General features: G+C 60.4%; 47 protein-coding genes (1 of these 47 only partly in view). 21 read left to right on the top strand and 26 right to left on the bottom strand.

Annotated elements, in window-relative coordinates:
- Positions 1–1129, bottom strand: partial view of a phenylacyl-CoA dehydrogenase gene (locus tag ACIOYV_RS19475; RefSeq protein WP_054044171.1) — the 5' portion only. 677 nt of this gene lie to the left of the window's left edge; only the first 1129 of its 1806 coding nucleotides appear in the window; its start codon is at positions 1127–1129; the stop codon falls past the left edge of the window.
- A 318-nt stretch (positions 1130–1447) separates the two neighbouring features.
- Between ACIOYV_RS19475 and ACIOYV_RS19470 the strand changes: the two genes are divergently transcribed.
- The gene (locus ACIOYV_RS19470; RefSeq protein WP_401326134.1) at positions 1448–2701 is read left to right on the top strand and encodes a hypothetical protein; all 1254 of its coding nucleotides are present in this window, start codon (positions 1448–1450) and stop codon (positions 2699–2701) included.
- Between the two features lie 90 nt (positions 2702–2791).
- Here the strand turns inward: ACIOYV_RS19470 and ACIOYV_RS19465 are convergent, their stop codons facing one another.
- The 6 genes from ACIOYV_RS19465 to bioB all read right to left on the bottom strand — a co-directional run bounded on the left by ACIOYV_RS19465 (position 2792) and on the right by bioB (position 7774).
- Entirely contained in the window at positions 2792–3088 is a 297-nt protein-coding gene (locus tag ACIOYV_RS19465; protein WP_054044173.1) for a hypothetical protein, read from the bottom strand.
- Positions 3089–3197: 109 nt separating this feature from the next.
- Positions 3198–3878 carry a dethiobiotin synthase gene (bioD, locus tag ACIOYV_RS19460; RefSeq protein ID WP_401326131.1) on the bottom strand — a complete coding sequence of 227 codons (681 nt, stop codon included), beginning with the start codon at positions 3876–3878 and terminating at the stop codon, positions 3198–3200.
- Positions 3875–4687: a malonyl-ACP O-methyltransferase BioC gene (gene bioC / locus ACIOYV_RS19455; RefSeq protein ID WP_401326128.1), complete on the bottom strand. Its 813-nt coding sequence runs from the start codon at positions 4685–4687 to the stop codon at positions 3875–3877. Before bioC ends, bioD begins: the two co-directional genes overlap by 4 nt.
- Positions 4680–5411 (bottom strand): alpha/beta fold hydrolase, encoded by a 732-nt coding sequence (locus tag ACIOYV_RS19450; RefSeq protein WP_401326125.1) that lies wholly within the window; start codon positions 5409–5411, stop codon positions 4680–4682. Before ACIOYV_RS19450 ends, bioC begins: the two co-directional genes overlap by 8 nt.
- Positions 5404–6582: an 8-amino-7-oxononanoate synthase gene (gene bioF / locus ACIOYV_RS19445; protein ID WP_401326122.1), complete on the bottom strand. Its 1179-nt coding sequence runs from the start codon at positions 6580–6582 to the stop codon at positions 5404–5406. Before bioF ends, ACIOYV_RS19450 begins: the two co-directional genes overlap by 8 nt.
- 136 nt (positions 6583–6718) lie before the next feature.
- Positions 6719–7774 (bottom strand): biotin synthase BioB, encoded by a 1056-nt coding sequence (gene bioB, locus ACIOYV_RS19440; protein WP_401326119.1) that lies wholly within the window; start codon positions 7772–7774, stop codon positions 6719–6721.
- A 91-nt stretch (positions 7775–7865) separates the two neighbouring features.
- On the opposite strand from bioB, the gene ACIOYV_RS19435 reads away from it, so the two are divergent.
- From ACIOYV_RS19435 to rarD, 5 genes are all read left to right on the top strand, one after another.
- Entirely contained in the window at positions 7866–8606 is a 741-nt protein-coding gene (locus tag ACIOYV_RS19435) for a ComF family protein (protein ID WP_401326116.1), read from the top strand.
- A gap of 184 nt (positions 8607–8790) precedes the next feature.
- Positions 8791–9555: a TOBE domain-containing protein gene (locus ACIOYV_RS19430; protein WP_401326113.1), complete on the top strand. Its 765-nt coding sequence runs from the start codon at positions 8791–8793 to the stop codon at positions 9553–9555.
- 58 nt (positions 9556–9613) lie between these two features.
- Positions 9614–11515 carry a PhoX family protein gene (locus ACIOYV_RS19425; RefSeq protein ID WP_401326110.1) on the top strand — a complete coding sequence of 634 codons (1902 nt, stop codon included), beginning with the start codon at positions 9614–9616 and terminating at the stop codon, positions 11513–11515.
- A 163-nt stretch (positions 11516–11678) separates the two neighbouring features.
- Complete coding sequence (locus ACIOYV_RS19420) at positions 11679–12653, top strand: serine/threonine protein kinase (protein ID WP_054616850.1); 975 nt, start codon at positions 11679–11681, stop codon at positions 12651–12653.
- A 164-nt stretch (positions 12654–12817) separates the two neighbouring features.
- Entirely contained in the window at positions 12818–13705 is an 888-nt protein-coding gene (gene rarD, locus ACIOYV_RS19415) for an EamA family transporter RarD (protein WP_163911203.1), read from the top strand.
- A gap of 229 nt (positions 13706–13934) precedes the next feature.
- On the opposite strand, the gene ACIOYV_RS19410 is transcribed toward rarD, so the two are convergent.
- Positions 13935–14453, bottom strand: a complete 519-nt coding sequence (locus tag ACIOYV_RS19410; RefSeq protein ID WP_054044184.1) for a glycine cleavage system protein R — start codon at positions 14451–14453, stop codon at positions 13935–13937.
- Positions 14454–15045: 592 nt separating this feature from the next.
- Here ACIOYV_RS19410 and ACIOYV_RS19405 point away from each other — a divergent pair.
- On the top strand, positions 15046–17223 hold the full coding sequence (locus tag ACIOYV_RS19405; RefSeq protein ID WP_401326105.1) for a malate synthase G: 2178 nt from the start codon (positions 15046–15048) through the stop codon (positions 17221–17223).
- Between the two features lie 181 nt (positions 17224–17404).
- Here the strand turns inward: ACIOYV_RS19405 and ACIOYV_RS19400 are convergent, their stop codons facing one another.
- Entirely contained in the window at positions 17405–17851 is a 447-nt protein-coding gene (locus ACIOYV_RS19400) for a response regulator (RefSeq protein ID WP_054044186.1), read from the bottom strand.
- A gap of 259 nt (positions 17852–18110) precedes the next feature.
- On the opposite strand from ACIOYV_RS19400, the gene ACIOYV_RS19395 reads away from it, so the two are divergent.
- The 8 genes from ACIOYV_RS19395 (at position 18111) to ACIOYV_RS19360 (ending at position 27281) form a co-directional block, all read left to right on the top strand.
- Positions 18111–20045 (top strand): DUF294 nucleotidyltransferase-like domain-containing protein, encoded by a 1935-nt coding sequence (locus ACIOYV_RS19395; protein WP_401326306.1) that lies wholly within the window; start codon positions 18111–18113, stop codon positions 20043–20045.
- Complete coding sequence (locus ACIOYV_RS19390) at positions 20042–20749, top strand: PolC-type DNA polymerase III (protein ID WP_401326102.1); 708 nt, start codon at positions 20042–20044, stop codon at positions 20747–20749. The genes ACIOYV_RS19395 and ACIOYV_RS19390 overlap by 4 nt, the downstream gene beginning before the upstream one ends.
- Before the next feature lie 199 nt (positions 20750–20948).
- Positions 20949–21467 carry an RNA polymerase sigma factor gene (locus ACIOYV_RS19385; protein WP_054044188.1) on the top strand — a complete coding sequence of 173 codons (519 nt, stop codon included), beginning with the start codon at positions 20949–20951 and terminating at the stop codon, positions 21465–21467.
- The gene (locus tag ACIOYV_RS19380; protein WP_401326099.1) at positions 21464–22435 is read left to right on the top strand and encodes a FecR domain-containing protein; all 972 of its coding nucleotides are present in this window, start codon (positions 21464–21466) and stop codon (positions 22433–22435) included. Before ACIOYV_RS19385 ends, ACIOYV_RS19380 begins: the two co-directional genes overlap by 4 nt.
- A 212-nt stretch (positions 22436–22647) precedes the next feature.
- Positions 22648–25077 (top strand): TonB-dependent siderophore receptor, encoded by a 2430-nt coding sequence (locus tag ACIOYV_RS19375; protein WP_401326096.1) that lies wholly within the window; start codon positions 22648–22650, stop codon positions 25075–25077.
- Between the two features lie 72 nt (positions 25078–25149).
- A complete protein-coding gene (locus ACIOYV_RS19370; RefSeq protein WP_401326094.1) occupies positions 25150–26280 on the top strand; it encodes a PepSY-associated TM helix domain-containing protein in 1131 nt (376 codons plus the stop codon).
- On the top strand, positions 26277–26456 hold the full coding sequence (locus tag ACIOYV_RS19365) for a hypothetical protein (RefSeq protein ID WP_265041311.1): 180 nt from the start codon (positions 26277–26279) through the stop codon (positions 26454–26456). Before ACIOYV_RS19370 ends, ACIOYV_RS19365 begins: the two co-directional genes overlap by 4 nt.
- 195 nt (positions 26457–26651) lie before the next feature.
- Complete coding sequence (locus ACIOYV_RS19360) at positions 26652–27281, top strand: glutathione S-transferase (RefSeq protein ID WP_401326091.1); 630 nt, start codon at positions 26652–26654, stop codon at positions 27279–27281.
- A gap of 192 nt (positions 27282–27473) precedes the next feature.
- On the opposite strand, the gene creD is transcribed toward ACIOYV_RS19360, so the two are convergent.
- The 4 genes from creD to ACIOYV_RS19340 all read right to left on the bottom strand — a co-directional run bounded on the left by creD (position 27474) and on the right by ACIOYV_RS19340 (position 31784).
- Positions 27474–28844 (bottom strand): cell envelope integrity protein CreD, encoded by a 1371-nt coding sequence (gene creD, locus ACIOYV_RS19355; protein ID WP_401326088.1) that lies wholly within the window; start codon positions 28842–28844, stop codon positions 27474–27476.
- A 272-nt stretch (positions 28845–29116) separates the two neighbouring features.
- The gene (creC, locus tag ACIOYV_RS19350) at positions 29117–30538 is read right to left on the bottom strand and encodes a two-component system sensor histidine kinase CreC (protein WP_401326086.1); all 1422 of its coding nucleotides are present in this window, start codon (positions 30536–30538) and stop codon (positions 29117–29119) included.
- On the bottom strand, positions 30538–31218 hold the full coding sequence (gene creB / locus ACIOYV_RS19345) for a two-component system response regulator CreB (protein ID WP_401326083.1): 681 nt from the start codon (positions 31216–31218) through the stop codon (positions 30538–30540). Before creB ends, creC begins: the two co-directional genes overlap by 1 nt.
- 59 nt (positions 31219–31277) lie before the next feature.
- On the bottom strand, positions 31278–31784 hold the full coding sequence (locus tag ACIOYV_RS19340) for an ATP-dependent zinc protease (RefSeq protein WP_054044197.1): 507 nt from the start codon (positions 31782–31784) through the stop codon (positions 31278–31280).
- Positions 31785–32083: 299 nt separating this feature from the next.
- Between ACIOYV_RS19340 and ACIOYV_RS19335 the strand changes: the two genes are divergently transcribed.
- Positions 32084–32971, top strand: coding sequence for an acyltransferase (locus ACIOYV_RS19335; RefSeq protein WP_401326080.1), 888 nt, complete (start codon positions 32084–32086; stop codon positions 32969–32971).
- Between the two features lies 1 nt (position 32972).
- Here the strand turns inward: ACIOYV_RS19335 and ACIOYV_RS19330 are convergent, their stop codons facing one another.
- A complete protein-coding gene (locus ACIOYV_RS19330) occupies positions 32973–33530 on the bottom strand; it encodes a DUF2780 domain-containing protein (RefSeq protein ID WP_401326077.1) in 558 nt (185 codons plus the stop codon).
- A gap of 234 nt (positions 33531–33764) precedes the next feature.
- Between ACIOYV_RS19330 and ACIOYV_RS19325 the strand changes: the two genes are divergently transcribed.
- Together ACIOYV_RS19325 and ACIOYV_RS19320 are read left to right on the top strand one after the other, a co-directional pair.
- The gene (locus ACIOYV_RS19325) at positions 33765–34439 is read left to right on the top strand and encodes a sigma-70 family RNA polymerase sigma factor (protein ID WP_401326074.1); all 675 of its coding nucleotides are present in this window, start codon (positions 33765–33767) and stop codon (positions 34437–34439) included.
- On the top strand, positions 34436–35110 hold the full coding sequence (locus tag ACIOYV_RS19320; RefSeq protein WP_401326071.1) for an anti-sigma factor domain-containing protein: 675 nt from the start codon (positions 34436–34438) through the stop codon (positions 35108–35110). The genes ACIOYV_RS19325 and ACIOYV_RS19320 overlap by 4 nt, the downstream gene beginning before the upstream one ends.
- A 204-nt stretch (positions 35111–35314) precedes the next feature.
- Here ACIOYV_RS19320 and fdhA read toward each other — a convergent pair whose 3' ends face one another.
- The 8 genes from fdhA to ACIOYV_RS19280 all read right to left on the bottom strand — a co-directional run bounded on the left by fdhA (position 35315) and on the right by ACIOYV_RS19280 (position 45405).
- A complete protein-coding gene (fdhA, locus tag ACIOYV_RS19315) occupies positions 35315–36514 on the bottom strand; it encodes a formaldehyde dehydrogenase, glutathione-independent (RefSeq protein ID WP_054044201.1) in 1200 nt (399 codons plus the stop codon).
- Between the two features lie 209 nt (positions 36515–36723).
- Complete coding sequence (gene purU, locus ACIOYV_RS19310) at positions 36724–37581, bottom strand: formyltetrahydrofolate deformylase (RefSeq protein WP_054044202.1); 858 nt, start codon at positions 37579–37581, stop codon at positions 36724–36726.
- A gap of 133 nt (positions 37582–37714) precedes the next feature.
- Positions 37715–38347 (bottom strand): sarcosine oxidase subunit gamma, encoded by a 633-nt coding sequence (locus ACIOYV_RS19305; protein ID WP_290026588.1) that lies wholly within the window; start codon positions 38345–38347, stop codon positions 37715–37717.
- A gap of 179 nt (positions 38348–38526) precedes the next feature.
- Positions 38527–41544, bottom strand: a complete 3018-nt coding sequence (locus tag ACIOYV_RS19300; protein ID WP_401326067.1) for a sarcosine oxidase subunit alpha — start codon at positions 41542–41544, stop codon at positions 38527–38529.
- Positions 41541–41870, bottom strand: a complete 330-nt coding sequence (locus tag ACIOYV_RS19295) for a sarcosine oxidase subunit delta (protein WP_054044205.1) — start codon at positions 41868–41870, stop codon at positions 41541–41543. The genes ACIOYV_RS19300 and ACIOYV_RS19295 overlap by 4 nt, the downstream gene beginning before the upstream one ends.
- 14 nt (positions 41871–41884) lie before the next feature.
- Entirely contained in the window at positions 41885–43135 is a 1251-nt protein-coding gene (locus ACIOYV_RS19290) for a sarcosine oxidase subunit beta family protein (protein WP_401326064.1), read from the bottom strand.
- 23 nt (positions 43136–43158) lie between these two features.
- Positions 43159–44412: a serine hydroxymethyltransferase gene (gene glyA, locus ACIOYV_RS19285; RefSeq protein ID WP_054616864.1), complete on the bottom strand. Its 1254-nt coding sequence runs from the start codon at positions 44410–44412 to the stop codon at positions 43159–43161.
- 276 nt (positions 44413–44688) lie between these two features.
- The gene (locus ACIOYV_RS19280; protein ID WP_401326060.1) at positions 44689–45405 is read right to left on the bottom strand and encodes a TraX family protein; all 717 of its coding nucleotides are present in this window, start codon (positions 45403–45405) and stop codon (positions 44689–44691) included.
- A 131-nt stretch (positions 45406–45536) separates the two neighbouring features.
- On the opposite strand from ACIOYV_RS19280, the gene ACIOYV_RS19275 reads away from it, so the two are divergent.
- A complete protein-coding gene (locus tag ACIOYV_RS19275; RefSeq protein WP_054616866.1) occupies positions 45537–46577 on the top strand; it encodes a low specificity L-threonine aldolase in 1041 nt (346 codons plus the stop codon).
- 193 nt (positions 46578–46770) lie between these two features.
- Positions 46771–47595 carry an SDR family oxidoreductase gene (locus ACIOYV_RS19270; protein ID WP_401326057.1) on the top strand — a complete coding sequence of 275 codons (825 nt, stop codon included), beginning with the start codon at positions 46771–46773 and terminating at the stop codon, positions 47593–47595.
- Between the two features lie 147 nt (positions 47596–47742).
- On the opposite strand, the gene gbcB is transcribed toward ACIOYV_RS19270, so the two are convergent.
- Positions 47743–48843, bottom strand: coding sequence for a glycine-betaine demethylase subunit GbcB (gene gbcB / locus ACIOYV_RS19265; protein WP_054044210.1), 1101 nt, complete (start codon positions 48841–48843; stop codon positions 47743–47745).
- Positions 48844–49127: 284 nt separating this feature from the next.
- Here gbcB and gbcA point away from each other — a divergent pair, with 284 nt between their 5' ends.
- A complete protein-coding gene (gene gbcA / locus ACIOYV_RS19260) occupies positions 49128–50423 on the top strand; it encodes a glycine-betaine demethylase subunit GbcA (RefSeq protein WP_401326054.1) in 1296 nt (431 codons plus the stop codon).
- Positions 50424–50523: 100 nt separating this feature from the next.
- On the opposite strand, the gene ACIOYV_RS19255 is transcribed toward gbcA, so the two are convergent.
- The 3 genes from ACIOYV_RS19255 to ACIOYV_RS19245 all read right to left on the bottom strand — a co-directional run bounded on the left by ACIOYV_RS19255 (position 50524) and on the right by ACIOYV_RS19245 (position 57263).
- Complete coding sequence (locus tag ACIOYV_RS19255; protein ID WP_401326051.1) at positions 50524–51774, bottom strand: metallophosphoesterase family protein; 1251 nt, start codon at positions 51772–51774, stop codon at positions 50524–50526.
- A 27-nt stretch (positions 51775–51801) separates the two neighbouring features.
- Entirely contained in the window at positions 51802–53670 is a 1869-nt protein-coding gene (locus ACIOYV_RS19250) for a hypothetical protein (RefSeq protein ID WP_054044213.1), read from the bottom strand.
- Between the two features lie 140 nt (positions 53671–53810).
- Positions 53811–57263 carry a GMC family oxidoreductase N-terminal domain-containing protein gene (locus tag ACIOYV_RS19245; protein ID WP_401326048.1) on the bottom strand — a complete coding sequence of 1151 codons (3453 nt, stop codon included), beginning with the start codon at positions 57261–57263 and terminating at the stop codon, positions 53811–53813.
- Positions 57264–57671 lie beyond the last annotated feature (408 nt).

Raw genomic sequence — 57671 nt, 5'->3', positions numbered from 1 at the left:
CGTATTTGACGATGTCGACTTGCTTGGCGGTGAAGTAAACCATCGCGCGGTTGCCTTCGGCGAACGCCTTCATGGTCAACAGCATGCGACGTACGTCTGGGTGCACGATGATTGGGTCAGCGGCTTTTTCTGGCGCTTTCGGGCCAGTCAGCGAGCGCATTTGCAGACGATCGCGAGCGTATTTCAGGCCGCCCTGGAAGCCGATTTCGGCGTGAGCCAGACCTTGCAGCGCGGTGCCCAGGCGAGCGGTGTTCATAAAGGTGAACATGCAGTTCAGGCCTTTGTTCGCCGGGCCGATCAGGAAACCGGTGGCCCCGTCGAAGTTCATCACGCAAGTGGCGTTACCGTGGATACCCATTTTGTGTTCCAGGGAACCGCAGGTCACAGCGTTGCGAGTACCGATCGAACCGTCTGCGTTCGGCATGAACTTGGGAACGATAAACAGCGAGATGCCTTTGGTGCCAGCCGGTGCGTCCGGCAGGCGAGCCAGTACGATGTGGACGATGTTATCGGCCATGTCGTGTTCGCCAGCCGAGATGAAGATCTTGGTGCCGGAGACTTTGTAGGAACCGTCAGCCTGAGGTTCGGCCTTGGTGCGCAGCATGCCCAGGTCGGTGCCGCAGTGCGGTTCGGTCAGGCACATGGTGCCGGTCCACTCGCCGGAAACCAGTTTGGTCAGGTAAGCCTCTTGCTGCTCAGGCGTACCGTGCTCGGAAATGGTGTTCATCGCGCCATGGGACAAGCCTGGGTACATGCCCCACGACCAGTTGGCTTCGCCAACCATTTCGCTGACGGCCAGACCCAGAGACTCTGGCAGGCCTTGGCCACCGTGCTCTACGTCGTGAGCCAGGCTTGGCCAGCCGCCTTCGACGAATTGTTTGTAGGCTTCTTTGAAACCAGTCGGGGTTTTAACGCCGGACTCGCTCCAGGTGCAGCCTTCGGTGTCACCCACGCGGTTCAGCGGAGCCAGTACCTGCTCACAAAACTTGGCGCCTTCTTCGAGAATGGCGTCAACCATGTCCGGAGTTGCGTCTGCACAAGCCGGAAGGCTCTGATAGTGCGCTTCGTAGCCGAGCAGCTCGTCACGAACGAAGCGAATATCACGCAAGGGGGCCTTGTAGTCAGGCATAGCGATAAACCTCTGCTGATGTAACCGGGAATGAACGACCGCGTTGATTTGTTGTGGCGGTCAAACAGTTGTTTGAAACATACGTTTACGCCCAAATCTTGTCAAGTATCCATCCTTTGCCATTCGTCATGCGCATGGCTTTCGATTTATGGAAGGGGCCCTCTTTTGGCCGTTTAAGCATGTTTTTTGGCTTCTAAGGCATGTCGAACTGTCAGTTCTCACAGGTTCGGATTCTCTGCACGACCTATGTAATGACTATAGCTGCCGCGCCTACAGGCCATGGTGGTCCGCAGGAGTGCTTATCGCAGGAGAAACGATATGGAATTGAAATCCAGTGACAATGGTCAACCTCGAAATCCAGGTGACCTCGACCGCACCTTCGCCACCGACGGCCGCATAGAGATCAGCGAAAGGGGCACCGCAAACGCAATCACCTCTGACCAGAATGGCAATTTGTATCTTGTGTCGCAGATCGGCGACCGTTTCCGGTTATCTCGTTACTTTGTCGACGGGGCTAAAGATGAACGGTTCGTGGAAACAACCTGGAACTTCGAAGATGGCGACCAATCCAGGCCAATGCGCTTATTGCTACAAGATGGAAAAATCCTGGTCATCGGCGAATCACTCAAAGCCGGAGTGCTGAGACCCGCCGTCGCACGCTTCAACGCTAGCGGCAGTCCTGACTTGGTATTTGGTCGAAAAGTCATCAAGACAGGGCCAGAAGATGCAACACCCAACCAATTCAGCTACAAATTCGTAGATGGCTGCCTGCAAAAAGACCAAAAGATACTGCTATCAACCGCCTACACACTTCAATCAGGACGTCCATTGGCCAGGCTGTTCCGCCTGCAAGCCACTGGAGAGTCTGATAATAATTTTGGTGAAGGCCAGGGGTTTATCGATATCACGTTCCATGACCGCGATAGCTATGCCAACGATGTCCAGATCCAAAGCAATGGCAGCATTATCGTCGCGGGCAGTTGGAGATATGACGGCGAACAGCAACGAACACGGACCGTGGCTCGCTACACAGTTGAGGGCGTTCTGGACAACACCTTTGGCCGGGCCGGTTATGCCGACATTTTCGTTCCCGAGGAGCAATTAGAGAAATTGCAAATTACCGCGCTGCTTATGGACGAGATCGTTAGTCGGGTTGCCGTCCAGGATGACGACAAGATCATTATCGCCGGCTATGCAAAAGGCTCTGACGGTCTCAGAAACGGGCTACTTGCCAGACTGGAACGCGACGGTGATATCGATAACGACTTCAATCAAGGCAAACCACTACTAATCTCCCGCTCATTAAACGATCTGGCCTTCCACTCCCTGGCAATTCAACCAGACGGAAAAATTGTCGCCGTTGGCAAAGGCACCATGGCAGGCGTAACCATGGAGCTATACGAGCGAGTTAGCGAAAAAGGAGAAATAGACAGGTTCTCGGCCGGCCACAGTGTCGGTGACTGCACTGATGTGACGATACAGCCAGAAGGGCGAGTTGTTATTTCGGGCAGTTCCGGGACGTCCGCAGTTGGCGCTCGTTACCCAAGAGTGTGGGGGCGTCAGGGGCGCTGACTCTAATTATTTGCCACGTAAATTGCGATCAATGGTCACAAGCCAGTGATCGCAAGTTGTAAAGAATTTGGTTTGTCGCTCAATCAATGATCAAGCGTAGGTATCAATCAACGTCCCGAGCATTTCATCGGAAGCCTTGGCGACTTTCGCGCCCAGCTCGACCTGAAACTTGCCTTGGGACATCTCGACCATGTTGCTGGCCAGGTCAGATTCCTGGCTACGGTCCACCGAACGCAGGCGATCGACCTGAGATTCGGAAGACTGGCTGGTCTGCGAACGCTCAATGGTGGTGTTGGCAATCTGGCCGGCGGCCTGATCGACACGGTTCTGCCCTGTCTGAATAGTGCTCAGACCGGCATAAAAAGCGGTGCTTCCTGAGATTTCCATGGGAGAACTCGTCCTGATAAAGGAACAACAGCGGCCATTGAAGCAGACACGCCAGCAAAACACCCGACAAAAACACTAATGGCACAGTGCCGCGTCATAGGCAAAAACATTAATCGAGCAGATCCAGTTGAAGATGCTCGGCCACCGCCTCCGCCGTCACCGACTTGAGTTTCGGCACCCGGCCCAGGCACGGCGCGGGTATCCGCTCGGCCAGCGTGGCGAGGTTCTCCTCCAGGCGCGAGGTCTTCGGCTCGATGATGTTGGCCACCCATCCAGCCAACTGCAGACCATCGTTAGCAATCGCTTCAGCCGTGAGTAGCGCATGGTTGATGCAGCCCAGCCGTACGCCGACCACCAGAATCACCGGCAGATCCAGCGCGATCGCCAGGTCCGACAAATTATCCTGATCCGCCAACGGCACGCGCCAACCGCCCGCCCCTTCGATCAGCGTGAAGTCCGCGCTCATCTCCAGGATCTCGCGCATCGGCGTCAACAAGGATTGCACCGTCAACGCGATGCCCGCCTCCCGCGCCGCCAAATGCGGAGCGATCGCCGGTTCGAACGCCACTGGATTGACCTGTGCATACGTCAGCGGCACAGAGCACTCCGCCAACAACGCCAACGCGTCGGCGTTGCGCAAGCCTTTAGGGGTCACCTCGCAGCCGGAAGCCACGGGCTTACCCGCCGCAGTGCTCAACCCTGCCGACCGCGCGGCATGCAACAAACCTGCAGCAACGGTGGTCTTGCCGACATCAGTGTCAGTACCGGTGATGAAATAGGCTGCGCTCATAAGGGTTTCTCCAACACGGCATAAACCACTTGATAAGTCGCCGGCAGTCCCTGTGCCTGACGAAACTGCTCATACGCCTCGACCAGGCCGAGGATCCGCGCCCTGCCAGTCAAACCGCCCGGCCGACCAGGGTTCAGGTTATGCGCCCCCAACGCCTTGAGTTCATGGGTCAGGCTGCGCACATCCGGGTAATGCAACACATGCGGACAGGTTTGCAGGCTGATGACCTGCAAGCCACTGGCTGCGCACAACTGTTGATAAGTCTCGAACTCGCGGAAGCGGTTGACGTGCACCATGCCATCCACCTGACGCCAGCTGTCACGCAATTCGTACAGCGTGCCGACACACAGACTAGCAAACGCAAAAACGCCGCCCGGTTTTAATGCCCGATACGCTTCACTGAGCACTGAGGCGAAGTCCGAACACCACTGCACCGCGAGGCTGGAAAAGATCAGGTCACAGGTTGAATCCTGCAACGGCAACCGCTCAGCATCGCCAGCGATAAAGTGTGTGGCGCCACCCAATGGCCGGGCGTGATTGAGCATGCCTTCGGCGATATCCAGCGCAATACCGTGACTCGCCAGAAAACGCTCACCCAGCGCACGGCTGAAATAACCGGTGCCGCAACCCAGGTCCAGCCAGCGACCCGGCACAAACTCATCGGGCAATCGCCGCAACAACTCGCTGCCAACATCCCGTTGCAACTCAGCGACGCTGTCGTAGCTGGCCGCCGCGCGGGAAAAGGACGCTGCCACCTGACGCTTGTCGGGCAAGCCTGCGGGTAGCTTGGGAAGGGATAAATCAGTCATCACCGGACTCATGCAAAAAGGCCTGGATCGCCCCCGCCACACCGTGGGGGTCTTCCAGAAGAAACGCGTGGCTGGCCTGTTCGATCAGGCCGATTTCGACATCCGGCAACAACGCCAGCAAGTCCCCCGCCGCTTCGGCCGGGACCAGGCCGTCGAGGCCGGCGAACAGATGCAGTTGCGGCCCCCGAAACGCCTGCAGCGCTTGCCGGGTATCCAGTTGCGCGAGGATTTCCAGGCCGCTCATCAAGACTTGCGCCGATGCATGCGGCGCGCCGCCGAGCAACAGTCGCGACAGTCCACGTGGGTCTTCGGCCCCCTGGGCACAGAGCAGCGAAAAGCGTTTCAAGGTCATGCGTGGATCGGCGTTGCAACCGGCCAGAAACGCATCGAAGGTCTCGCCGGGCATCGCGCTCGGCCATTGCTCATGGGCGACAAACGAAGGATTGCTCGCCAGGGTCAACAAGCCACAGCAGCGATCACCGCGACGCGCCGCCAACTCGGACGCGAGTATGCCGCCCAATGACCAGCCACCGAGCCAGGTATCCTGAGGTACGGTCGAATCCAGTTCATCGAGCCACTCTTGCAGCTCGCCCGACTCCAGTTCCGGCAACGGCTCGATCTCGACCCGCAGGTGTTCATCCAAACCCTGCAAGGCTGCGGCCAACGGCTCCAGCGGCGAAATCCCGAGGCCCCAACCGGGCAGCAGAATCAGTCGATTACGCATAGCTTGGCTCCGGTCCCAGTTGTGCAAAACAATCGGCGAGTCCATTTAACAATAGCTGCACCTGCGCTTCGCTGTGGGCAGCGGTCAAGGTCACCCGCAGGCGAGCACTGCCGGCCGGCACGGTGGGCGGACGGATCGCAGTGACCATCAGGCCGCGCTCGCGCAGCATCTGCGAGAGTCGCACCGCGCGGCCGGCATCGCCGATCATGATCGGCTGGATCGGAGTGAAGCTGTCCATGAGTTCCAGGCCGATCTGCTCAGCACCTCGACGAAATTGACGGATCAGCACATTAAGGTGCTCGCGTCGCCAATGCTCGCTGCGCAGTAATTCGAGACTTTTCAGCGTCGCGCAGGCCAGCGCTGGTGGCTGGCTGGTGGTGTAGATGTAGGGACGCGCGAACTGGATCAGACTCTCGATCAGCTCTTCGCTGCCCGCCACAAACGCCCCCGCCGTGCCGAACGCCTTGCCGAGGGTGCCGACCAACACCGGCACGTCCTCCTGACTCAAGCCAAAATGTTCGACGATCCCGCCACCGTTGGCGCCCAGCGGACCAAAGCCGTGGGCGTCATCGACCATCAGCCACGCGCCTTTTGCCTTGGTTTCTCGCGCCAGCGCCGGCAGGTCGGCGATATCGCCGTCCATGCTGAACACGCCGTCGGTGACCACCAGCGTATTGCCGGTGGCCTTTTCCAGACGCTTGGCCAGACTGACCGCGTCGTTGTGCAGATAACGATTGAAACGTGCACCGGACAACAACCCGGCATCCAGCAGCGACGCATGATTGAGCCGGTCTTCCAGCACCGTATCGCCCTGCCCGACCAGCGCGGTGACTGCGCCGAGGTTGGCCATGTAACCGGTGGTGAACAGCAGCGCGCGCGGACGACCGGTGAGATCGGCCAACGCTTCTTCCAACTCGTGATGCGGGGTGCTGTGGCCGATGACCAAGTGCGAAGCCCCGCCGCCGACGCCCCAACGCGCTGCGCCAGCGCGCCAGGCTTCGATCACTTGCGGGTGATTGGCCAGGCCCAGGTAGTCGTTGTTGCAGAAAGCGAGCAACGGCTGGCCATCGACCACCACTTCCGGGCCTTGAGGGCTTTCGAGCAGCGGGCGTTGGCGATAGAGATTGTCGGCACGACGGGCAGCAAGGCGTGCGGCGAGATCGAAAGACATGCAGGCCTCACGGTTCAGGAAAAAACACATCTCCTGTAGGAGCGAGGCTTGCCCGCGAAGGCATCACCGCGGTCAGTCAGACAGACCTGAGTGTCTCATTCGCGGGCAAGCCTCGCTCCTACAGGGCGGGGAGAAGTCAGACAGCCGCGTTATAGAACTGCTCGCTGCTCTTCTGCTCAACCAACGCCTGCTCGATAGCCGCTTGATGCACTTCGTCGGCATGCTCTTCGCGCGCTTCCGGCAGGATGCCCAGGCGCGAGAACAGTTGCATGTCCTTGTCAGCCTGCGGGTTAGCGGTGGTCAGCAGTTTGTCGCCGTAGAAAATCGAGTTGGCGCCAGCGAAGAAGGCCAGGGCCTGCATCTGCTCGTTCATCGCTTCGCGGCCGGCGGACAGGCGCACGTGGGATTGCGGCATCAGGATGCGCGCGACGGCGAGCATGCGGATGAAGTCGAACGGGTCGATGTCATCGGCGTTTTCCAGCGGCGTACCGGCGACTTTCACCAGCATGTTGATCGGCACCGACTCCGGATGCTCCGGCAGGTTGGCCAGCTGGATCAGCAGGTTGGCACGGTCGTCGAGGGACTCGCCCATGCCGAGGATGCCGCCGGAGCAGATCTTCATCCCCGACTCACGCACATACGCCAGCGTTTGCAGGCGCTCGCTGTAGGTGCGGGTGGTGATGATGCTGCCGTAGAACTCCGGCGAGGTGTCGAGGTTGTGGTTGTAGTAGTCGAGGCCTGCGTCGGCCAGCGCAACGGTCTGGTCCTGGTCGAGGCGACCGAGGGTCATGCAGGTTTCCATGCCCATGGCTTTCACGCCCTTGACCATCTCCAGCACGTACGGCATGTCTTTGGCCGACGGATGTTTCCACGCCGCGCCCATGCAGAAACGGGTCGAACCGATGGCCTTGGCGCGAGCGGCCTCTTCGAGGACCTTCTGCACTTCCATCAGTTTTTCTTTTTCCAGGCCGGTGTTGTAGTGACCGGACTGCGGACAATATTTGCAATCTTCCGGGCAAGCGCCGGTTTTGATCGACAGCAGCGTGGAAACCTGGACCCGGTTGGCGTCGAAATGCGCGCGGTGCACGGTCTGCGCCTGGAACAACAGGTCGTTGAATGGCTGAACGAAGAGTGCTTTGACTTCGGCCAAAGACCAGTCATGACGCAGGGTTGCAGAGGTGCTGGCGCTCATGGGCGTTTCCTTGATTTATGCTTGGCAAGCGTCTGGGGAATGGAATACCCACAGGCGCGACACGGATGTTCGGCATATTTAAGGAAGAGCGATGCGCTGTCAACCACGATACGAAGGACTGGTTTACATCTGGTTAAAAAACAAACAATCCTGTTTGCTCTGTTCAGAGCCCGCCGATGACAAAACGCCCATCTGTACAGCCTGCGAAACCGAGCTGCCGTGGCTCGGCGATCACTGCCAGACCTGCGCCCTGCCGCTGCCCGCGTCCGGCCTGACATGCGGCCAATGCCTTCAACAGCCACCTGCCTTTGAGCGAGTTGCGGCGCCCTGGACCTACAGCTTTCCGGTGGACACGTTGATCACCCGTTTCAAGCACAGCGCGAAGTGGCCGTTTGGCCGCCTTCTCGGCGAACTTCTCGCGCAGTTCCTGCAGCATCGCTTCGATGAAGACCTGGAGCGACCTGATCTGCTGATCCCGGTGCCACTGGCGTCCAAACGCCTGCGTCAGCGGGGTTTCAATCAAGCGGCGATGCTTGCGCGTTGGCTCAGTGAATACTTGGACATTGCTTGCGACGAAACGCTGTTGCTGAGGATCCAGGACACCAGCGCGCAACAGGAACTGAAGGCCGAAGCCCGCCGGCGAAACCTGCGTAATGCCTTCGCCCTCGCACCCGGTGCGTCAGTCACGGGCCGTCATCTGGCCCTGATCGATGACGTGCTGACCACGGGTGCGACCGCGCAAACCCTGGCGCGGTTGTTGATGGACGCCGGTGCCGCCCGAGTAGACGTCTACTGCCTGGCTCGTACGCCCAAGCCCGGCGACACGGTTTAACCTGAGTACACAAAACCTGTGGGAGCGAGCTTGCTCGCGATGGCGTCAGTACAGTCGACATCCATGTTGAATGTTATTGCCTCATCGCGAGCAAGCTCGCTCCCACAGGGATTGCGACCTGACTTGACTCCCGCCGTCCAAGCCGCCAACGTCGTCCCCATTGCCACCGCCCAAAGCACTCACCATGTCCCTGCCTACATTACTGTCCCAGCACATCGTCCGCCGTCCGCAGCGCATTGCCCTGCTGCAACACATCGCCGAACAAGGCTCGATCACCCGCGCCGCGAAAAGCGCGGGCCTGAGTTACAAGGCAGCATGGGACGCTATCGATGAACTGAACAACCTCGCGCAAAAGCCGCTGGTGGAACGCAGCGTCGGCGGCAAGGGCGGCGGTGGCGCCAAGTTGTCCGAAGAGGGTCAACGGGTGTTGCGCCTGTATCAGAAGCTGCAGGTGTTGCAGGCACAGGTGTTGGAAGCCGCCGAAGACGCCAGCGACCTCGACTTGCTCGGCCGCCTGATGCTGCGCACCAGCGCGCGCAATCAATTGCACGGCAAAGTCGCGGCGATCGAATCCCAGGGCCGTAACGACAACATTCGTCTCGAACTGGCCGAAGGCTTGAGCATCGACGCGCAGATTACCCACGACAGCACCTTGCGCCTGGAACTACAAATCGGCACCGAAGTGGTCGCCCTGATCAAGGCCGGATGGCTGGAATTGTTGGCCGTCGATCAAGCTGCAACACCTGGCAACAATTGCCTGACGGGCACAATCGAGGAAATCCTCGACGCTGAAGACGGCCCCAGCGAAGTACGCATCGGCCTGCCCAATGGCCAGACGCTGTGCGCCCTGGCCGAGCCGCTACACTTAAGAACCTCCGGCCTTGCCGTCGACCGACCGGTGCTGGTGCAATTCGCGCCGTCCAACGTCCTGCTCGGTACACCGCTCTGAAACAAAACCTTCACTAACGCTCATTAAGGTGACTGCAAAAACCCGCAGGGAGCCTGATGTGAGCCTATTAGAAGAACACCAATCCACCGACCTGGAAAAAATGGTCGGCCTCAGCCGTCGCGGTTTCATCAGCGCCGGTGCCCTCTGCGGTGCGGCGATGTTCCTCGGTGGCAACCTGCTGAGCCGCAGCGTGCTGGCCGCGAGTGTCAGCGCCGGTTCGAGCAAACTGCTGGGTTTCGACAGCATCGCCGCCGCCACGACCGACGCCATTACCTTGCCGCCGGGCTACAAATCCTCGGTGTTGATCAGCTGGGGTCAGCCGTTGCAGAAGAACGGCCCGGCGTTCGATCCGAGCGGCAACGGCAGCGCCGAGCATCAGGAACTGCAGTTCGGCGACAACAATGACGGCATGAGCCTGTTCGAGTTTCCCGGTGAAAAAGACCGAGCGCTGATGGCGATCAACAACGAATACACCAACTACCGCTACCTCTACGCCCACGGCGGCATGCCGCAATCGGCGGAAGAAGTGCGCAAAGCTTTGGCCTGTGAAGGCGTGACGGTGATCGAAGTGCAGCGCAAGAACGGCCAGTGGCAATTCGTCCAGGGCTCGCGCTACAACCGGCGCATCCACGGCAACTCGCCGCTGCATTTTAGCGGCCCGGCGGCCGGTCACGAACTGTTGAAAACCAGCGCCGACCCGCACGGCAAGCAAGTCCTTGGCACCTTCCAGAACTGCGCCAACGGCAAGACGCCGTGGGGCACTTATCTGACCTGCGAAGAGAACTTCACCGATTGCTTCGGCAGCAGCAACGCCGAGCAAAAATTCGATGCTGCGCAAAAACGCTACGGCGCGGTGGCCGCCAGCAAGGAAATCAACTGGCATCAACACGACCCGCGTTTCGACTTGGCGAAGAATCCTAACGAACTCAATCGTCACGGCTGGGTGGTGGAAATCGACCCGTTCGACCCGAAGTCGACGCCGGTCAAACGCACGGCCCTGGGCCGTTTCAAACATGAAAACGCCGCCCTGGCCGAAACCAACGACGGCCACGCCGTGGTCTACATGGGCGACGATGAGCGCGGCGAATTCATCTACAAATTCGTCAGCCGCGACAAGATCAACCACAAAAACCCCAAGGCCAATCGAGACCTGTTGGACCACGGCACCTTGTACGTGGCGCGCTTCGACGCGGGCGACGGCAATACCGATCATCCGAAAGGCCAGGGCGAGTGGATCGAACTGACCCACGGCAAGAACGGCATCGACGCCAGCAGCGGTTTTGCTGACCAAGCCGAAGTGCTGATTCACACGCGCCTCGCCGCCAGTGTGGTCAACGCCACGCGCATGGACCGCCCGGAATGGATCGTCGTCAGCCCCAAGGACGGCCAGGTTTATTGCACCCTGACCAACAACGCCAAGCGCGGCGAAGACGGCCAACCGGTCGGCGGGCCAAACCCGCGGGAGAAAAACGTTTACGGACAGATCCTGCGCTGGCGCACCGACCGGGATGATCACGGCTCGAAAAGCTTCGCCTGGGATTTGTTCGTGGTCGCCGGCAATCCGGGCGTGCATGCCGGCACACCGAAGGGCGGTTCGACGAATATCACCCCGCAGAACATGTTCAACAGCCCGGATGGTTTGGGGTTCGACAAGGCCGGGCGCTTGTGGATTCTGACTGATGGCGATTCGAGCAATACCGGGGATTTCGCGGGCATGGGCAATAACCAGATGCTCTGCGCCGACCCGGTAACCGGGGAAATTCGCCGCTTCATGGTCGGGCCGATTGGTTGTGAGGTGACGGGGATCAGCTTCTCGCCGGATCAGAAAACCCTGTTTGTCGGGATTCAGCATCCGGGGGAGAACGGTGGTTCGACGTTCCCTGAGCACCTGCCGAACGGCAAGCCGCGGTCTTCGGTGATGGCGATTACCCGCGAGGACGGCGGGGTCGTCGGCGCCTGATCCGGCCTCTTCGCGGGCAAGCCTCGCTCCTACAAGGAATCTGCATAACCCTGTAGGAGCGAGGCTTGCCCGCGAAGGCGTCCGCACAGTCACCACCTATCTTCCCCCGTCTGCGCTACCATGCTTGGCCGGACGCGGCAGCCTGCTGCGCGCAGGAGTCAGCATGGCCCACCCGTTTGCAACCCTCACCCCAGACCTCGTGCTCGATGCCGTCGAAAGCATCGGCTTTCTCAGCGACGCGCGCATTCTGGCGCTCAACAGCTACGAAAACCGCGTCTACCAAGTCGGCATCGAAGACTCCGAGCCGCTGATCGCCAAGTTCTACCGCCCGCAGCGCTGGACCAACGAAGCGATACTCGAAGAGCACCAGTTCACTTTCGAACTCGCCGAATGCGACGTGCCGGTGGTCGCGCCGATGATTCACAACGGCGCCAGCCTGCATGAACACGCCGGGTTCCGCTTCACCCTGTTTCCTCGCCGTGGCGGCCGCGCGCCAGAGCCAGGCAATCTGGATCAGCTGTATCGCCTGGGCCAATTGCTCGGACGCCTGCACGCCGTCGGCGCGACCAAGCCGTTCGAGCACCGTGAAGCGCTGGGCGTGAAAAACTTCGGCCACGATTCGCTGAACACCCTGCTCGAAGGCAATTTCGTACCGAAGAGCCTGCTGCCGGCCTACGAGTCCGTCGCCCGCGACCTGCTCAAGCGTGTGGAAGAGGTCTACAAGGCCACGCCGCACCAGAACATCCGCATGCACGGCGATTGCCACCCCGGCAACATGATGTGCCGCGACGAGATGTTCCACATCGTCGACCTCGACGACTGCCGCATGGGCCCGGCAGTGCAGGACATCTGGATGATGCTCGCCGGTGACCGTCAGGAATGTCTCGGTCAGTTGTCGGAATTGATGGACGGCTACAACGAGTTTCACGACTTCGACCCGCGAGAATTGGCGCTGATCGAGCCGTTGCGCGCCCTGCGCCTGATGCACTACAGCGCCTGGCTCGCACGGCGCTGGGATGACCCGGCATTCCCGCATAGTTTTCCGTGGTTCGGCAGCGAGCGGTATTGGGGCGATCAGGTGTTGGCGTTGCGCGAGCAGTTGTCCGCGCTCAATGAAGAACCGCTGAAACTCTTCTAACACCGCAACCCCCTGTAGGAGCGAGGCTTGCCCGCGAAGAAGGCCTGACATTCACCAATGATGTCGACTGTGATGACGCCTTCGCGGGCAAGCCTCGCTCCTACAAAAAATGAAACACATCTATACAATCCCCTCTTTGTTAGCTGCCTAAGCAAGGATTCTGCATGCAAGCCGCCAACCCGCGTCGCGGGTACATCCTGGGCCTCACTGCCTACATCATCTGGGGACTTTTCCCCATCTACTTCAAAGCCATCGCCTCGGTGCCGGCTGTAGAAATCATCATCCACCGGGTGCTCTGGTCGGCACTGTTCGGCGCGCTGCTGCTGATGGTCTGGAAGCATCCGGGCTGGTGGCGCGAGTTGCGGGACAACCCGAAACGCCTGGCGATCCTGGCCCTGAGCGGCACGCTGATCGCGGCCAACTGGCTGACTTACGTGTGGTCGGTGAACAACGGGCGAATGCTCGAAGCCAGCCTCGGTTACTACATCAACCCGCTGGTGAACGTGCTGCTGGGGATGCTGATCCTCGGCGAACGCCTGCGGCGCATGCAATGGATTGCGGTGGGTCTGGCGGCGGTCGGCGTGGCGCAACAGGTGTGGCAGGTCGGTAGTCTGCCGTGGGTGTCGCTGGTGCTGGCGCTGACCTTTGGCTTCTACGGGCTGATCCGCAAACAAGCTCCGGTCAAGGCATTGCCGGGGCTGGTGGTGGAAACCTGGATGCTGGTGCCGATTGCCGTGGCGTGGTTGCTGTTCAATCCGTCGGCGGCCAGTGCACAACCGGCGTTCTGGACCACGTCTGAAGCCTGGTGGCTGGTGGCAGCCGGTCCGGTGACGTTGGTGCCGCTGGTGTGTTTCAACGCCGCCGCACGGCATTTACCCTACACCACCCTCGGATTTCTCCAGTACCTGGCGCCGACATTGGTGCTGCTGCAAGCCGTCCTGCTGTTTGACGAACACTTGTCGTCCAGCACCCTGGTGGCGTTCATCTTTATCTGGGCTGGCCTGGCGATTTACAGCGTCGATGCGGTGATCAGCATGCGTCGGCGCAGCTGATCAGAAAACGTACAAACCTCTACAGGCCACGTTGTTCGTGGCCTGCATCAATCCTTCCCAAGGTTATCCACAGCGTGATCCCCGGCGTTTGTGCGCAACTTGTTGAAACTGTTGGTTTTTTGATCAGATCCTGAAGAACCCCGGCCGGCGTGGCCTGGCGGTGAGTCTCTACAGGTTATCCACAGGCAGGTGCACGTTTAACTTGGATAACCCAATTTGGGACAGCTGTTCAGGGATCACTGCGCAGCACCAATTCCACCATCAAGTCATCGGCCAGGGTTTCCAGGCGCGTTTGCAGCACATCCAGGGATAAGGTCAGCGGCACCGCGAGGATCGCCTCGGCGTGGAACAACGGCTCGCTGCTCATCGGCGCCGGGCGCACTTCGGTGACCAGACGTTCCAGATTCACCCCCTGCTCACTCAGCAAGCGCGTGATGTCGCGCACAATCCCCGGCCGGTCATTGCCCACCAGTTCCATGGCGATCGGTTTCCAGGTGCAGGATTGTTCGATGCCGCTTTCAGCGATCAACACGCGAATACCATGGGTGGACAACGCTTGTAGGGCATCGACCAATTCGTCGTAGGCTTCGGCCGGCACGCCGACCCGAAGAATCCCGGCGAACTGCCCGGCCATGCGCGACATGCGGCTTTCCAGCCAGTTGCCGCCGTGCTCCGCAATGCATTGGGCAATGCGCTCGACCTGCCCTGGCTTGTCCGGTGCGAATACGGTGAGTACGAGGTGGTCCATGGCGCAGCCCTCTTTTGTTATAGAAAGAGAAGTATAGGCAAGGGTTGTTTGTGGCGAGGGGGCTTGCCCCCGTTCGGCTGCGAAGCAGTCGCAAAAGCGGTTAATAAGGTTGATCTGAAAAACATGGAGGGCCGCTCCGCGCCCCAACGGGGGCAAGCCCCCTCGCCACAAAAGGTCAGCATTCAGCCAACAAATGCAGGGCCACATTGCGGCGCACCAAAGATTATGTGTACAAGTTTTTATATTTAACTGGAACAATCCAATAGTTTTTTGAGAACATCCTGTTCCCCGACATGACTGCAATGCGTCATGGGGTCGCAGAACGACGTAATTAGTCTAATTTTCACAAGCGCAATTCATCATGTAGTATGCCGCAGCGCGCACTACATAACGTTGGATCGATGTCTGCCACCGGCACACTCGCAACCCTGAAAGCCCCGTCAGCAAGGCCTCCAAGCCGTTGATTGGACCGAACCCAGCCGCCCGCAAGGGCATGTACTGGCGGACGGGTTTGTGGTTTAAATGGCCAGAGGCTTCATTGTCAAAATTGAAGAGCTGAAAAGCGAAATAGCTGAGCAGAGTGAGGCAAGCAATGACTGAACACGTTCAAGTCGGTGGCCTGCAGGTCGCCAAAGTCCTGTTCGACTTCGTGAACAACGAAGCCATTCCCGGTACCGGCCTCACCGCCGATAAGTTCTGGGCCGGTGCCGATAAGGTCATTCATGACCTGGCGCCGAAGAACAAAGCCCTACTCGCCAAACGCGATGATTTCCAGGCTCGTATCGATGGCTGGCACCAAGCGCGTGCCGGTCAGGCGCACGACGCCGTGGCTTATAAAGCCTTCTTGCAAGACATCGGTTATCTGCTGCCAGAAGCGGCCGATTTCCAGGCAACGACGCAAAACGTCGATGACGAAATCGCCCGCATGGCCGGCCCGCAACTCGTGGTGCCGGTGATGAACGCGCGTTTCGCGCTGAATGCCTCGAACGCCCGCTGGGGTTCGCTATACGACGCGCTCTACGGCACCGACGCCATCAGCGAGGCTGACGGCGCGGAAAAAGGCAAAGGCTACAACAAGGTTCGCGGCGACAAGGTCATCGCCTTCGCCCGCGCCTTCCTCGACGAAGCCGCGCCATTGGCCGCCGGCTCCCACGTCGATTCCACCAGCTACAAGATCGTTGACGGCAAACTGGTGGTCGCCCTTAAAGGCGGCAGCAACACCGGCCTGCGCAACGACGCTCAGTTGATCGGTTTCCACGGCGACGCCGCTGCACCGACCGCGATCCTGCTGAAAAACAACGGCCTGCATTTCGAAATCCAGGTCGATGCCAGCACCCCGGTTGGCCAGACCGACGCCGCCGGCATCAAAGACATCCTGATGGAAGCCGCACTGACCACCATCATGGACTGCGAAGACTCCGTCGCCGCCGTCGATGCCGATGACAAAGTGGTGATCTACCGCAACTGGCTCGGCCTGATGAAGGGCGATCTGTCGGAAGAAGTCTCCAAGGGCGGTCAGACTTTTACCCGCACCATGAACGCCGACCGGACCTACACCGGCATCGATGGCAAGGAACTGAGCCTGCACGGTCGTTCGCTGCTGTTCGTGCGCAACGTTGGCCACTTGATGACCATCGACGCGATCCTCGACAAAGATGGCAACGAAGTGCCGGAAGGCATTCTCGACGGTCTGGTGACCTGCCTCGCGGCGATCCACAGCCTCAACGGCACCAGCTCGCGCAAGAACAGCCGCACCGGCTCGGTCTACATCGTGAAGCCGAAGATGCACGGCCCGGAAGAAGCCGCGTTCACCAACGAGCTGTTCGGGCGCATCGAAGACGTGCTCGACCTGCCGCGCAACACCCTGAAAGTCGGGATCATGGACGAGGAACGCCGTACCACGGTCAACCTCAAGGCGTGCATCAAGGCTGCCAGCGAGCGCGTGGTGTTCATCAACACGGGTTTCCTCGACCGCACCGGCGACGAAATCCACACCTCCATGGAAGCCGGCCCGATGGTGCGCAAGGCCGACATGAAGGCTGAGAAGTGGATCGGCGCCTACGAAAACTGGAACGTCGATATCGGCTTGAGCACCGGCCTGCAAGGTCGCGCTCAGATCGGTAAAGGCATGTGGGCCATGCCCGACCTGATGGCCGCGATGCTCGAACAGAAAATCGCTCACCCATTGGCCGGCGCCAACACCGCTTGGGTACCCTCGCCGACCGCCGCTGCGCTGCACGCGCTGCATTACCACAAGGTCGACGTGTTCGCCCGTCAGGCCGAACTGGCCAAACGTGCGCGCGCCTCGGTGGACGACATCCTCACCATCCCGCTGGCCGTGAACCCGAGCTGGACCGCAGAGCAGATCAAGAACGAACTGGACAACAACGCCCAGGGCATTCTTGGTTATGTAGTGCGCTGGATCGACCAAGGCGTGGGTTGTTCGAAAGTGCCGGACATCAATGATGTCGGCCTGATGGAAGACCGTGCAACGCTGCGTATCTCCAGCCAGCACATCGCCAACTGGCTGCGTCATGGCATCGTCACTGAAGAACAGGTTCTGGAAAGCCTCAAGCGCATGGCGCCGGTGGTTGACCGCCAGAACGCCAATGACGCGCTGTACCGTCCATTGGCACCGAACTTCGACAGCAACATCGCCTTCCAGGCGGCGGTCGAATTGGTGATCGAAGGCACCAAGCAACCGAACGGCTACACCGAGCCGGTGCTGCACCGTCGTCGTCGCGAGTTCAAGGCTGCCAATGGCCTGTAACTGAGCGCTGATGCCGCACAAAAAAAGGCCCTGATCTTCGGATCAGGGCCTTTTTCGTTTACGTGAGATCGGCGGTGCGGCTTTCGCGGGCAAGCCTCGCTCCTACAGGACTTGCGTTGATGATCCTGTAGGAGCGAGGCTTGCCCGCGAGGGCGATCGCATAGGCAACCTATAACTCGGGTCAAGGCTCCATCCCCAACTCATGCTTGACCAACGCCAGCAACTTGCCGGTATCGATCGGCTTGAGCAGGAAATCCACCACGCTCAGGTGCATGGCGGCAATCGCGTCTCCGACGTCGGCATCGCCAGACACAATGATGATCGGCATCGCCGCCCGGACCGATTCGCGCACCTGGCGAATCAATTCCAGGCCATCCACATGCCCCATGCGCAGATCGGTAATCACCAGTCCAATTGAGGGTTTCTCGTCCAGCATCTTGAGTGCGGTCTCACCGCTGGCAGCGGTCATGCAGCGAATACCGTCCAGACCAAGAATCTCCGATAGCAGCTCCCGGGCATCTTTGTCGTCATCGACAATCAGCACCCGCTGCGGCGGAAGATCAGGCTCCAGCATGATCGCACTGAGCGCCTCGCGCTCGGCGTCACTCAAAATATCGTGGTCGGACATGGCTTTCTCTACGTTTTCTATTCAATCCCCTAGCACAGTGGTCAGACATCGCTAAGCAGAGCTTCAATGTGCACTTCGTCGGATATTTTGCCTAGAGGAAAAATGAGACGTTTTCCCACAATGTGCGTAGGGCATATCCGAAATATAGCCATATCCACCGGCTACCTAGACTTACGTCCAATGGGCACCCTGCGCACAGGGGCCGACCATGGCTGAACAATCCGACAACAACAATTCAAAAAAGACTGCGGTAATAGTGATGAGTAAAGCGGACGCCTTCACCCAGGCAGGGAAAACCGCGGTATTGCAAAACATCCAGGGCACCTTGCAATTCCTCCAGCGTTTCCCGCCCTTCAATCAAATGGAACATGCGCACCTGGCCTACCTGGTGGAGCAATGTCAGCTGCGTTTCTATGCGCCCGGCGACAGCATCATCAAGCCCGCCGACGGCCCGGTTGAGCATTTCTACATCGTCAAACAAGGCCGAGTCGTCGGCGAACGCCCGCACACGGCCAAGGGCGGCACCGAAACCACCTTCGAAATCACCACGGGGGAATGCTTCCCCCTTGCCGCGCTGCTGGGTGAACGTGCGACCCGAACTGAACATCTGGCGGCCGAAGATACTTTCTGCCTGCAACTGAACAAACTGGCCTTCATCAAGTTGTTCGCCCTCTCCAATACCTTTCGCGACTTCGCCCTGCGCGGGGTCAGCAGCCTGCTGGATCAGGTCAACCAGCAGGTCCAGCAAAAAGCCGTGGAAACCCTCGGCACGCAATATTCCTTGAACACCCGGTTGGGCGAACTGGCCATGCGGCACCCGGTGACCTGTAGCCCTATCACCCCACTGCGCGAAGCCGTGACCCTGATGCACGAGCAGCAGGTCGGCAGCATCGTGATCGTCGACGAACAGAAAGCTCCGCTGGGGATTTTCACCCTGCGCGACCTGCGCCATGTGGTGGCGCAAGGCATCAATGACTTCAACGAAGCCATCGAGCGCCACATGACCCGGGCACCGTTTTTCCTGACGCCGGATCACAGTGCTTTCGACGCGGCGATTGCCATGACTGAACGGCACATCGCCCACGTCTGCCTGGTCAAGGACCAGCGACTGTGCGGCGTGGTGTCCGAGCGCGATCTGTTTTCCCTGCAACGGGTCGATCTGGTGCACCTGGCGCGGACCATCCGCAGCGCGCAGAAAGTCGAAAACCTGGTGGCACTGCGCGGCGAAATCGGCCAATTGGTAGAGCGCATGCTGGCCCACGGCGCGTCCTCGACCCAGATCACCCACATCATCACCCTGCTTAACGACCACACCGTGTGCCGGGTGATCGAACTGACACTCGCCGAGAAAGGCGACCCCGGCGTGCCGTTCAGTTGGCTGTGTTTCGGCAGCGAAGGCCGCCGCGAGCAAACGCTGCACACCGATCAGGACAACGGGATTCTGTTCGAAGCTCGGGACGCGGCGCATGCCGCCGAGCTTCGCGGCAAGCTGTTGCCCATCGCCCAACAGATCAACCACAGCCTGGCGCTTTGCGGCTTCACCCTGTGCAAGGGCAACATCATGGCCGGCAATCCCGAGCTGTGTTTGTCCCGGGCCGAGTGGGCACGACGGTTCGCGGCGTTTATCCGCGAGGCGACGCCGGAGAACCTGTTGGGGTCGAGCATTTATTTCGACTTGCGCGTGGTCTGGGGCGACGAGCAGGGCTGCGAACAACTGCGTCGAGGGATTCTCGATCAGGTGGCGGACAACCGTTTGTTCCAGCGGATGATGGCCGAGAACGCGTTGCGCAATCGTCCACCCGTAGGACGATTCCGTGAGTTCGTATTGGCGCGCAAGAATGGCGAGAAAGCCACGCTGGACCTGAAAGTCCAGGGCCTGACGCCGTTCGTGGATGGCGCCCGATTGCTCGCGCTGGCGAATGGCATCGAAGCCAACAACACTCAGGAACGCTTTCGGCAACTGGTGGAGAAAGAAGTCATCGATCCGCTCGACGGTGCTGCGTACGAAGAGGCCTATCACTTCATTCAGCAAACCCGCATGCAGCAACATCAGCTACAGACCCGGGAGAATTTGCCCTACTCCAACCGCGTCGATCCCGACATCCTCAATCATCTGGACCGGCGCATCCTGCGCGAATCCCTGCGCCAGGCCCAACGCCTGCAAAGCAGCCTGGCCCTGCGGTATCAGCTATGAGCCTGTTTTCATGGTTGCGCCCGGCGACCCCGCTGCTACCCGAGGCTCTGCAGCAGCGGCTGCAGCAATTGCCGGTCGGCGCCGGGCTGAGCGAATGCAGCCTGCGCGAGCAGCGTTGGGTGGTGCTGGACCTGGAAACCACCGGGCTGAACCTGAACAAGGATCGGGTGCTGTCCATCGGCGCCGTGGTGATCGAGGACGGCGCGATCGATTTCAGCCAACAATTCGAACGCACCCTGCAATGCGTCGATATGAAACTGGCGCCGAGCATGTTGATCCATGGCCTGGGGCCCAGCGCGATCGCCGCCGGCAGCGATCCAGCCGAGGCGCTGCTGGAGTTCATGGAGTTCCTCGGCGACAGCCCAGTGCTGGCGTTTCATGCGCCGTTTGATCAGCACATGCTCGGGCGCGCGCTGAAAGATCATCTGGGCTACAAGTTGCAGCATCCGTTTCTGGATGTGGCGGACATCGCGCCGCTGCTCTGCCCGCAGGCGAACATTCGCGAGGCCGGGCTGGATGAATGGATTGACTGGTTCAAGCTTGAAGTGTTCGAGCGACATAACGCCAGCGCCGATGCGTTGGCCACGGCGGAGCTGGCATTGATTCTGTTCAGCCGTGCGCGGCAACAGCAGATACATAGCCCGCTGAATCTGCAGCAGCGGATCAGCCAGTGGAAACGGCGGCAGCGGGCGCCTTCGTTCTGAATCTCCGGTGTCTGTTCTGGCGCCTTCGCGGGCAAGCCTCGCTCCTACATTAAAAATGCGCTGCCCTTGTAGGAGCGAGGCTTGCCCGCGAAGAACGATAACGCGGTCTCCCGACCAGCGTTAATTGCTTACCTCCCTCGCCTCTGCCACAATCGCGAACAATTCTCGTTAGTTAACACTTCCCAATCGGTGATGCTACGTGTCGTCAGTCCAAGGCCCCCACAGCGAGCTCGTCGGCGCGTTATATCGCGACCATCGCGGTTGGCTATTGGCTTGGCTGCGCCGCAATGTGGCCTGTCCGCAACGGGCCGAGGACCTGAGCCAGGACACCTTTGTCCGCCTCCTCGGTCGTGACGAACTCAAGGAACCGCGCGAACCCCGGGCATTCCTGGTGGCGATCGCCAAGGGTCTGCTGTTCGACTATTTCCGCCGCGCCGCGCTGGAACAAGCCTACCTCACCGAACTGATGCTGATTCCCGAAGGCGAGCAACCGTCGGTGGAAGAACAGCAAATGATCCTCGAAGACCTAAAAGCCATCGACCGTCTGCTCGGCAAACTCTCGTCCAAGGCCCGGGCGGCGTTTCTGTATAACCGTCTCGACGGCCTGAGCCACGGCGAAATCGCCGAGAAACTCGGGGTCTCGGTGCCGCGAGTGCGCCAGTACCTGGCCCAGGGCATTCGTCAGTGTTACATCGCCCTGTACGGTGAGCCGGTATGAGTCCGGCCAGTTCCAAACCGGTGTCGGCACAGGTGCTGGACGCCGCGATTGCCTGGCAATTGTCGCTGGATTCCGGCAGCCCGATCGAGCGCGAAGAATTCGCCAAATGGCACGCTGCCCACGAAGAACACGCCCGCGCCTGGCGCCAACTGGGCATGCTCGACCAGCGCTTCAGCGTCGCCAGCGGCCCGGCCCGCACGGCGTTGCTGCAATCACGCGAAAGCATCCGCCGGCGAGTGCGCAAGCTTGGCAGTGGCTTGGCCAGTGTTGTCGCGGTGATCGGTTTGGCGTTGTTCGCCGGTGATCGTTACTTGCCCATCGACTATTGGCTGGCCGATCAGCGCACCGCCACCGGTGAACAACGCACCCTGCGCCTGGCCGACGGCACCGTGATCAATCTCAACACCCACAGTGCCGTGGATGTGCGCTTCGATGAGAAGCAGCGGCGGATCATCCTTCAGGAAGGCGAGATCCTCGTCGAAACCGGTCATGGCGATGCCCGGCCGTTTATCGTCGAAACCCGCGAAGGCAGCATGCGCGCACTGGGGACGCGGTTCCTGGTCAAGCGCGAAGACGAAGGCACGCGGCTGAGCGTGTTGAAATCGGCGGTGGCGGCTCATCCGGAGTCGAGCCCGGAAGAACAGATCCTGCGCGAAGGCCAGCAAGTGCTGATGCGCAGCAACGGTTTGGGGCCAATCGTCGCCCTCAACCTCGGCGCCGATGCCTGGACCCGCGGCATGCTGGTCGTGGACAACGCGCGCCTGGAAGACTTGGTGCATGAACTCGGCCGTTACCGCCGTGGGCATCTGGGCGTGGCGCCGGAGATTGCCGATTTGCGGATCACTGGCAGCTTCCCGCTGCACGACACCGACAAGGCGTTGAGCGCGCTGCTGCCGACCTTGCCGGTGCAGATCGAACAGCACACGCCGTGGTGGGTGACGGTGGCGAAGGCTGACGTCAAACCCTGAGATTTGCGGTGTCTGGTCGGACGCCTTCGCGGGCAAGCCTCGCTCCTACATTAGAAATACGTTCCCCCTGTAGGAGCGAGGCTTGCCCGCGAAGAGGCCAGCAGCCACACCACAAATCACGAATCAAAATTATTTTCATCCAGCCCTATCACTTTTGCATTCTCGTTCGGCACCTAGGCAATTGAGAAATATTTCCATTCAGGAGCCTCTGTATGTCCCGTTCGCTCGACACCTTGTTGCGCCCCAGTTTGCTGGCGGTCGCCATTGCCCTCTGTGCCCCTCTGGCCAGCAGCCAACTGATCGCCGCTGAACAGGCGTCCAGCGTTCGCGCCTACAACCTGCCGGCCGCGCCGTTGGCCAGCACCCTGAACCAGATTGCCAGCCAGTCCGGTCTCGCGTTGTCGCTGAATCCGTCCCTGGCGGCGGGCAAGACCTCGGCCCCGGTCAACGGCCAGTTCGATGCCACCGGCGCCTTGCGTGAAGCCCTGCGCGGTACCGGTTTGCAACTGGAACAAAGCAGCACCGGCACCTACAGCCTGGTGGCTGTGCCCGACGGCGTGATGGCGCTGCCGGAAACCGCGGTCATTGGTGTGGAAAACGCTGAAACCGCGTGGAGTCCAGTTGAAGGCTACGTCGCCACGCGCACTGCTGCCGGCACCAAGACCGACACCGCACTGGTCGAAGCACCGCGTTCGATCTCTGTCGCTACCCGTCAGCAAATGGAAGATCGCGGTGTGCAAAACCTCGATGACGCCGTGCGCTACATGCCCGGCATCACCGCCAGCAGTTACGGCAGTGACACGCGGGACGACTGGCTGCGAGTGCGCGGTTTCGAGCCGACCCAGTTCCTCGATGGCCTGCCCCTGCCCCGGGGCGTCTACTCCAACCCGAAACAGGAAACCTGGAACCTTGATCGCCTGGCCCTGCTGCGCGGCCCGGCCTCCTCGGTGTACGGCCAGACCCCGCCGGGCGGCCTGCTGGACATGGTCAGCCGCCGTCCCAGCGCCGAGTCGAGCCATGAAATCCAGCTGCAATACGGCAGCGACAACCATCGCCAGATCAGCTTTGCCAGCACCGGCAAGATTGATGACGAAGGCCGGTTTCTCTACGGTCTGAGCGGTGTCCTGCGCGACAGCGGCACACAGGTCGATCACGTCGACAACAAGCGCTACAACATCGCCCCCAGCCTGACCTGGAACATCGACCCGGACACCAAGCTCACCCTGCTGACGCAATTCACCCGCGACGATACCGGCATCACCAGCCAGTTCCTGCCGGTGCAAGGTACGAAGATCCGTTCGCCGCTCGGCGATATCTCCCATCACAAAAACCTGGGCGACCCGGACTGGGAATACTACGACCGCACCTACTACGCACTGGGCTACGCCTTTGAACATCGTTTCAACGATGTCTGGCAGTTCAAGCAGAACCTGCGCTACACCAAGTCGGACCTGTCGTTCCAGGCACTGACGCCAGGTGCGTACCCGTTCACCCAGGTTGACGCCCAGGGCAACGTGGGTCGCTCGAGCACCAGTGTCGACGAAGACATCAGCCAGTTCGCCGTGGACAACAACTTGCAGGGCGACTTCGCCACCGGCGACATCCGCCACACCCTGCTGATCGGTCTCGATCACCAGCGCAGCAACAACAACTACACCTCGATCTTCGGCGACGGTCTGACCACCAACGTCAATAACCCGATCTATGGCCAACCCATCGAACGCCCGGCACGTTCGACGGCGTTCTACGACTACGACCAGAAGACCTACCAGACCGGCGTGTACGTCCAGGACCAGATGGCCCTCGACCAATGGCGCCTGACCCTCGGCGGGCGTGAGGACTGGGTCCACACCGGCACCAAGTTCTTCAACAAGGGCGATGCAACCAACACCGAGCGGGACAAGAAATTCAGCGGCAACGCGGCGATCAGTTATGTATTCGACTCGGGCTTCGTGCCCTACCTGTCCTACGCCGAGTCGTTCCAGCCCACCAGCAAAGCCACGTCCTCGCCGACCGATTCGTTCAAGCCGACGGAAGGCAAGCAATGGGAACTGGGCATCAAGTACCAGCCACCGGGCAGCAATACTCTGCTCACCGCTGCGGTGTATGACCTGACCCAGAAAAACGTCTCCGTCACCACGACCAATTCGGACAGCGTCTCGATCACCAGCCAGACCGGCGAAGTGAAGGTTAAAGGCCTGGAACTGGAAGCGGTTTCCGACGTAACGGACAATCTGAAAGTCATCGCCGCCTACACCCTGGCCAAGTCCGAAGTGCAAAAAGGCGATTTCAAAGGCAATCGCCTGCAACTGATGCCTAACCAGCAAGCCTCGTTGTGGGCCGATTACACCTGGCACAACGGCGTGCTGGATGGTTTCGGCATCGGTGCGGGCGCGCGCTACACCGGCAACACTTATGGCGACCAGGGCAACACCTGGCTGGGCAAGGCTGACGCCTACACGGTGTTCGACGCAGCGGTGCATTACGACTTGGGTCGTCTGGATAACAGCCTGAAAGGCGCATCGTTGGCACTGAATGCCACCAACCTGTTCGACAAGGACTACATCTCGACTTGCGACAGTTTCTACTGCTACTACGGTGACCAACGCAGCGTCGTCGCCAGCGCCACTTACAAGTGGTAATCGCCTGACCTGACACGCGCTATGACCAAGCCGTCCTTCGTGGACGGCTTTGGTATTTCTGAAGGCTACGAAATGAAAAGTAAAACAATTCGCCGCTGGTCCTGCATCCACACCTGGACCAGCCTGATCTGCACGGTGTTTCTGCTGATGCTGGCACTGACCGGCCTGCCGTTGATCTTCCACCACGAGATCGACCATCTGCTGGGCGATGCCGCCGAGTTGAAGGTCATGCCGGCCGATACGCCGCAGCTGAATTTGCAGCAATTGGTGACGGCCGCGGAAAAACATCGTCCCGGCGAAGTCATGCAGTATTTCGGCTACGACGATGAAGACCCCAACGGCATGATCGCGATCATGGCGAAAACCGCCGGCACCGAACCAAACTCGTCCCACACCTTTATGCTCGACGCCCGCACCGGCGAAGCGCTGGAGATGCCGTCGGCCAATGGCGGGTTGATGATGGTCATGTTGCGATTGCACGTGGACATGTTCGCCGGGCTGCCGGGCAAGTTGCTGCTGGCGTTCATGGGGATCATGTTCGTGCTGGCGATCATCTCGGGCACGGTGCTGTACCTGCCATTCATGCGTCGGTTGAAATTCGCCACCGTGCGCCAGGACAAATCCACCCGCCTGCGCTGGCTCGACCTGCACAACCTGATTGGCGTGGTGACCCTGACCTGGGCGCTGGTGGTCGGTGTGACTGGCGTGATCAGCGCTTGCGCCGACCTGCTGATCGCCGCGTGGCGCAACGACAGCCTGAGCGCGATGGTCGCGCCCTACCGCGATGCGCCGCCGCTGACACAACTGGCCCCCGCCACCCGTTTGCTCGACATCGCCAAGGAAGTCGCGCCGGGCATGCAGCCAGACTTCATCGCCTTCCCCGGCACGCGCTTCTCCAGCGAACACCATTACGCGGTGTTCATGAAAGGCAGCACGCACCTGACGTCGCACTTGCTGACTCCGGTGTTGATCGACGCCAGCACGCTGAAGGTCACCGCCGTAGCGGAGCGTCCGTGGTACATGGACGCGATGGGCATGTCGCAACCGCTGCACTTTGGTGATTACGGTGGCATGCCGATGAAAATCCTCTGGGCGACGTTGGATGTACTGACCATCATCGTGCTCGGCAGCGGGGTTTATTTGTGGGTGGTGCGGCGCAGAGCGGCGAAACCTGCGCTGGCGAAATTGGAGCACCCGGCATGAAGCCCAGGCAGTCGAACTTCTGGAAAGTCTTTGCGACACCGACGGTGATTGCACTGCTGAGTGCCGCCGGGTTGTTCTCGGCATTACTAGGGGATGGAATTTGGGATGCCTTGAGTTGGCTGGGCCTGGGCATCCCAGCCGCCCTCGCCCTGCGCGGTTTGCTGCAACGCCGCTAATCCTCAGAAATACCTCACTCCCTGTGGGAGCGAGCTTGCTCGCGATAGCGATTCATCATTCAACATAGATGTCGACTGACACGCCGCTATCGCGAGCAAGCTCGCTCCCACAAGGGATAGGCGCACATTTCCAGTCTTGAGCTATCGAACCAACGCGCTATGCTGCCCCGCACTGCCACCGACCGAGACGCTGCCATGTCCGCCCCGAGCATGACCCTGTTCTACAACCCCGCTTCGCCCTTCGTTCGCAAAGTCACGGTGCTGTTGCACGAGACCGGCCAGACCGACCGCGTGGCTCTGCAACTCAGCCAGTTAACGCCGGTCAGCCCGGACCTGGCACTCTGCGAAGACAACCCGCTGGGCAAGATCCCGGCCCTGCGCCTGGCCGATGGCAACGTGATCCATGACAGCCGGGTGATCCTCGATTACCTCGATCACCAGCATGTCGGCAATCCGCTGATCCCGCGCGACGGTCCGGCCCGCTGGCGCCGCCTGACCCTGGCCTCCCTGGCCGACGGGATCATGGACGCCGCAGTGATGATTCGCTACGAACAAGCCCTGCGCGCCCCGGAGAAACACTGGGACCAGTGGCTCGACGGCCAGCGCGACAAAATTCGCCGTGCTCTGGCATTGCTCGAGGCGGATGCGATTGCCGAGCTGACCAGCCATTTCGATGTAGCGGCGATCAGCGTGGCGTGTGCCCTGGGTTACCTCGACTTGCGCCATCCTGATCTGGACTGGCGCGCAGCGAATCCGAAACTGGCCGAGTGGTTTTTTGAGGTGAGTCAGCGGGCTTCGATGTTGGCGACGATTCCTAAGGTTTAGAGCTTCGCCGACTTACCCGGCCTCATCGCGAGCAAGCTCGCTCCCACAGGGGTTTTGTGTGTTCACGCAATCCAATGTGGGAGCGAGCTTGCTCGCGATGGCACCAACGCGGTTCAACTGGCAAGAACTCGACAATCCGTGTCACCAGGTTTTCCCTCCAGCGCTGATCCTCGCGCAACCCCAACGACCGGCTCATTCCACCGCTCCCATATCAAACTCCAACGGCTTGGCCGTCTTCGCCCCGATCCCGTACCAGTCCAGTTTGCGGGTCAGCACCATGAACACACCCAGCAGCCCGAACAGCAACAGCGAGCCCATCAACAGCGCGTAATCCTCGGCACTCAGCAAGCCATAAAGCAAACCGTACAACGCCGCCAACCCCGCCGAAAAACTCAAGCCGTGGCGCACGCTGCGCAGCACGTGGCAGACATAGAAACCGATCAGCAACACACAACCACTCGCCGACAACAGATACGCCAGGGCAAAGCCAATGTGTTCGGACAACGACAGCAGCAACAGGTAGAAGAACGCCAGGGCCACGCCGACCAGCGCGTATTGCACCGGGTGCACTGCCAGGCTTTTCAGCACTTCGAATAGGAAGAAACCGGCGAACGTCAGGACGATAAACAGCAGCGCATATTTGATCGCCCGATCACTTTTCAGGTACTGGTCCACCGGGTCGATGAAGCTCACGCCGAAGCTGCGGGCGTTGAACGCGTCACAACCCGCGCCGGCCGCGCAACTGCTCAACGCTTCTTGCAGGTTGGTGGAGAAAAACGAGGTCTGCCAATTGGCGTTAAAGCCCTGATCACTGACTTCACGCTGAGTCGGCAGGTAGTTGCCGATGAAGCTTGGGTGCGGCCAATTGGCGGCGAACGATACCTTGCTGGTCTTGCCCACTGGCAGCACCTGCAACTGACCGGTGCCCTGCAAACGCAGGTCGAAACCGAAGGCCAATTCCGTGGCTTTTTTTGCATCGAGCACCGGCAACATCACATGCACGCCTTCACCCAAAAACCCGACCTGGCTACCCGGAACGAAGTCCAGGCGCTGACCATCGAGCTCCAGTTTCAGCGCGTTCTCGATGCCGCGAATATCGCTGATGCCGACGGCCAGGAATGGCTGGTCGAACTGGTAGTCGGCGAAGTCTTCCTTGATGCCCAGTTGTTCAGGGATCGAGAAATGCCCGCTGATGCGGTTGTCGGCGTGGAACAGCCGCGCTTCATAAATGCCCCGGGAACGCAGTTCGGTCTGGACGTTGCCATCCAGTTCAAAGCGTTCCGGCAGAAAGTACAAACGGCCCCGCTCTTCGCCGACTTCCTGATAACGCTCGTTGGTTTTTTCGTTGAGCTTCCAGCTGCGCACCACCTTGCGGTACGGCACCACCATCAGCGGCCCGCTCAGTTGCTGGCTGTAGCTGGAGCTGCGGGCAATGTCTTCAAGCACGCCATCGCGCAGTTGCTGACGGTCCTGGATCACGCCGTTGATCATCAGCAACGGGATCAGCAATAACAGAATCAGCAGGGCAATTGCCCCGAGTTTGATGGTCAGGTTGCGGTTCATGTGGGTCTCTCCCTGTTCGAATGAGGGGGAGTCTGGGTTTGGTGTGTGGGGGTTTTGTGGGGGGAATGTGGAGACTTTGTGGAAAGTGTTTTGGCAGGTAGATCCACCCCTCACCCTAACCCTCTCCCCAAAGGGGCGAGGGGACTGACCGATGTGCTCTTGGAGCTACATCGACCTGAAAGTCCGAGTCGAACTCAGATCTTAAGAGCGATGGAGATCGGCTCCCTTTCCCCCTCTCCCCTCTGGGGAGAGGGTTGGGGTGAGGGGTGGCTCTAATAAGGCAGGCGCAACGTCATTTCTACCCCGCCCTCAACATTACCGATTTCCATCGCACCCCCATGCAACTTAAACACCTCTTCAACGAAGTTAAGCCCCAACCCCGTACTTTTACGCCCACTGTCCGGTCGCGGCAGCGAGTAGAACCGCTCGCTCAACCGCGGCAGCGCATAGTCGGGAATCGCCTCTGCCTGATTGAACAATCGGAACTCAATCCACTCGCCAACCCGCTCTGCGCTAAATCGCAAAACACCTTGGGCAGGCGTGAAATCCAAGGCATTTTCCAGCAAGTTGCCCAACGCCTGACGCAACAAAAACGGCTCGCCGACCAAGGCCAGATCCGCCGCAATCGTCTGTTCAACCCGCAACTGCTTGCCTTCGATTCGCGCTGCCTGAGCGTCCAGTAATTCGTTCACCAACGCAGCCAACGGCACTTCAACCCGCTCTTCCAGACCCTGTCGCTGCTCGACCTGCGCCAAATTCAGCAACCGCTCGATCAACTGCTGCATCCGCGCACTTTCGCTGTCGATGTTGCTGACGAAACGCTGCTGCTGGGCCAGCGGCATCTCGCCTTGCAGCAATTCCGCTGCGCCGCGAATCGCCGCCAACGGGCTTTTCAATTCATGGGTCAGGGTGTGCACGTAGCGCTCGACGTAGGCCTTGCCTTCCAGTTGCGTGCGCATCTGCTCCACCGCCGTCGCCAGTTGTTCCAGCTCGCCGCCGCGATAATGCGGCACTTCGACCCGGCGGCCTTCGCTGACGGCTTGAGCATAAGCGGTCAATCGCCGCAACGCCGCGCTCAGCCACCACGACAGCAGTGCGCCAAACAACAGGCCGAGGCCGATCAACCCGGCGCCGTAAGCGAATAATCGACGTTCCGTGCGATCGACGTAGGGCTGTAATGAGCTGTTGGGTTTGGCCACAGTGACCACGCCTATGATCTGGCCGTTGTCGCGAATCGGCGCGCCAACGTGCATCACCGAGGAGCTCGCATCGTTGGGATCGCTGCGGCTCGAACGCGCGCCGTATTCGCCGCGCAGGGTCAGGTAGACGTCGTTCCAGCGCGAATAATCCTGGCCCACCGCCATGCCGCTGGAGTCCAGCACCACGATGCCCTTGGCGTCGGTGACGTAGATGCGGTGGCTGACCTGATTCTTCGGCAAGCCCCAGATGCTCGCCTTCGGTTGCCGCTCGCCGTAGGCCTTGAGCAGTTGTGGCCAGTGATTCTGGTTGAGAGTGCCGGCCTTGAAGTCGTCGCGCAGGATTTCCGCCATCAGGTTGGCAGTGTCCACCAGGGTTTCTTCGGTGGACTGGCGCACACCGGGACGGATTTCCTGCATCACGGTGTTGAGCACGAAGTAACCGGTCAGGCCGATGAACAGCACGTAGACCAGGAAGATGCGGATGCCCAACGCCATCAGCTATGCCCCGGGCTGTAGCTGTAGCCTAGGCCGCGATGGGTCTGGATCGGTTCGGCGTCGGCCTGCACCAACCGCAGTTTGGCGCGCACGCTCTTGATGTGGCTGTCGATGCTGCGTTCGTAACCGGCATCGGCGGCCACACCCAGTGCGTCGAGCAATTGCTCGCGGCTGAACACCCGTTCGGGCTGTTCGAGCAGGCATTGCAGCAGGCGGAATTCGTGGCGGGTCAGGCTCAGGGTTTGGCCGCGATAGGTGATCTGCACCCGTTCGCTGTCGATGCGAAACAGCGCTGACGTCACCTCGGGTGCCGCGCGGGGCGCCATGCGCTTGAGGATCGCCCGAACCCGCGCCGCCACTTCCCGTGGGCTGAACGGCTTGACCACGTAGTCGTCGGCGCCGATTTCCAGGCCTACAACGCGGTCGATTTCACCGTCCCGGGCGCTGAGGAAAATCACCGGCACCTCGCTGAAACGGCGCAGCTGCTTGCAGGTCTCGAAGCCGCTGATGTCCGGCAGGCCGATGTCGAGAATGATCAGGTCGGCCGGGGTCTGGCGCTGATGCTCAAGCGCGGCCGCGCCGAGGCTTACCCAAGTGGTGGTGAAGCCTTCGCCCTGCAAGGCAAATATCAACGTGTCGGCAATGGCCGCTTCGTCTTCGACTATCAGGATATGAGGCATGGTGTCCGAGCACGGCAGTTAAGTTGCGCAACGGTGGCCCAAGCCTCTCATCCCGTCAATCAGCAGTCGGGTTTGTCCGCGGTAAAGCGTCGTGCCGGGTTCACGGCCGCACCGAATTCGCGCAAGGCCTTGGCGCCGATCAGCAGCGGGTAATTGAAGCTGCTGCGGTCGGTCAGGTTGACCTCGACCGTGCGCTTGACGTTGCCCAGGCACAGTTCCAGATCGACGACCGGACGCTTGGTGGGGGCGGCCTCGTCCTTGTCATCCTCGTCTTCTTCGGAGCGGGTCTTGATCTTGCTGATCCGCGAGATTTTGTGCTCGTAGACCTTGTTGCTCGCGTCCTTGGTGCCGAGGCGGAAACGCACCCAGTCGTCGCCGTCACGGGTGAACATTTCGATGTCCTTGGCCGACAGAGACGCGGTCAGGGCGCCGGTGTCCATTTTGGCCTTGAGGACTTCACCGCCGATTTCCGGCAGCGCGATGTATTCGTAGCGCCCGTACAGGGTCGGCTCGGCGGCCATGACCGGCAGGGCCACGAGGGTCAGCAGTGCAAGGAGGGATTTCACGTAATGGGCTTCCTTGGGAAATAGGGGCGCAGAGGCCAAATTCTAGACCGCAAAAAACAACGATAGTTGGACCAACGCAAACCTTTGTGGCGAGGGAGCTTGCTCCCGCTCGAGTGCGCAGCGCTCATAAAATATTTGGGGCCGCTTCGCAGCCCAGCGGGAGCAAGCTCCCTCGCCACAAGGATCTCCATCAGGCAGGGAGCATAACGGTTCAAAGGTGAAACATTCGTCACCGCCGATTTGGCCTGTCGCCCGAAGCTGCTTATCATGGCGCGCCCAAAAGCTTCCAAGAGTTACTTATGCGCCGCCTGCTCACCGGCTGTTTCGTTACCCTGCTGTTGTTGTTCAACACCCTGGTCCTGTTTGGGCCGCTGATGGTGTTCGCCTTGCTCAAACTGATCCTGCCCGGACGCTTTCGCGACTATGCCTCGTGGTCGGTGATGTGGATTGCCGAGACCTGGGCCGAAATCGACAAGCTGATCTTCCGCTTGTGCATCCCCACCCAATGGGACATTCGCGGCGGCGCCGACCTGCGCGGCGACACCTCGTATCTGGTGATCAGCAACCACCAATCCTGGGTCGATATCCCGGCGCTGATCCAGACCCTGAACCGGCGCACGCCGTTCTTCAAATTCTTCCTCAAGAAAGAACTGATCTGGGTGCCGTTCCTCGGCCTGGCCTGGTGGGCGCTGGATTACCCGTTCATGAAGCGCTACACCAAGGCGTTCCTGGCGAAAAACCCTGAATTGGCCGGGCATGATCTGGAGATCACCAAAGCGGCGTGCGAACTGTATAAGCGCCAGCCCGTGACGGTGGTGAATTATCTGGAAGGCACTCGTTTCACGGCAGCTAAAAGCTCTCAGCAGCAATCACCGTTCACCCACCTGCTCAAGCCCAAGGCTGGCGGCGTGGCGTTTGTGTTGGCGGCGATGGGCGAACAGCTGGACGCCATTCTCGATGTGACGGTGGTGTATCCGCAGCAGAAGATTCCGGGGTTCTGGGATTTGATCAGCGGCAATGTGCCGAAGGTCATCATCGACATCCAGACCCGTGAACTGGACCCGGCGTTGTGGCAGGGGGATTACGAAAACGATCCGGTGTTTCGTGAAACGGTCCAGAACTGGGTCAACCAGCTCTGGATCGAGAAGGACCGGCGCATCGACGCGTTGCGCGCCGAGCGCCGCTGAATCAGCTACCGGAACCGGCGCCCCAGATCCCGCCCAGGCTTTCCAGCAGCGGGCCGCCAACGCCTTGGCCGCCGAGGTATTGGAGGATCACCGGGGCGAATTGGCCGACCATCCCGCTGTCCATGCCCAACGCGCTGAACGCAGTGTTCAGGTCATTGGTGTTCTTTACGTTGCCCAAGGCATTTTCCAGGCCTGCGGATTTACCGGACGAGCCGAGCAATCCGCTCAGGGCGCCCAGTTGACCACCGCCCGAGAGCTTGTCCAGGCCCGGCACGCTTTTGGCCAGTTGCGAGTAGTCGGTGGAGCTCAGTTGGTTCTTGGCCAATCCCAGCATCGCAGCGGTGCCACCGACGGCTTGCTCGGGTTTTACATTCAACTGCGACGTCAGCGCGCCGAGCAGACCAGCGGTTTCCTGCGTCGGGGCGGCGGCAGTGGCGGCGTTACCGCCCTGCATGCTCGAAGCCGCTTTGGCCACATCGTCCAGGCTGAACCCGGCGAAGACCGGGCTGGCCGCCAGGGTCATAAGCGAAGCCAGTACAAAACCGCGTGAAATCTTCATCGAGACAACCTCTTTAGGCATAAACCACCCACCGATGGGCGGCGAAAAACTGTGCGTTCGACTGGCAACCCGGAGGATTGTTCCCAATCCCCTGTGGGAGCGGGCTTTGTGGCGAGGGGGCTTGCCCCCGTTCGGCTGCGAAGCAGTCGTCAGTCTGTTCAATACGGTCTGCGAAAAAGCGGGGCCTCTTCACGACCCAACGGGGGCAAGCCCCCTCGCCACAATCAAAAAAGAATGCCTGCGTGCTGCATCCAGTCTAGCCCCACGCACGTATATCAAACACGGACAGGAACAACCGCGCGCCGTGAACTAACCTCTTCGCAGCTCACCGCCGCTCCTTTGATTGCCTGGAGAACCGTTATTGCCACCGCCGACACCGATCAGCTCCGACAGCTTCTCGCCCAGTGTTCACTAGGGAACCGCCGCGCGTTCGAAACGCTGTACCGCAGCGTCGGCCCACGCTTGTACGGTGTCGCCCTGCGTTTCATGGGCCGTCATGACCTGGCCGAAGAGGTGCTGCAGGAGAGCTTCGTGCGTATCTGGAACAACGCTTCGCGCTATGAATCACACCTGTCGGCGCCGCTGACGTGGATGATCAACATCACCCGCAACCAGGCCATTGACCAGTTGCGCAAACACCGCGACCGGCCGTTGACCGATCTGGAAGAACTGGCGCTGGTGGATGAAAGCCCCTCGGCCCACGAATTACTGAACCGGACCCGCGAAGCCAGCGCCTTGAACCGCTGCCTGGAAAGCCTCGACGGCATGCAGCGCCAATCGATTAGCGTCGCCTACTTTCAAGGGCTGTCCTGCTCTGAACTCGCCGAACACCTGGCTGCGCCGCTGGGTTCGGTCAAATCCTGGATCCGCCGTGGCATGGAGCGCCTGCGCAGGTGCCTTGAATCATGAACTACCAAACCCCGTCCCTGCGCCGCGCCCTTGCTGCTGATTACGCCATCGGCTTGATGCCTGCCGCCGCTCGTCGACGTTTTGATCAGTTGCTGCTGGAAGACGCGGCGTTACGCGCAGAACTGGCGCATTGGCAGGACAGCCTCGTCAGCCTGACCGAAGCGTTGCCCGAACAGCCGGTGCCGGAGCGTGTGTGGGAAGCGATCACTGCGCGGATCGAACCGCAGCATCTGCATGTGCCCGAGAAGCGTTCATTTTGGAACTGGATACGGGTGACGGTTGCGTTGTGCTCGCTGGTGGTGGTCGTGTTCCTGAGCATGCTCTACAACCGGGATGATGCGCGCTACAGCGCCACCCTGCTGAGCGCCGATGCACAGCCGGCGCTGAAAGTTGAAGCGCATGAGAATTACCTGAACGTTGAACCGCTGACATTGGCCGCCGTCACACCGGAGCAAAGCCTGGAGCTGTGGGCGATACCGGCGGATGGCAAGCCGATTTCCCTCGGCGTGATTCCGCGTGGCGGCAAGGGCAAGGTCGAATTGAGCGATGCGCAGAAGGCGTTGATCGGCAAGCCGATTGCGTTGGCGGTGAGTCTTGAGCCGAAGGGCGGCTCGCCAACCGGGCAACCGACGGGGCCGGTCTTGTATCAAGGGGCGTTGGTGGCGCTGTAGCTCACCTTTGTGGCGAGGGGGCTTGCCCCCGTTCGGCGGCGCAGCCGTCGTGAAACAAGTCACCTCGTTTTTCTGATATACCGCGCGGGATGGTTTTAGGGCCGCTTCGCGCCCCAACGGGGGTAAACCCCCTCGCCACAGGGGTTGTGTCCTCTCCAACAAAAACGGCGACCCGAAGGTCGCCGTTTTGCATTGCGTGAAGCCTTACGCCGCGCTGAACAACTTGTGCGGATCGATCACAAACTTCTTCGGCACACCGGCATCGAACTCGCCGTAGCCACGTGGCGCGTCATCCAGGCTGATAACTTCCACGCCGACGATGTCAGCGATGTGGATACGGTCCCACATGATCGCCTGCATCAGCTGGCGGTTGTACTTCATCACGGGCGTCTGGCCCGTGTGGAAGCTGTGGGATTTAGCCCAGCCCAGACCGAAGCGAATGCTCAGGCTGCCCATTTTCGCGGCAGCATCCACCGCACCCGGATCTTCCGTCACGTACAGGCCCGGAATCCCGATTTTGCCCGCCACGCGAACCACGCCCATCAGGGAGTTGAGCACGGTGGCTGGCGCTTCGTGTTTCACGCCGTCATGGCCGTGGCCGCGCGCTTCGAAGCCTACGGCGTCGACGGCGCAATCCACTTCTGGCTCGCCCAGCAGTGCGGCGATTTGCTCGTGCAGCGGTGTGTCGAGGGACAGGTCGGCAATTTCGAAACCCTGAGCCTTGGCGTGCGCCAGGCGAATTGGGTTGACGTCACCGATGATCACCACCGCCGCGCCCAGCAGGCGAGCGGAAGCGGCAGCGGCCAGACCGACCGGACCGGCGCCCGCGATGTACACGGTGCTGCCCGGGCCAACACCGGCAGTCACTGCCCCGTGGTAGCCGGTCGGCAGGATGTCGGAGAGGCAGGTCAGGTCGCGGATTTTTTCCATCGCGCGATCACGGTCCGGCAGTTTCAGCAGGTTGAAGTCCGCGTACGGCACTAGCGCATATTCAGCCTGGCCGCCGGTCCAGTCGCCCATGTCGACGTAACCGTAAGCGCCACCAGGACGGGCCGGGTTAACGCTCAGGCAGACGCCAGTGTGCATTTCCTTGCAGGAACGGCAGCGCCCGCAAGCCACGTTGAACGGAACAGAGACCAGGTCGCCGATTTGCAGGTTCTCGACGTCGCTGCCCTTCTCGATCACTTCACCGGTGATTTCGTGGCCCAGGACCAGGCCGGTTTGAGCGGTGGTACGACCGCGCACCATGTGCTGATCGGAACCACAGATGTTGGTAGACACCACGCGCAGGATCACAGCGTGATTGATCTTCCTGCCACGCGGGTCCTGCATTTTCGGATAGTCGATTTTCTGTACTTCGACCTTGCCAGCGCCGAGATACACCACACCACGATTGCCAGACATGCTTTCACCTCGCTGTTGTTTTTATGTAGCGGTCGCGTCGCCATGGATCGGCGGCACGTTGATTGCTCTGGGTTGTGCTTGTGTCTTTGTCTTGTGTTGTTTGTTGTAGCCTCTTCGCGGGCAAGCCTCGCTCCTACAGGATTGAAGTTGTTCCCATTATTGGGGCTCGCCTCACCCCTGTAGGAGCGAGGCTTGCCCGCGAAGGCGATCTAAAGAACGACCGTGCGATTGGCGTTCAAAAACACCCGTCGCTCAATGTGATAACCAACGGCTCGAGCCAACGTCAGCCCTTCAATATCCCGCCCCTTGGCGATCAAATCTTCCGGGTAATGACTGTGGTCCACCACCTCCACGCCCTGGGCGATGATCGGGCCTTCGTCCAGGTCGTTGTTGATGTAGTGCGCCGTGGCGCCGACCAGCTTCACGCCCTTGTTGTAGGCCTGGTGATACGGCTTGGCGCCCTTGAAACCCGGCAGCAGGGAGTGATGGATATTGATCGCCTTGCCGTCGAGTTTGCGGCACAGCTCCGGCGACAGGACTTGCATGTAACGGGCAAGGATCACCAGTTCGGCGCCGGACTCTTCGATCACCTGCAACACCTGGCGCTCTTGCGACGGTTTGTCGTTGGGGTCCAGGGGGAAGTGGTAGTACGGAATCTGGTGCCAGTCCGCCAACGGCTTGAGGTCCGGGTGGTTGGAAACCACGGCGGCGACGTCCATCGACAACTGGCCGATGCGCTGGCGGTAGAGCAAATCGTTGAGGCAGTGATCGGCCTTGGAGACCATGATCACCACTTTTGGCCGGTAGTTCGGCGCGGTCAGTTCGAAGATCATCCCGAAATGCGCGCCGCGTTCTTCGAGCCCGGCGCGAAAGGCCTGTTCGTCGAAGCCGTCAGGCTGGCGGAACTCCACGCGAATGAAAAAACGACCCGAGAGCCGGTCATCGAAGGAATGGTGCTCGGTGACGTAGCAGCCCTGCTCGAACAAAAAGCGGGTCACCGCATCCACGGTGCCGAGGACGCTTGGGCAATCGGCGGTCAGAATCCATGTGTCTGGGGCGCGGCTCATAGTGCGGTGACTCCTGTTGTGATGGGCAACCGCTTCGCGGTTGTTCGCGGGCAAGCCTCGCTCCTACAGGTCCGCGTCGTACGAATTATTCGCGCACGAACCGTAGGAGCGAGGCTTGCCCGCGAAGGCAATCTCAAGCCTGGACGCTAAGCCCGTACTCAGCCGCCGCATCCTGCAACCACAACCACCAGTAATCCGAGAAGCTGCGGCGGATCAGCAGTTCCCAGGTGTCTTCGGCGGTGTGGCGGATCACCAGTTGCGACTTGGCGAACACCGTGCCGACAGCCTTGCCCACCGGGAAGCTGTTGGGATGCACGTCGTAGCTGGTGGATTTCATCAGCACCTGGCGCACGTTCGGGCCGCTCAGTTCGAGGATCTGCTGGCCGCCGCTGACGTTGACGATCTGGATATGCAGGTCGCCCAGCGCTTCACGGAGTTTCTGCTCGGCGGCGAACTCTTCACCGCTCGGCACGATCAGCAGCCATTCATCCGGCCCCATCCATTGCAGGCTGGTTTCGCCTTTGACGATGACGGTCAACGCGCCCGGCAATTCGATGCCGAGGGCCTTGTGCACGCCAGCGCTGAACGCGGCGTCATGGCCATCGCCACGAATGGTCAGGTGGCCGAGGAGTTTTTTCTCACGCACGATCACGCCGGCGTTTTTGCGGCCCTTGCCCACCAGGCTGGCGAGGTCGGCATGATGCAGCGACGACTCGGCCTTGGCCCCGGTGGTTGGGCGTTGTTGGTACACATTGGCTGCGGTCATAAAGCACCTGTTCCTGAATTCTGTTGGTTCAATACCTTGTGGTGGCTGTTCTGCCGCCATCGCGAGCAAGCTCGCTCCCACAGTGGATTGATGCCTGACACAAACTTCCCTAGCGACTTCAATCCTGTGGGAGCGAGCCTGCTCGCGAATAGCCGCCCGCCCACAGGACCCGAAGCGAATTAAATGTTCTGGCGATCACCCTTCGGATCGAAGAACACCGAAGAAACAATCTCCGCCTCGATCACGCTGCCATCGGCCAGCGGTGCGAACACCCGCTCGCCCATGCGCTTCAAGCCGCCCTTCACCACACCCATGGCAAACGAATAGCCGAGGGAGTTGTGCGCGTAGCTGGAAGTCACGTGGCCAACCATGGTCATCGGGATGGTTTGCTTGGTGTTGAACACCAGTTGCGCCCCTTCCGGCAGCCATTTGGTCGGATCGATCGGCTTCAGGCCTACCAGTTGTTTGCGTTGATCACGCACACAGTCTTCGCGATTCATCCCGCGCTGGCCGATCCACGAGAACGGTTTGGTGCGACCGACACACCAGCCCATGTTCAGGTCGTCCGGGGTCATCGAACCGTCGGTGTCCTGACCGACGATGATGAAGCCCTTCTCGGCCCGCAGTACGTGCATGGTTTCGGTGCCGTACGGAGTCAGGTTGTACTGTTTGCCGGCGGCGACGATTTTCTCGAGCACGCCCATCGCATAGTCGGCCTGCACGTTGACTTCGTACGACAGCTCACCGGTAAACGAAATCCGGAACACCCGCGCCGGTACGCCGCCGACCAGACCTTCTTTCCAGGTCATGAACGGGAACGCTTCGTTGGTCAGGTCGATGTCGGTGACTTCGCTGAGCAGCTTGCGGCTGTTCGGCCCGGACAGGGTCATGGTTGCCCAGTGATCCGTCACGGAAGTGAAGTACACCTTCAGGTCTGGCCATTCGGTCTGTTGGTAGATTTCCAGCCATTGCAGTACGCGTGCAGCGCCGCCAGTGGTGGTGGTCATCACGAAATGGTTGTCGGCGAGACAAGCGGTTACGCCGTCGTCGAAGACCATGCCGTCTTCTTTGCACATCAGGCCATAACGCGCCTTGCCCACATCGAGCTTGGTCCAGGCGTTGGTGTAGATACGGTTGAGGAACTCACGCGCATCCGGGCCTTGAATGTCGATCTTGCCGAGGGTCGAGGCGTCCAGCAGGCCAACGCTGTCGCGCACGGCTTTGCATTCGCGTTTTACCGCGGTGTGCAGGTCTTCACCGTTTTTCGGGAAGTACCAAGGACGTTTCCACTGACCGACGTCTTCGAATTCCGCACCGTTTTTCACGTGCCAGTGATGCAGCGCGGTGAAACGTACCGGTTCAAAGATGTGCCCACAGTGACGACCGGCCACGGCGCCGAAGGTGACCGGCGTGTAGTTCGGACGGAACATGGTGGTGCCCATCTGCGGGATGGTCACGTTCAGCGAACGGGCGGCAATCGCCAGGCCGTTGACGTTGCCGAGCTTGCCCTGGTCGGTGCCGAAGCCCAGCGCGGTGTAGCGTTTGACGTGCTCGACCGACTCGAAGCCTTCGCGGGTCGCCAGTTCGATGGCGGCGGCGGTGACGTCGTTTTGCAGGTCGACGAATTGCTTCGGCGCCCGTGCGGTGTTCTTTTCGTGCGGCACCTGGAACAGCGCCAGGGTCGGCTCTTCGAGACGGCTCAGGGCTTTCGGCAAGGTGCCTTCGACCACACTGAAACCGGCTTCGCTGGCTGCGCGAGCGCCGCCTTCAAAACCATCGGCCAACGAATCGCCGAGGCCATAGACGCCGTTGATGCCACCGACGCACACGCGTTTCTGCGGTGCTTCGCCCGGTACGAAACCGAGGATGTCTTCACGCCAGGTCGGCTTGCCGCCCAAGTGCGAAGCCAAGTGGACCACCGGGCTGTAGCCGCCGGACGTCGCGACCAGGTCGCACTCCAGCCATTCGCCAGGGCTGGTGACAGCGTGGCCTTTGACATCAATCGCCGCGATGCGCGCAGCAGTCACGCGCTTGGTGCCGCGAGCCTCGATCACGGCGCTGCCGGTCAAGATGCGGATGCCTTTGGCGCGGGCTTCTTCCACCAGCGCACCGCGCGGGTTGCTGCGGGCGTCGGCGATGGCGACGACTTGCAGGCTGGCATCGAGCCAATCCAGCGCCACGCGATAAGCGTGATCGTTGTTGGTCGACAGCACCAGTTTCTTGCCCGGTGCCACGCCGTAACGGCGCACGTAGGTGGAAACAGCGCCAGCGAGCATGTTGCCCGGCACGTCGTTGTTGCCGTAGACCAGTGGACGCTCGCAAGCGCCGGTCGCCAGCACCACGCGCTTGGCGCGAACCCGGTGGATACGCTGACGGACTTGGCCAATCGGCGCGCGGTCGCCGAGATGATCGGTCAGGCGCTCGTGAATGGTCAGGAAGTTATGGTCGTGGTAGCCGTTGACCGTGGCGCGCGGCAACAGCAGCACGTCCGGGGTGTCTTTGAGTTCGGCGATGACGCTGGCGACCCATTCGGTAGCCGGTTTGCCGTCGAGGCTTTCGCGGGAATCGAGCAGGCTGCCGCCGAACTCTTCCTGCTCATCGGCCAGGATCACGCGAGCACCGCTGCGCGCAGCGGCCAATGCAGCGGCCAGGCCAGCAGGGCCGGCGCCGACGATCAGCACGTCGCAGTGCTGGTTCATGTAGTCGTAGGTGTCCGGATCGTTCTCGGTCGGCGAGCGGCCCAGACCGGCGGCCTTACGAATGTACTTCTCGTAAGTCATCCAGAACGATTGCGGGTACATGAAGGTTTTGTAGTAGAAGCCCGGCGGCATCAGCTTGCCGCCGACCTTGCCGAGAATCCCCATCATGTCGTTGTTCACGCTCGGCCAGCCATTGGTGCTGGTGGCGACCAGACCTTGGTACAGCGCTTGTTGCGTGGCACGCACGTTCGGGATTTGCGTGGCTTCGGTAGCGCCGATCTGCAGCACTGCGTTCGGCTCTTCGGCACCGGCGGCGAAGATGCCACGCGGGCGGGAATACTTGAAGCTGCGACCGATAATATCGACACCGTTAGCCAGCAAGGCAGCGGCCAGCGAGTCGCCCTCAAAGCCTTTGTAGACCTGGCCGTTGAAGGTGAAGCTCAGCACTTTGTTGCGGTCGATCCGTCCGCCGTTGGACAGGCGATTGATCTGGCTCATACCTTCTCTCCCAGAGCCGTCGTAGCCGCTTTCGAGCTATCGGTCTTGTCGGTGAATTGTGGCTTGGTGCCGATCTTGTAGGTTTCGAGAATCTCGTAGGTCACGGTGTCGCGGGTCGCGTTGAAGTACTGACGGCAACCGGCGGCGTGGATCCACAACTCGTGGTGCAGACCGCGAGGGTTATCGCGGAAGAACATGTAGTCGCCCCACTCCTCGTCGGTGCAAGAAGTCGGATCCAGTGGACGCGGGATGTGCGCCTGGCCGGATGCGTGGAATTCCTCTTCGGAGCGCAGCTCGCCGCAGTGAGGACAGAAGATATGCAACATGGGGATTTCTCCTGTTAGTGGGCAACCGCAGCAGCGCCGTGTTCATCGATCAACGCACCGTTGTGGAAACGGTCGATGGAGAAAGGTGCAGCCAATGGGTGCATTTCACCCTTGGCCAGGCTTGCGGCAAATACGTTGCCCGAGCCAGGTGTTGCCTTGAAGCCACCGGTGCCCCAACCGCAGTTGAAGAACATGTTCGGTACCGGAGTTTTCGAGATGATCGGGCACGCATCCGGCGTGGTGTCGACGATGCCGCCCCACTGCCGGTTCATGCGTACGCGGGACAGTACCGGGAACATCTCGACGATGGCCTGGATGGTGTGCTCGATCACCGGGTACGAACCACGCTGGCCGTAGCCGTTGTAGCCGTCGATACCGGCGCCGATCACCAGGTCGCCCTTGTCGGACTGGCTGATGTAACCGTGCACGGCGTTGGACATGATCACGCTGTCGATAATCGGCTTGATCGGTTCGGACACCAGCGCTTGCAGCGGGTGGGATTCGATCGGCAGGCGGAAACCGGCGAGTTTGGCCATGTGCCCGGAGTTACCGGCGGTCACCACACCGACGCGCTTGGCGCCGATGAAGCCCTTGTTGGTTTCCACACCGATGCACACGCCGTTTTCCTTGCGGAAACCGATGACTTCGGTCTGCTGGATCAGGTCCACGCCCAAGGCGTCGGCGGCACGGGCAAAACCCCAGGCCACGGCATCGTGACGGGCCACGCCGCCACGGCGCTGGACGGTCGCGCCCATCACCGGGTAGCGGGTGTTCTTCGAGCAATCGAGGTACGGAATCTCGTCGGCCACTTGCTTGGCATCGAGCAGTTCGCCGTCCACGCCGTTGAGGCGGTTGGCGCTGACCCGACGCTCGGAATCACGGATGTCTTGAAGCGTGTGGCACAGGTTGTAGACGCCGCGCTGGGAGAACATCACGTTGTAGTTCAGGTCCTGGGACAGGCCTTCCCTCAGTTTAATCGCGTGTTCGTACAGGTGCGCCGACTCGTCCCACAGGTAGTTGGAGCGAACGATGGTGGTGTTGCGCGCGGTGTTACCGCCGCCCAGCCAGCCTTTCTCGACCACGGCCACGTTGGTGATGCCGTGTTCCTTGGCCAGGTAGTAGGCGGTCGCCAGACCATGCCCGCCACCGCCGACGATGACCACGTCATAGACCTTTTTAGGGGTCGGCGTGCGCCACATTTTCTGCCAGTTTTCGTGATGGCTGAGGGAGTGTTTGAAGAGGCCGAAGCCCGAATAGCGTTGCATAGTCATTTACTCCAAAACCGCGCTCAGCGATAAACCGGGAAGTCCGCGCACAGGGCTGCCACTTGCTGCGCGACATTCGCCTCGACATCGGCGTCGCCGAGATTGTCGAGGATGTCGCAGATCCAGCCGGCCAGCGTCACGCACTGGGAAACCTTGAAGCCGCGAGTGGTCACCGCCGGGGTGCCGATGCGCAGGCCCGAAGTCACGAACGGCGACTGTGGATCGTTCGGTACAGCGTTCTTGTTCACGGTGATGTGGGCGCGACCGAGGGCGGCGTCCGCGTCTTTGCCGGTGAGGCCCTGACGGATCAGGCTGACCAGGAACAGGTGATTGTCAGTACCGCCGGACACTACATCGTAGCCGCGTTTGATAAACACGCCGGCCATGGCCTGGGCGTTGTCGATCACTTGTTGTTGGTAAGCCTTGAAACCAGGCTCCAACGCTTCCTTGAAGCACACCGCTTTACCAGCGATCACGTGCATCAGCGGGCCGCCCTGTGCGCCGGGGAATACGGCGGAGTTGAGCTTTTTCTCGATCTCTTCGTTGGCCTTGCACAGGATCAGGCCGCCACGTGGACCGCGCAGGGTCTTGTGGGTGGTGGTGGTGACCACGTCGGCGTACGGCAGCGGGTTCGGGTACAGACCGGCGGCGACCAGACCGGCAACGTGGGCCATGTCGACGAACAGCAGCGCACCGACCTTGTCGGCAATCTGGCGGAAACGCGGGAAGTCGAGGGTCTTGGAGTAAGCCGAGAAGCCGGCGACGATCATTTTCGGCTTGCACTCGACGGCCAGACGCTCGACTTCGTCGTAATCGATCAAACCGGTCTTGGTGTCGATGCCGTACTGCACGGCGTTGTACAGCTTGCCCGAGGACGACACTTTCGCGCCGTGGGTCAGGTGGCCACCGTGGGCCAGGCTCATGCCCAGAATGGTGTCGCCCGCCTGGATCAGGGCCAGGTAAACGGCGCTGTTCGCGGAAGAGCCGGAGTGCGGCTGCACGTTGGCGTAATCAGCACCGAACAACTGCTTGGCGCGTTCGATGGCCAGGGCTTCGACCTTGTCCACGTGCTCGCAGCCACCGTAGTAGCGCTTGCCCGGATAGCCTTCGGCGTACTTGTTGGTCAGGCCACTGCCTTGCGCTTCCATGACGCGTTTGCTGGTGTAGTTCTCTGACGCGATCAGCTCGATGTGATCTTCCTGGCGTTGCTCCTCGGCATTCATCGCCGCCAGCAGTGCATCGTCGTAGCCCTTGATCTGGTCTTGCTTGCTGAACATCGCGTCTCTCCCAGCGGCGGCTTTGTGCGCCTTTCGTCTCGGTGAGGCACGTACCTTTCGGCAGTGCCCTTTGGATGCGATGGTATGACCGGCGCAGACAGGTCAAATGCCTATGGACGCCACGCAAAGGTGCGTTTACGACATGGGTTGAAATGGCTTCCCCGAACAGACAGAGATCCCCTGTGGGAGCGGGCTTGCTCGCGAATGCGGACTGACATTCAACACATGCGTTGACTGACACGACGCCTTCGCGAGCAAGCCCGCTCCCACAGGGGGTTAGGCGATTGCCTGTCGTACTGCGAGCAGTAGCAGGAAGTGCGCAGGATAAAGCGCATACGCCCAACGCCGCATTGGCGGCGGCTTCAGGCGACCGGCATGTCGCAACAGGAGCACACCCGCCAATGGCGCAACCAGACAAGCGGCAATCCCGAAAATCGCCGCGCCATTGCCCATCCGCGCAGCGGCATACAACACACTCCACTGATTCGCCGCCAGACACACCAGCCCCGGCAGCAGGCTGAAATACCAGGGCCGGCGGATCACCAGCAGCATCGCCAGCGGCAACAAAACCCCAAAGAAACCGAACATCAGTCGCTCCGGGAACAGCGCCGCGAGCAACACGGCCCCCACCGCCAGCAGTCGCGATTGAAGCGTCGGCTGTTGCCAGCCCCGCGCCACCAGCAACCCGAGCACCAACGTAGGCATCACGTTTAACGTGTCGGGATCAGGAATAAACAACCGGTATGGAATTTCGCTGATAGCGCTAAACAGCATCAACCAACCCAGATAACGCCATTGATTACCGGCCGGTGCGGCGCGCGCCCGAGACAGATTCGCCGCCATAGCCAGGCAGAACCACGGAAACGCCAACCGCCCCGGCACATACAGAAAATCGAAGGAGTAACCGACATATCGCAGGTGATCGAGCAGCATGCTCAGCAGCGCCAGCCACTTGAGCAAATCCAGCGCGCCGTCCCTTTGCGTCATGTGCATAATTGCCCGTCAATTGTGTATTTTTCTGACAGCATCACCGCGTGTGCTCCCCGGACGATCTTCGGTAAAGTGCGCACCATCATTGACCACAAGACTCCTCACCATAGGGGTTTTGAACACGGAATCAGGCCATGACCGATAAGAGCCAACAATTTGCCAGCGACAACTATTCCGGTATCTGCCCTGAAGCCTGGGCAGCCATGGAACAGGCCAACCACGGCCACCAGCGCGCTTACGGCGACGATGAATGGACCGCTCGCGCGTCCGACGATTTCCGCAAACTATTTGAAACCGACTGCGAAGTGTTCTTCGCGTTCAACGGCACCGCAGCCAACTCGCTGGCCCTGTCGTCGCTGTGCCAGAGTTACCACAGCGTGATCTGCTCCGAAACCGCTCACGTCGAAACCGACGAATGCGGCGCGCCGGAATTCTTTTCCAACGGCTCCAAACTGCTGGTCGCTCGCACTGAAAATGGCAAGCTGACCCCGGAATCGATCCGCGAAGTCGCGCTCAAGCGCCAGGACATCCACTACCCGAAACCTCGCGTCGTGACCCTGACCCAGGCCACTGAAGTCGGCAGCGTCTACACCCCGGAAGAAATCCGCGCCATCAGCATCACCTGCAAGGAACTGGGCCTGAACCTGCACATGGACGGCGCGCGTTTCTCCAACGCCTGCGCGTTCCTAGGCTGCACTCCGGCTGACCTGACCTGGAAGGCTGGCGTCGATGTGTTGTGCTTCGGCGGCACCAAAAACGGCATGGCCGTGGGCGAGGCGATCCTGTTCTTCAACCACAAACTGGCTGAAGACTTCGACTACCGCTGCAAACAGGCCGGGCAACTGGCCTCGAAGATGCGCTTCCTCTCGGCCCCATGGGTCGGCATCCTGGAAAACCACGCCTGGCTCAAATACGCCAAACACGCCAACCACTGCGCGCAACTGCTGGCCGAACTGGTCAGCGACATCCAGGGCGTGGAACTGATGTTCCCGGTGCAAGCCAACGGCGTATTCCTGCAACTCTCCGAACCGGCCATCGCCGCCCTGACCGCCAAGGGCTGGCGCTTCTACACCTTCATCGGCAACGGCGGCGCGCGCTTCATGTGCTCGTGGGACACCGAAGAAGAGCGCGTGCGGGAACTGGCTGCGGATATCCGCGAAGTCATGAGCGCCTAAGCCACCCCCTCAACCTGCCCCTGAACCGGTAGGAGTCGTAGGAGCTGTCGAGTGAAACGAGGCTGCGATCTTTTGATCTTGCTCTTAAAAAACAACATCAAAAGATCGCAGCCTCGTTTCACTCGTCAGCTCCTACGGGTCTACATTGTTTGTCGAGCCTCCCGCTCACATAACAATAATCAGGAGCGCACGCATGTCTTTACAAGGCAAAACCCTGTTCATCACTGGTGCCAGCCGTGGCATTGGGCGCGAGATTGCGCTGCGGGCTGCGCGGGACGGGGCCAATATTGTGATTGCGGCCAAGAGTGCCGAGGCGCATCCCAAGCTGCCGGGCACGATTTTCAGTGTGGCCAAGGAAGTCGAAGACGCGGGCGGCAAGGCGCTGGCGTTGCAGGTGGATGTGCGCGATGAAGTCGCGGTGCGGGAGGCGCTGGCCCGGGCCAATGAGCATTTCGGCGGGATTGATGCGCTGATCAACAATGCCGGGGCGATCAAGTTGACCGGTGTTCAGCATGTCGAGCTCAAGCGTTTCGACCTGATGCATCAGATCAACACCCGTGCGGTGTTGTTGTGCAGCCAGGCGGCCCTGCCTTATCTGAAAAAATCCAATGGTCATATTCTCAACCTGTCGCCGCCGTTGAACCTGGCGACGAAATGGTTCGCGCAATACAGCCCCTACACCGTGACCAAGTACGGCATGAGCATGCTGACGCTGGGGATGAACGAGGAGTTTGCCAATTACGGCATCAGCGTTAATTCGCTATGGCCGCAGACGATGATCGCCACGGCCGCCATCGAATTTCAGCTTGGCTCGCGGGAATCCTTTAAACATGCGCGAACGCCGGCAATCATGGCGGATGCCGCGCACATCATTCTGGACAGTAGCGGTCGCAGCATTACCGGGCGGTTGTTGATTGATGAGGAGATTTTGCGGGAGCGTGGCGTGATCGAATTCGATCACTACCGCTTTGAGCCCGGCACCGATGACAAGCTGATGCCAGACTTGTTTGTGGACTGAATATCCACAACACCCTGTAGGAGCTGTGTAGGAGCTGTCGAGTGAAACGAGGCTGCGATCTTTTGATCTTGTTTTAAAAAATCAAAGTCAAAAGATCGCAGCCTCGTTTCACTCGACAGCTCCTACAAAGGGTTTATTCAGCGCGTTTTAGAACTCGATCCGCACATCGCCCTTCGGCACGCTGCAGCACGACAGGATATAACCCTCGGCTTCGTCTTCCTCGGTAATCCCGCCGTTGTGGTCCATCTCGACTTCGCCGCCCAGTTTCAACACCTTGCACGTCCCGCAAATCCCCATCCCGCAGGCCTTCGGAATCAGCAAACCCAGCTTGGCCGCCGCCGCATGCACGGTTTCACCCGGGGCCACGCGAATGCTCTTGCCGGACGAGATAAATTCGACTTGATGCAGGTCCGCCAGATCGACTTCCGGCGCATCCGCCGCGATTTCCGCTTGTTCCACCGCATCGGCGCGGGCTTCGGGTGGCGTGGCGCCGAAGGATTCCTCGTGATAGCGGGACATGTCGAAGCCGGCCGCTTCGAGCATGCGCTTGACCGCGTTCATGTACGGCGTCGGGCCGCAGCAGAACACTTCGCGCTCCATGAAGTCCGGGGACATCAGTTCGAGCATCTTGTGGTTCAGGTAACCGCGATAACCGGCCCACGGTTCGCCCAGACCGTGCTTCTCGCAGATCAGGTGCAGGCTGAAGTTGTCGATCCGCGACGCCATGTGTTCCAGCTCGCGGTGGTAAATGATGTCCTTCGGCGAGCGGGCGCTGTGGATAAACACCATGTCGACGTTGCCGTTGGTGTCGTAGAACCAGCGTGCCATCGACATGACCGGCGTGATGCCGACGCCGCCGCTGAGGTACAAGACCTTCGGCGCGGTGAAGTCCATGGCGTTGAACAGCCCGACCGGCCCGTGCACCGCCAGCTCCTGGCCTTCATGCAGGGTGTCGTGCAGCCAGTTGGAAACCTTGCCGCCCGGCACGCGCTTGATCGTCACCGAAAAGCTGTACGGCACCGACGGCGAGCTGGAAATGGTGTAGGAGCGCATGATCGGCACGCCTTCGATTTCCAGCTCCAGGGTCACGAATTGCCCGGGCTTGAAGAAGAACAGGATCGGCTGATCGGCCATAAAGCAGAAGGTGCGCACGTCCCAGGTTTCCTGGATGACTTTGACGCAACGGACGATGTGTCGACCATTGGCCCAGGTCTGGGTAGTTACCGGATTCAGGAAGCTGTTGGACATGCTGTTCTCCACCGCCGATGGTCGGCCTTATGTTGGCGATTCTGCGTATAGCGCGAGCCACCCATTTACCTATCTGCGACATTCACATACTTATCGCGACCAGCCCCCAACTACCGGGGGTTGCGCGTCGGGAACAGATTGGGCCATGTCGCCCATGGATAAGGTTCTGGCGTGCGCCGGCCCCACACTCGCTCCATACAACGACAGATTCTTTACACCTTGCGTAGCAAACCTGATTAGCCACTTTTCGCCGGCCTCACAGAAAGGCCTTGAGGATCAAATCGATGGACGTCACCGCAAAAATCAGCCTGGGCGATCCGCTGGAACCCGCACGCAAGGCCACCGCGCAGATGCTGCAAGAACGCGAGCGCACTTTCTCGCTGCCGCAGCCGTTTTACTCTGACGAGCGGCTGTTTGATATCGATATGCAGGAGATCTTCCAGAAAGAGTGGTTGATCGCCGGCATGGCCTGCGAAATCCCGACCAAGGGCAACTACCTGACCCTGCAAGTCGGCAAGAACCCGATCATCGTGATTCGCGGCGCCGAAGGCGTGATCCATGCGTTCCACAACGTTTGCCGTCACCGTGGCTCGCGCCTGTGCACCAGTGAAAAAGGCAAAGTCGCCAAACTGGTCTGCCATTACCACCAGTGGACGTATGAGCTGGACGGTCGCCTGCTGTTCGCCGGCACCGAAATGGGCGCCGACTTCGACATGAAGCAATACGGCCTCAAGCCCGTGAACGTGAAGACCGCTGGCGGCTACATCTTCATCAGCCTGTCGGAGAACCCGCCGGCCATTGATGACTTCCTGTCGACGCTGAACCATTACATGGAACCGTACGACATGGAGAACACCAAGGTGGCGATTACCACCACCTTGATGGAAAAGGCCAACTGGAAACTGGTGCTGGAAAACAACCGCGAGTGCTACCACTGCAACGCGTCGCACCCGGAACTGTTGAAAACCCTGCTGGAATGGGACGACGTCACCGACCCGCGCGCCGACCAGGCGTTCAAGGACCACGTCGCCGCCTCTGCCGCTGCCTGGGAAGCTGAGAAGATTCCTTACGCCCACGCCAGTTTCGGCCTGCGTAACCGCATCGTGCGCATGCCGCTGCTCAAGGGCACCGTGTCGATGACCCTCGACGGCAAACAGGGCTGCGCCAAACTCATGGGCCGGATCAAGAACCCGGACCTCGGTTCGATGCGCATCCTGCACCTGCCGCACTCGTGGAACCACTGCATGGGCGACCACATCATCGTGTTCACCGTGTGGCCGATCAGCGCCCAGGAAACCATGGTCACCACCAAGTGGATCGTGCACAAGGATGCGGTTGAAGGCGTGGACTACGACGTGGACCGCATGCGTCAGGTGTGGGATGCGACCAACGATCAGGACCGTCGCCTGGCTGAAGAGAACCAGCGCGGGATCAACTCCACCGCTTACCAGCCTGGGCCTTACTCCAAGACCTATGAGTTTGGCGTGGTGAACTTTGTGGATTGGTACAGCGAGCGGTTGCTGAGCAATTTGGGGGCTGAGCCTGCGCCTTACCTCAAAGGCGTTCCGGTTCAGGGCTAATAGCAAAAGCTTCGCGGGCAAGCCTCGCTCCTACAGGGGAAATACGATCTCCTGTAGGAGCGAGGCTTGCCCGCGAAAGCGATCTTTCATTCACTCAAGATCATTGGGCTGATGAAGACCATCGCACCGACCCATCCTCCCCGATAAACGTCTCCTCGATGTTCTCCCCCACCAACCGCACCTTCACATAACCATTCAACACCCGCAGCGGATACGCCTCATCCCCCGCATTCTGCGTCTCCGACCACAACACCCGCGAATGCCCATCCAGCTCACTGGCATTGCCATACGGAATCGCCCCGTGCCCGGCGCACCGCGCATGCAACCGCCCCTGCGCGGCGTAGCAGATGCCGTTGTGCAAATGCCCCCAATACCAATAATCCGGCTCACGCCCCAAGGCATCACACACCGTTTTGAACAACGGCGTGGTGTTGTGCCCGGAGATATCGAAACCCTGATGATGACTGAGCACCATGATCTTCTTGCGCTGGGGCAGTTCTTTCATCCAGGCGATCTGTTCCTGGTTCAGCGTGCCGTCCATGTACAGGTTGATCGCGTCCGAGGCGTAGGCGCTGTCGAGTCCGATCACCACCCAATCATCGTTGTACAACGCGAAATAACTGGTGCCCTGCTGCGTCGGGAAACGCTTGGCCAGTTCCTTGAAGTAACCGTGGGCGCCGCTGTACATCTCGTGGTTGGAATTGAGCGTGAACGAGCCGTGCTTGCCCATCGGCCAGCCGACCATGTCGACGTCTTCCTGGGAGTGGGTGCCCGCGTAATACACGTCCCCCAAGTGAACGGTGAAATCCGCCTGGGCCAGTTGCATCTGATTCGCCACCGCCACCGCTGGAGCATGGCTGTCGAACGGCCCGGTGCCCCAGTCGCCAGCGATGGCCAGGGTCACGTCGCTGTCCATTTTCATCAGCGCCGGAGTGGTCGCAAACGTCGCGTGATGCCGCAGGTTTTCGATCCACTTGAGCAGCGCCTCGCTCCACAGCAAATCCAGCAGTTCCCATTTGCGACAACCGAGCAGACTGCCGTCCTTGAGCACCCGGGTTTGCAGGTCGTCGGTGGATTGCGGCAACGGCGTGGCATTGCCGATGTGCAGGATCGACAAGCCGTGGGACAACTCCCACGGCACGCTCGGTTCATCGTCCGGCAAGTCGCCGTGCTTGAGCACATATTGCGCCTGGTCGTGACCGCGTTGCAGCAGCGCGACAATGGCCTGGAACTCCTCGGGCTCCAGCTCGCTGATGAGTTTTTTCCATGACATTTCCAGTCGCGTGTACAGCCCGTGCAGGCGCACTTTGACTTTGTCGTACTCATGTTCCCAATGACTGACCAGTGACATGTTGGCATTCCTCCATCCGTAGTGGGATCACAGGGTTTTCATGAATTCGATGAGCGCCCGTTTATCGATGTCCGACAGCTGCGTGCCATACAGATGGCCGCTGTTGTGGTTGCCTTCCAATCGCGTGTCGTATTTGAAATCCGCCGAAGCCTTGGCCTGGGCGCCGCTGGTGACGAAGCCGACTTTCTCCTGGTCGTAGACGTCGGAGCCGGTGAAGAACACCTGTGGCCGCTGTTCCGGTGGTTGCAGCAAATCCCACAGCGTCGGCACCGAACCGTTGTGCAGGTACGGCGCGCGCATCCAGATGCCGTCGGTGGGGGTGTTGCTGTAACTCTGGGTCTTGCGGTAGGCGTTGAAGTCGAACGGCGGTTTCTTGAAGCCGTGGAACGCGGTCACCAGACCGGTGGTGAACGAGTCCAGCCGATGGGGATCGGTGCCCAGTTCTTCGATGTTGGTGGTGACCTGGCCGGTGTCGGTGCGGCCGAACTCATGGCAACCGGCGCAGTTTTTGTCCCAGATTGGTTTGCCCTGAGCGACCTTGGCCTGATCCAGTCCCCACGGCCACGCCGGTGGCTTGGTGCCGAGCAGCCAGTTGGTGACGCGATTGAAGCTTTCCGGCAGTACCGATTCCGGCGTCGCACCTACGGCCATCGCCGCTGCGTAGTTGCGTTCGTGAATGTCGTTATTGTTGCCGTCCCAGTGCAGGTACAGCGATTCCCGGGGTTTCTGGTTCCAGACTTGCGGCAGGTCCACAGTGCCGATGGTCGAGTCATCCGGGAAGCCGAACACCACCATTTTGGTCGGGTTGAACGTGTCGGTGCGTCCCGGTCCTTGAGGTGGACGCAGCTTCTGCCAGGCGTAGGCCTGTTTCTGTGCGAGCAACGCGCTCTTGGCCATCGGGATGATCAGGTAGCGGTTGTACAAGCGCTCGAAAAACCCGAGCTGGAACTTGCCGTTGATCGCCGTCATCACCGCGTCGGTGGTGAATTTCGGGTCGCTGGCGCAATCGTAGGCGAACCACTGGAAGGCTTGCAGTTGCAGGGTATTGGCCGGCGCGGTGGCCACCGGCGTCGCGACTTCGCCAGCATTCGCGCGGTAGGAACCGGTGTGACACAGGGCGCAGTTCGGCTCGACGGTCGGGTAGCCGATCTGCCGCTTGGCCATGCCGATCGGCAGGTCCTTGCCGTTTTCGAACAGGAAGCCGAAGACCTCGTAGCCGCCGGGTTTCGGCAGCTTTTCCGGGCACATCTGCGGCAGTACGGCGAACAAGTAATACGGGATCCGCGCTTCGATGCCGAGGCCGATGGCGGCGTATTTGTAGTGGTCTTCGTCGGATGCGTACTTCTCCGCCGGCACCACCCGCAGCATCTGGTACCAGGTTTCGTAACCGATGAATCCGACCAGCAGCACCACGATCAGCGTACCGACCTTGAAGCCGTGGCTTTGCCAGCGCAACGCCCAACCTGCGCGCCATTCCCGCCAGCCGTCGCAGAGCAACGCCAAGGGCCGCGTGGCCGGCGTGGTGCCGAGGTACAGCAGGATCCCGAGGATCAGGAACATGCTCAAATCACCGAGAAACATCGGCACGAACACCGTGGCCTGGTTGCTGGTGTTGATCAGGTAAATCCAGAACGCCACGGCGATCAACCGCGACAGCACGCACAACCACGAATGCACCACGAAGCGTGGCGCGTTGAAGCCTGACGGCATGTAGAACACGCTGATGCCGACCAGCAACATGCCGGCGTTTTCCAGCCACGGATCGGAGAGTTGCGGTGGCAGGCCGAGCATCGACGTCAGCAGCGCCGGGGCGAACAGGGCCGGCAGCGCGAAGAACATATTCATCACGATGCCTAGCCAGATGAAGCGTTGGAACCAGCGGATGTAACTGTCCATATCATCCATTTCCTTGTGCATGACCCGCGAGGTGTAGCGCCTTGTAGATCGCCTTCGCGGGCAAGCCTCGCTCCTACAGGTTTTGCGTCGCTTTTGTAGGAGCGAGGCTTGCCCGCGAAGGGTTCGCCTCGGTCTACCACCTAGCCGATAGCGGTTTTCTCCAGGTGTTGCAGGATGATCGGGTACACATCGACCACCGCGTCCTTGCCGAACATGCAGTCGATGTGGCCATAGCCCGGCACCACTTGCCGGCTGTAGTTTTCCGGCCCGTGGACCTTGCACACCCGCTCATAGGTCTTGAGCGTGCTTTCTGGCAGGTAGCACTGGTTGTCCGCGCCGCTGATAAAGCAGATCGGCATGCTCAGCCGATCGAAGTGCGACATGTAGACGTCCTCACCCTTGAAGTTCACCAGATGCCCTTTGCGCACGATCAGCGCCAGGTGTTCAAAGGTCTGCATGTTCGATTCGCCGAACAATTCATGCAGGTTGTCGTGCAGGGTTTCGTTGAGGGTGTCGTGGCGGTACAGCGACGCGTACATGAAGGTGATGCGGTGGCACACCGGGTTGGTGCAGTAGCCCTGGGCCTCGATCCGCGCATAGCCGTTGAGGGCTTTGTCGTAGAGTTTGTTGAACCAGTTTTCCTTGTTGTCGGCGTAGGCCGTGAGGGATTTCACACCGATCGCATCGAGCATCCCCGGCAGGTGCAAACCGGCCTTCAGACCTGTCGCAGTGGCCACGACGGTATCCGCTGCAATCTGCGAACAGACCACCGAGCGCACACCTTGCAAGCCGGCCAGCAGCGACATGAAGAATGTCGTCGCCCCGTAGCAATGCACCACGCATTGCACGTCTTTCGCCTGGGTCGCCTGCTGGATCTGCGCGATGGCGGCCTTGAAGTCGTACTGGGCGATCTGGTCGCCATTCCATTCCTTCTTGCTCGCCGGCAGCAGGATGCTCACCCGCAAATCCAGCAGCCACACGTCGAACTCGTGCTTGCACAGGAATTCCAACAGGTTGGTCTGGATGGTGTCGGTGGAGAAAATGTTCGAGCCCACGCCCAAGCCATGCACCAGCATCACCGGGCCTTTAATGCCGCCCTGATATCGGGTCAGGCGCAGTTCGACATTGTCCTCGGTCTGGAAGAAATGCACGCTCGGTGGTGGCGCATCCAGCGGCCGTTTCAGCCGTGGGGGCGCATCCGGGTTGAAGTAGATATCGCCCGCGAACACTCCGCCATAGCTTTCCCACAGGATGCCAGCGAAGAACTTTCCGAAGCGCGCCAGCCCTTCGATGCGCTCGCGCTCGTTGCGCGCATTGAGCACTTTCATGGTAGTCATTTGCTTGGCGAAGTCGGTCGGGTGGATGTGCATCACCCCGGAACCGATCACCGCGCCGGTCTTGTCCGGACCGTTATACAACGTGACGTAGAGGGTGCTGGTGTCGTGCCAGATATTCAGCACGCCGTTGTCTTCAGGCACGGTTTTAAAGGCGCTGAAGAAATAGTCGTGACCATCCTCGGCGGTCAGTTTCATGTCGTATTTCATGTGGCGCACGCCGACCTGTTCTTCGTACTGCTCGAACAGATTGAACACACCGTTGCTGGCGGTCAGCGGCTGTGGCGACAGGCCCGGCGCGTTCAGCGTGCCGACCAGGGTCGCGGCGTGGGCCGGTTCCTTGATCATGCGGTTGAGGTCGTTGGCGGTGATGGTCAGGGTGAATTCGATCGGCGAGTTTTCCGATTCGCCGCGTTTGGCCGCTGTCTCATACAGTGGGAGATCGGTGCCTTGGGGCTGGGTGAAATCCTTGGAGAAGTAGCCCTTCATGGTTTCGGTGAACTGCACGCCAAGAGTCGGCGGCGCCACTTGTTTGCGCGGTGCCGAGGGCAGCGTGTAATCAATTGTCCAGCCGCGATCAGCCGCCAGCAGGCCCATGTTGCGCTCGCTCACCGCCGAGATAGTCAGCAGCGGATTGACCGCCAGGGACGTCGGGATCACCGCGCCGTCGGTCACGTACAAACCGGCGTACACGTCAGTGCCACTCGCACCGCTGAACACCTGGCCCTTGTGGTTGACCACGCCCTGCCCCGCGTCCTCGCCCATCACGCAACCGCCCAACGGATGGACAGAAACGATGCTGTGCTTGAGCAATTTGGTCCAGATAGGATTCTCGACCCAAATCCCGCCCAACGCCTTGGTGCTCAGGTGCAAACGTTCGTTACCAAGTTTGACGTTTTCCTGCTCGCCGACGCCCGGCCAATCGATGCGCAGCTGATCCTTGCTGTCTAGCACCATGCGACCCTTGCCGTCGTCGTGGCTCATGATCAGGTACGTCTGCATGTTGTGCAGCGCACCGTAATACGGCCCCCGCAGGAAGCTTTCGGCTTCGCGTTCCTTGTACTTCAACTGGCCGGTGAAGCTGTCGTCAGTGGCTTTGCCGATCAGTTCAGCGAACCCGGCCATGCTCGGTACCATGGGCCGGCCAAGGGCGCCGGGGATCGAGCCTTCTTCGATGACCATGCGGCTGCGCCAGTCGCCTTCGGTGCGCATGTCGATGATCGAGGTGATGCACGGGCCGACCGGCTGCAACTCCTTGGCCGGGTGCGCGCCGAAACCGATGCCGTTGATGGGCTGTTCGCAGTTATGACCGAAGCCGAGGATGTCACCGTTGCCGCTCATGTTCTCGCCGAGCTGGTTGGACGTCGACAAGCCTTTGTCCCGCGAGCGCAGGAGGATTTCGGTGGAGCCCAAGGTGCCGGCGGACACCACCACAATGTCGGCTTTGACGAACAGCGTCGGCGCCGAGAACTTCTCGCGGCCGCTGTCCAGGTATTGGAAGTGCACGATCCAGCCATCGCCGTCGCGCTCCAGATGCCGCACTTCGGCCTGGCAGAAAATCTCCGCGCCGTGGTTCCAGGCGTCCGGCAGGTAGTTCATCAGCGTGGTGTTCTTGGCCTTGTTGTTACAGCCAGAAACGCAGTCGCCGCAGTGGTTGCACGGCAGTTGCTCGACGCCGACGTGGTTGAGGTTGTTCGGCAGTTTGTCGAAGGTCACGTTGATCGGCGGTCGATAGAAATGCGCGCCTTGCTTGAGGTACTCCGCAGACTTCTTGTTGGCTTCGAGTTTCGGCAATACCGGCGACGTGTTCGGGTACGGATTGGGCTTGAGCATTTCCCGGGCCCGGGCGTAACCGTCCTTGAGCAAGGTGTCGCGATGTTCACGCACCGCCAGCGGCCAGCGCGGGTCGTCGAACACACCGGGTTCCGGTTCCAGGGCGACGTTGGCGTTGATCAGCGACGTGCCCCCGAGGCCGCACCCGACCACCACGTTTTGCTGGGCGTTGACGTGCAAGTCGAACAATCCCGTGCGCGAACCGATGTGGCCATCCGGGTCATGCACCTGCAATTCCTCGGTGGCCGCGATCATGGTGTTCGGGTACTCGCCGGGCTGCATCTCGCGGCCACGCTCCAGCAGGCAAACTCGCTTGCCGGCCCGGGACAGGCGCGAAGCCGCGATCCCGCCGCCATAGCCGGAGCCGATGACGATCACGTCGTAATGTTCCTTGATGTCGCTGATGGGCGTAGCTATCCGGGTCATGGGTCTTTCCCTCTATCAGGCAGATGGGGCAACTCTGCGGTTGCCTGCTTTCAACGGACGAACGAGTACCTGGCCACCGAACGGATTCGGCGGCAGCCAGCGGTGTTATCGAAAAGAGTCAGGCGCTATAGACGCGCACGCTGATTGGCGGCACGGCGATGGATTCGCTTGCGCAGCGAAGTCGCGGCGGCCGGGACGCAGGTCGTGCAGGGAATGGGGTGCGAGCGGTGTGTCTGGCTATCCATCACACGTTCTCCCTGAACCAGATGTGGATAAGTTGCGGCTGTCCTTGGTAACTGGTTAGTGAAGACATGCGGCAGTTTGAAGTCAAGGAAGCGCCTTAGAACTGTATGAAATCTGATCTATCGCGTTCGGCGCTATAAACGGCGTGGCTTGCAGCGTTTAGCG

It is taken from the genome of Pseudomonas sp. NPDC087342 (genome assembly GCF_044744265.1).
GTDB lineage: Bacteria > Pseudomonadota > Gammaproteobacteria > Pseudomonadales > Pseudomonadaceae > Aquipseudomonas > Aquipseudomonas nunensis.
This window is presented reverse-complemented; position numbering and strand designations above follow the sequence as displayed.

Bases quoted from the DNA above. Each gene is read 5' to 3' on its own strand.
- ACIOYV_RS19470 (WP_401326134.1), top strand. From the start codon at position 1,448: ATGGAATTGAAATCCAGTGACAATGGTCAACCTCGAAATCCAGGTGAC.
- ACIOYV_RS19465 (WP_054044173.1), bottom strand. From the start codon at position 3,088: ATGGAAATCTCAGGAAGCACCGCTTTTTATGCCGGTCTGAGCACTATT.
- bioD (WP_401326131.1), bottom strand. From the start codon at position 3,878: ATGAGCGCAGCCTATTTCATCACCGGTACTGACACTGATGTCGGCAAG.
- bioC (WP_401326128.1), bottom strand. From the start codon at position 4,687: ATGACTGATTTATCCCTTCCCAAGCTACCCGCAGGCTTGCCCGACAAG.
- ACIOYV_RS19450 (WP_401326125.1), bottom strand. From the start codon at position 5,411: ATGCGTAATCGACTGATTCTGCTGCCCGGTTGGGGCCTCGGGATTTCG.
- bioF (WP_401326122.1), bottom strand. From the start codon at position 6,582: ATGTCTTTCGATCTCGCCGCACGCCTTGCTGCCCGTCGTGCCGACAAT.
- bioB (WP_401326119.1), bottom strand. From the start codon at position 7,774: ATGAGCGCCAGCACCTCTGCAACCCTGCGTCATGACTGGTCTTTGGCC.
- ACIOYV_RS19435 (WP_401326116.1), top strand. From the start codon at position 7,866: ATGCGCTGTCAACCACGATACGAAGGACTGGTTTACATCTGGTTAAAA.
- ACIOYV_RS19430 (WP_401326113.1), top strand. From the start codon at position 8,791: ATGTCCCTGCCTACATTACTGTCCCAGCACATCGTCCGCCGTCCGCAG.
- ACIOYV_RS19420 (WP_054616850.1), top strand. From the start codon at position 11,679: ATGGCCCACCCGTTTGCAACCCTCACCCCAGACCTCGTGCTCGATGCC.
- rarD (WP_163911203.1), top strand. From the start codon at position 12,818: ATGCAAGCCGCCAACCCGCGTCGCGGGTACATCCTGGGCCTCACTGCC.
- ACIOYV_RS19410 (WP_054044184.1), bottom strand. From the start codon at position 14,453: ATGGACCACCTCGTACTCACCGTATTCGCACCGGACAAGCCAGGGCAG.
- ACIOYV_RS19405 (WP_401326105.1), top strand. From the start codon at position 15,046: ATGACTGAACACGTTCAAGTCGGTGGCCTGCAGGTCGCCAAAGTCCTG.
- ACIOYV_RS19400 (WP_054044186.1), bottom strand. From the start codon at position 17,851: ATGTCCGACCACGATATTTTGAGTGACGCCGAGCGCGAGGCGCTCAGT.
- ACIOYV_RS19395 (WP_401326306.1), top strand. From the start codon at position 18,111: ATGAGTAAAGCGGACGCCTTCACCCAGGCAGGGAAAACCGCGGTATTG.
- ACIOYV_RS19390 (WP_401326102.1), top strand. From the start codon at position 20,042: ATGAGCCTGTTTTCATGGTTGCGCCCGGCGACCCCGCTGCTACCCGAG.
- ACIOYV_RS19380 (WP_401326099.1), top strand. From the start codon at position 21,464: ATGAGTCCGGCCAGTTCCAAACCGGTGTCGGCACAGGTGCTGGACGCC.
- ACIOYV_RS19375 (WP_401326096.1), top strand. From the start codon at position 22,648: ATGTCCCGTTCGCTCGACACCTTGTTGCGCCCCAGTTTGCTGGCGGTC.
- ACIOYV_RS19370 (WP_401326094.1), top strand. From the start codon at position 25,150: ATGAAAAGTAAAACAATTCGCCGCTGGTCCTGCATCCACACCTGGACC.
- ACIOYV_RS19365 (WP_265041311.1), top strand. From the start codon at position 26,277: ATGAAGCCCAGGCAGTCGAACTTCTGGAAAGTCTTTGCGACACCGACG.
- ACIOYV_RS19360 (WP_401326091.1), top strand. From the start codon at position 26,652: ATGTCCGCCCCGAGCATGACCCTGTTCTACAACCCCGCTTCGCCCTTC.
- creD (WP_401326088.1), bottom strand. From the start codon at position 28,844: ATGAACCGCAACCTGACCATCAAACTCGGGGCAATTGCCCTGCTGATT.
- creC (WP_401326086.1), bottom strand. From the start codon at position 30,538: ATGGCGTTGGGCATCCGCATCTTCCTGGTCTACGTGCTGTTCATCGGC.
- creB (WP_401326083.1), bottom strand. From the start codon at position 31,218: ATGCCTCATATCCTGATAGTCGAAGACGAAGCGGCCATTGCCGACACG.
- ACIOYV_RS19335 (WP_401326080.1), top strand. From the start codon at position 32,084: ATGCGCCGCCTGCTCACCGGCTGTTTCGTTACCCTGCTGTTGTTGTTC.
- ACIOYV_RS19330 (WP_401326077.1), bottom strand. From the start codon at position 33,530: ATGAAGATTTCACGCGGTTTTGTACTGGCTTCGCTTATGACCCTGGCG.
- ACIOYV_RS19325 (WP_401326074.1), top strand. From the start codon at position 33,765: ATGCCTGCGTGCTGCATCCAGTCTAGCCCCACGCACGTATATCAAACA.
- ACIOYV_RS19320 (WP_401326071.1), top strand. From the start codon at position 34,436: ATGAACTACCAAACCCCGTCCCTGCGCCGCGCCCTTGCTGCTGATTAC.
- fdhA (WP_054044201.1), bottom strand. From the start codon at position 36,514: ATGTCTGGCAATCGTGGTGTGGTGTATCTCGGCGCTGGCAAGGTCGAA.
- purU (WP_054044202.1), bottom strand. From the start codon at position 37,581: ATGAGCCGCGCCCCAGACACATGGATTCTGACCGCCGATTGCCCAAGC.
- ACIOYV_RS19305 (WP_290026588.1), bottom strand. From the start codon at position 38,347: ATGACCGCAGCCAATGTGTACCAACAACGCCCAACCACCGGGGCCAAG.
- ACIOYV_RS19300 (WP_401326067.1), bottom strand. From the start codon at position 41,544: ATGAGCCAGATCAATCGCCTGTCCAACGGCGGACGGATCGACCGCAAC.
- ACIOYV_RS19295 (WP_054044205.1), bottom strand. From the start codon at position 41,870: ATGTTGCATATCTTCTGTCCTCACTGCGGCGAGCTGCGCTCCGAAGAG.
- ACIOYV_RS19290 (WP_401326064.1), bottom strand. From the start codon at position 43,135: ATGCAACGCTATTCGGGCTTCGGCCTCTTCAAACACTCCCTCAGCCAT.
- glyA (WP_054616864.1), bottom strand. From the start codon at position 44,412: ATGTTCAGCAAGCAAGACCAGATCAAGGGCTACGACGATGCACTGCTG.
- ACIOYV_RS19280 (WP_401326060.1), bottom strand. From the start codon at position 45,405: ATGCACATGACGCAAAGGGACGGCGCGCTGGATTTGCTCAAGTGGCTG.
- ACIOYV_RS19275 (WP_054616866.1), top strand. From the start codon at position 45,537: ATGACCGATAAGAGCCAACAATTTGCCAGCGACAACTATTCCGGTATC.
- ACIOYV_RS19270 (WP_401326057.1), top strand. From the start codon at position 46,771: ATGTCTTTACAAGGCAAAACCCTGTTCATCACTGGTGCCAGCCGTGGC.
- gbcB (WP_054044210.1), bottom strand. From the start codon at position 48,843: ATGTCCAACAGCTTCCTGAATCCGGTAACTACCCAGACCTGGGCCAAT.
- gbcA (WP_401326054.1), top strand. From the start codon at position 49,128: ATGGACGTCACCGCAAAAATCAGCCTGGGCGATCCGCTGGAACCCGCA.
- ACIOYV_RS19255 (WP_401326051.1), bottom strand. From the start codon at position 51,774: ATGTCACTGGTCAGTCATTGGGAACATGAGTACGACAAAGTCAAAGTG.
- ACIOYV_RS19250 (WP_054044213.1), bottom strand. From the start codon at position 53,670: ATGGACAGTTACATCCGCTGGTTCCAACGCTTCATCTGGCTAGGCATC.
- ACIOYV_RS19245 (WP_401326048.1), bottom strand. From the start codon at position 57,263: ATGACCCGGATAGCTACGCCCATCAGCGACATCAAGGAACATTACGAC.